This window comes from Alteromonas genovensis (assembly GCF_010500895.1).
Taxonomy (GTDB): Bacteria; Pseudomonadota; Gammaproteobacteria; order Enterobacterales; family Alteromonadaceae; genus Alteromonas; species Alteromonas genovensis.
This window is the reverse complement of sequence record NZ_JAAAWO010000015.1, coordinates 57,672-105,067: the sequence shown is the minus strand read 5'-3', so window position 1 is coordinate 105,067 and position 47,396 is coordinate 57,672. Positions and strand designations below refer to the sequence as shown.

At 45.1% G+C, this 47,396-nt stretch carries 39 protein-coding genes (1 of these 39 only partly in view); 21 read left to right on the top strand and 18 right to left on the bottom strand.

Features of this window, described 5'->3' with window-relative positions:
• Positions 1-623: 623 nt before the first annotated feature.
• Positions 624-2,915 carry a sensor domain-containing diguanylate cyclase gene (locus GTQ48_RS16460; RefSeq protein ID WP_239060164.1) on the bottom strand — a complete coding sequence of 764 codons (2,292 nt, stop codon included), beginning with the start codon at positions 2,913-2,915 and terminating at the stop codon, positions 624-626.
• A 251-nt stretch (positions 2,916-3,166) separates the two neighbouring features.
• Here GTQ48_RS16460 and GTQ48_RS16455 point away from each other — a divergent pair, with 251 nt between their 5' ends.
• Both GTQ48_RS16455 and plsB read left to right on the top strand, forming a co-directional pair.
• Positions 3,167-3,658, top strand: coding sequence for a GNAT family N-acetyltransferase (locus GTQ48_RS16455; RefSeq protein WP_239060163.1), 492 nt, complete (start codon positions 3,167-3,169; stop codon positions 3,656-3,658).
• A 253-nt stretch (positions 3,659-3,911) separates the two neighbouring features.
• On the top strand, positions 3,912-6,368 hold the full coding sequence (plsB, locus tag GTQ48_RS16450) for a glycerol-3-phosphate 1-O-acyltransferase PlsB (RefSeq protein ID WP_163107636.1): 2,457 nt from the start codon (positions 3,912-3,914) through the stop codon (positions 6,366-6,368).
• A gap of 154 nt (positions 6,369-6,522) precedes the next feature.
• Here plsB and ilvA read toward each other — a convergent pair whose 3' ends face one another.
• Both ilvA and ilvD read right to left on the bottom strand, forming a co-directional pair.
• Positions 6,523-8,064, bottom strand: a complete 1,542-nt coding sequence (ilvA, locus tag GTQ48_RS16445; RefSeq protein ID WP_163107635.1) for a threonine ammonia-lyase, biosynthetic — start codon at positions 8,062-8,064, stop codon at positions 6,523-6,525.
• Positions 8,061-9,911, bottom strand: coding sequence for a dihydroxy-acid dehydratase (ilvD, locus tag GTQ48_RS16440; protein ID WP_032095283.1), 1,851 nt, complete (start codon positions 9,909-9,911; stop codon positions 8,061-8,063). The genes ilvA and ilvD overlap by 4 nt, the downstream gene beginning before the upstream one ends.
• A gap of 614 nt (positions 9,912-10,525) precedes the next feature.
• Here ilvD and GTQ48_RS16435 point away from each other — a divergent pair.
• Positions 10,526-11,143, top strand: coding sequence for a trimeric intracellular cation channel family protein (locus tag GTQ48_RS16435; RefSeq protein WP_163107634.1), 618 nt, complete (start codon positions 10,526-10,528; stop codon positions 11,141-11,143).
• Positions 11,144-11,236: 93 nt separating this feature from the next.
• Positions 11,237-12,751 (top strand): YifB family Mg chelatase-like AAA ATPase, encoded by a 1,515-nt coding sequence (locus GTQ48_RS16430; protein WP_163107633.1) that lies wholly within the window; start codon positions 11,237-11,239, stop codon positions 12,749-12,751.
• A gap of 66 nt (positions 12,752-12,817) precedes the next feature.
• On the opposite strand, the gene ilvY is transcribed toward GTQ48_RS16430, so the two are convergent.
• Entirely contained in the window at positions 12,818-13,684 is an 867-nt protein-coding gene (gene ilvY, locus GTQ48_RS16425) for an HTH-type transcriptional activator IlvY (protein WP_163107632.1), read from the bottom strand.
• A 155-nt stretch (positions 13,685-13,839) separates the two neighbouring features.
• Here ilvY and ilvC point away from each other — a divergent pair, with 155 nt between their 5' ends.
• On the top strand, positions 13,840-15,318 hold the full coding sequence (ilvC, locus tag GTQ48_RS16420) for a ketol-acid reductoisomerase (RefSeq protein WP_163107631.1): 1,479 nt from the start codon (positions 13,840-13,842) through the stop codon (positions 15,316-15,318).
• 80 nt (positions 15,319-15,398) lie between these two features.
• Here ilvC and GTQ48_RS16415 read toward each other — a convergent pair whose 3' ends face one another.
• Positions 15,399-16,646 carry a multidrug effflux MFS transporter gene (locus tag GTQ48_RS16415; RefSeq protein ID WP_163107630.1) on the bottom strand — a complete coding sequence of 416 codons (1,248 nt, stop codon included), beginning with the start codon at positions 16,644-16,646 and terminating at the stop codon, positions 15,399-15,401.
• 181 nt (positions 16,647-16,827) lie between these two features.
• Entirely contained in the window at positions 16,828-18,771 is a 1,944-nt protein-coding gene (locus GTQ48_RS16410; protein ID WP_163107629.1) for an alpha/beta hydrolase family protein, read from the bottom strand.
• Positions 18,772-19,242: 471 nt separating this feature from the next.
• On the opposite strand from GTQ48_RS16410, the gene GTQ48_RS16405 reads away from it, so the two are divergent.
• Both GTQ48_RS16405 and GTQ48_RS16400 read left to right on the top strand, forming a co-directional pair.
• Positions 19,243-21,036 carry an autotransporter assembly complex protein TamA gene (locus tag GTQ48_RS16405; protein ID WP_163107628.1) on the top strand — a complete coding sequence of 598 codons (1,794 nt, stop codon included), beginning with the start codon at positions 19,243-19,245 and terminating at the stop codon, positions 21,034-21,036.
• Positions 21,033-24,872: a translocation/assembly module TamB domain-containing protein gene (locus GTQ48_RS16400; protein ID WP_163107627.1), complete on the top strand. Its 3,840-nt coding sequence runs from the start codon at positions 21,033-21,035 to the stop codon at positions 24,870-24,872. Before GTQ48_RS16405 ends, GTQ48_RS16400 begins: the two co-directional genes overlap by 4 nt.
• 17 nt (positions 24,873-24,889) lie before the next feature.
• Here GTQ48_RS16400 and GTQ48_RS16395 read toward each other — a convergent pair whose 3' ends face one another.
• A complete protein-coding gene (locus tag GTQ48_RS16395; protein ID WP_163107626.1) occupies positions 24,890-25,495 on the bottom strand; it encodes a hypothetical protein in 606 nt (201 codons plus the stop codon).
• Positions 25,488-25,994, bottom strand: a complete 507-nt coding sequence (locus GTQ48_RS16390; protein ID WP_163107625.1) for an RNA polymerase sigma factor — start codon at positions 25,992-25,994, stop codon at positions 25,488-25,490. The genes GTQ48_RS16395 and GTQ48_RS16390 overlap by 8 nt, the downstream gene beginning before the upstream one ends.
• Before the next feature lie 243 nt (positions 25,995-26,237).
• Here GTQ48_RS16390 and GTQ48_RS16385 point away from each other — a divergent pair, with 243 nt between their 5' ends.
• Complete coding sequence (locus tag GTQ48_RS16385; protein ID WP_163107624.1) at positions 26,238-26,510, top strand: hypothetical protein; 273 nt, start codon at positions 26,238-26,240, stop codon at positions 26,508-26,510.
• Between the two features lie 54 nt (positions 26,511-26,564).
• Here the strand turns inward: GTQ48_RS16385 and GTQ48_RS16380 are convergent, their stop codons facing one another.
• Genes GTQ48_RS16380 through proB form a run of 4 tightly spaced genes read right to left on the bottom strand, consistent with a single transcriptional unit; the run spans position 26,565 to position 30,009 of the window.
• Positions 26,565-27,467: a DMT family transporter gene (locus tag GTQ48_RS16380; protein WP_163107623.1), complete on the bottom strand. Its 903-nt coding sequence runs from the start codon at positions 27,465-27,467 to the stop codon at positions 26,565-26,567.
• Between the two features lie 21 nt (positions 27,468-27,488).
• Positions 27,489-28,427 (bottom strand): D-2-hydroxyacid dehydrogenase, encoded by a 939-nt coding sequence (locus GTQ48_RS16375; RefSeq protein WP_163107622.1) that lies wholly within the window; start codon positions 28,425-28,427, stop codon positions 27,489-27,491.
• Positions 28,424-28,861 carry an acyl-CoA thioesterase gene (locus GTQ48_RS16370; protein WP_071981024.1) on the bottom strand — a complete coding sequence of 146 codons (438 nt, stop codon included), beginning with the start codon at positions 28,859-28,861 and terminating at the stop codon, positions 28,424-28,426. The genes GTQ48_RS16375 and GTQ48_RS16370 overlap by 4 nt, the downstream gene beginning before the upstream one ends.
• A gap of 29 nt (positions 28,862-28,890) precedes the next feature.
• Positions 28,891-30,009, bottom strand: a complete 1,119-nt coding sequence (gene proB / locus GTQ48_RS16365) for a glutamate 5-kinase (RefSeq protein ID WP_163107621.1) — start codon at positions 30,007-30,009, stop codon at positions 28,891-28,893.
• 197 nt (positions 30,010-30,206) lie between these two features.
• Between proB and GTQ48_RS16360 the strand changes: the two genes are divergently transcribed.
• The 4 genes from GTQ48_RS16360 to GTQ48_RS16345 all read left to right on the top strand — a co-directional run bounded on the left by GTQ48_RS16360 (position 30,207) and on the right by GTQ48_RS16345 (position 35,311).
• Complete coding sequence (locus GTQ48_RS16360) at positions 30,207-32,690, top strand: M1 family metallopeptidase (RefSeq protein WP_081926609.1); 2,484 nt, start codon at positions 30,207-30,209, stop codon at positions 32,688-32,690.
• Complete coding sequence (locus GTQ48_RS16355) at positions 32,665-33,225, top strand: DUF6702 family protein (protein ID WP_420837615.1); 561 nt, start codon at positions 32,665-32,667, stop codon at positions 33,223-33,225. The genes GTQ48_RS16360 and GTQ48_RS16355 overlap by 26 nt, the downstream gene beginning before the upstream one ends.
• A 175-nt stretch (positions 33,226-33,400) precedes the next feature.
• Positions 33,401-33,817: a hypothetical protein gene (locus GTQ48_RS17760; RefSeq protein ID WP_239060162.1), complete on the top strand. Its 417-nt coding sequence runs from the start codon at positions 33,401-33,403 to the stop codon at positions 33,815-33,817.
• 162 nt (positions 33,818-33,979) lie between these two features.
• Complete coding sequence (locus GTQ48_RS16345; RefSeq protein ID WP_163107620.1) at positions 33,980-35,311, top strand: ABC1 kinase family protein; 1,332 nt, start codon at positions 33,980-33,982, stop codon at positions 35,309-35,311.
• A 41-nt stretch (positions 35,312-35,352) separates the two neighbouring features.
• On the opposite strand, the gene GTQ48_RS16340 is transcribed toward GTQ48_RS16345, so the two are convergent.
• Together GTQ48_RS16340 and GTQ48_RS16335 are read right to left on the bottom strand one after the other, a co-directional pair.
• Positions 35,353-35,661, bottom strand: a complete 309-nt coding sequence (locus tag GTQ48_RS16340; RefSeq protein ID WP_032095366.1) for a DUF6482 family protein — start codon at positions 35,659-35,661, stop codon at positions 35,353-35,355.
• Positions 35,662-35,742: 81 nt separating this feature from the next.
• A complete protein-coding gene (locus tag GTQ48_RS16335; protein ID WP_163107619.1) occupies positions 35,743-36,993 on the bottom strand; it encodes a sterol desaturase family protein in 1,251 nt (416 codons plus the stop codon).
• 466 nt (positions 36,994-37,459) lie between these two features.
• Here GTQ48_RS16335 and GTQ48_RS16330 point away from each other — a divergent pair, with 466 nt between their 5' ends.
• The 6 genes from GTQ48_RS16330 to GTQ48_RS16305 all read left to right on the top strand — a co-directional run bounded on the left by GTQ48_RS16330 (position 37,460) and on the right by GTQ48_RS16305 (position 41,982).
• Entirely contained in the window at positions 37,460-38,320 is an 861-nt protein-coding gene (locus GTQ48_RS16330) for a DUF3014 domain-containing protein (RefSeq protein WP_163107618.1), read from the top strand.
• Positions 38,307-38,912, top strand: a complete 606-nt coding sequence (locus GTQ48_RS16325) for a DUF1285 domain-containing protein (RefSeq protein WP_163107617.1) — start codon at positions 38,307-38,309, stop codon at positions 38,910-38,912. Before GTQ48_RS16330 ends, GTQ48_RS16325 begins: the two co-directional genes overlap by 14 nt.
• A gap of 248 nt (positions 38,913-39,160) precedes the next feature.
• Entirely contained in the window at positions 39,161-40,453 is a 1,293-nt protein-coding gene (locus GTQ48_RS16320) for a metal-dependent hydrolase family protein (RefSeq protein ID WP_163107616.1), read from the top strand.
• 26 nt (positions 40,454-40,479) lie between these two features.
• Positions 40,480-41,079, top strand: a complete 600-nt coding sequence (locus GTQ48_RS16315) for a YqaA family protein (protein ID WP_163107615.1) — start codon at positions 40,480-40,482, stop codon at positions 41,077-41,079.
• Positions 41,080-41,213: 134 nt separating this feature from the next.
• A complete protein-coding gene (locus GTQ48_RS16310; RefSeq protein ID WP_203565277.1) occupies positions 41,214-41,780 on the top strand; it encodes a hypothetical protein in 567 nt (188 codons plus the stop codon).
• A gap of 22 nt (positions 41,781-41,802) precedes the next feature.
• Positions 41,803-41,982: a hypothetical protein gene (locus GTQ48_RS16305; RefSeq protein ID WP_163107614.1), complete on the top strand. Its 180-nt coding sequence runs from the start codon at positions 41,803-41,805 to the stop codon at positions 41,980-41,982.
• 9 nt (positions 41,983-41,991) lie between these two features.
• Here the strand turns inward: GTQ48_RS16305 and tusA are convergent, their stop codons facing one another.
• From tusA to rph, 3 genes are read right to left on the bottom strand one after another with little or no spacing between them, the layout of a single operon-like run.
• Positions 41,992-42,252: a sulfurtransferase TusA gene (tusA, locus tag GTQ48_RS16300; RefSeq protein ID WP_032095263.1), complete on the bottom strand. Its 261-nt coding sequence runs from the start codon at positions 42,250-42,252 to the stop codon at positions 41,992-41,994.
• The gene (gene pyrE, locus GTQ48_RS16295) at positions 42,242-42,883 is read right to left on the bottom strand and encodes an orotate phosphoribosyltransferase (RefSeq protein WP_163107613.1); all 642 of its coding nucleotides are present in this window, start codon (positions 42,881-42,883) and stop codon (positions 42,242-42,244) included. The genes tusA and pyrE overlap by 11 nt, the downstream gene beginning before the upstream one ends.
• A 9-nt stretch (positions 42,884-42,892) precedes the next feature.
• Positions 42,893-43,606 (bottom strand): ribonuclease PH, encoded by a 714-nt coding sequence (gene rph / locus GTQ48_RS16290; RefSeq protein ID WP_032095261.1) that lies wholly within the window; start codon positions 43,604-43,606, stop codon positions 42,893-42,895.
• Positions 43,607-44,153: 547 nt separating this feature from the next.
• On the opposite strand from rph, the gene GTQ48_RS16285 reads away from it, so the two are divergent.
• The 3 genes from GTQ48_RS16285 (at position 44,154) to GTQ48_RS16275 (ending at position 46,787) form a co-directional block, all read left to right on the top strand.
• Complete coding sequence (locus GTQ48_RS16285) at positions 44,154-45,017, top strand: YicC/YloC family endoribonuclease (RefSeq protein WP_032095260.1); 864 nt, start codon at positions 44,154-44,156, stop codon at positions 45,015-45,017.
• A gap of 107 nt (positions 45,018-45,124) precedes the next feature.
• On the top strand, positions 45,125-46,174 hold the full coding sequence (locus GTQ48_RS16280) for a LacI family DNA-binding transcriptional regulator (RefSeq protein ID WP_163107612.1): 1,050 nt from the start codon (positions 45,125-45,127) through the stop codon (positions 46,172-46,174).
• Positions 46,175-46,289: 115 nt separating this feature from the next.
• A complete protein-coding gene (locus GTQ48_RS16275) occupies positions 46,290-46,787 on the top strand; it encodes a nuclear transport factor 2 family protein (RefSeq protein WP_163107611.1) in 498 nt (165 codons plus the stop codon).
• Positions 46,788-46,861: 74 nt separating this feature from the next.
• Here GTQ48_RS16275 and GTQ48_RS16270 read toward each other — a convergent pair whose 3' ends face one another.
• A protein-coding gene (locus GTQ48_RS16270) for a YiaD family glycine zipper/OmpA-like lipoprotein (RefSeq protein WP_163107610.1) crosses the window boundary here: on the bottom strand, positions 46,862-47,396 show its 3' portion. The gene runs 107 nt beyond the window's last position; the window shows 535 of its 642 coding nt (coding positions 108-642); its start codon lies beyond the right edge, outside the window — the gene reads right to left on this strand; the stop codon is at positions 46,862-46,864.

Sequence of the window (47,396 nt, the reverse complement as noted above, 5' to 3'; positions counted from 1 at the left end):
AACGACCTCAAGGTATTCGAGTATGTGATGACCTGCCTTGATGAACTCAGTCGGCCCGACGCCGATATCGAGCAACTACTACCATGGCAATTTGCTAAGCGCTAGGTGAGATTGCCGGACGGATACGGTAGACTTTCGAAGTTCGGCCTTAGACAAGGAACGGACACTCAGGATTGAGCTTAACAAACATTCTTTTTGTGCCACACAAGAAGTGGCATTCCCTTTCAGTTCCTGAAACGCTAAGGATACTCGCAACGTATTGTTGAGGGGGATAAGTATTGCCACTTAAACTCCTTAACGGCACAGAGCAGCCTGGTATCTTGGTCAATTTATCTCTCCAAGAGCGCGAGACTGAACCCTGAATATCTATTGAATCCTGCGTTGATTTTGTATATGTTTGAATTATTGCCCCTATTCGAACTTACCTTCTTACAGGCGGCGGAATACTGTTGTCTGGCGTTCAATTTAATGTCGCGCTGGACTTATTGAGGTCAGTTTAGCTTTAAGCTGGAATTCACCTAAAATCTTTCTGGAATCGTTCTTCAAAGCCCAATAAATTCGTTACTTCTAATTTAGTTTTGAACTGGAACCCACAAAAACGGCTATCGCGGTCATGTAAGCAGTTAAAGTATACCTGGCTGCCAGCAGGTGCGGTTTCTGCCACTTGACTTAGCCTCGTACAGTGCCTGATCGGCCACCGACAAGTATGTACTAAAATCGATATCGAAGCAGTCTGATGTATAGCTAACCCCCGTGCTGATAGTAATATTGATTCGATCGTTTTTGTAAGCAAGTTGCGTAGCGTTTATAGCCTCTCTAAGATTTTCAAAGATGCTATTCACTTCATTAGGGGATTTGTTCACTAACACAATGGCGAATTCTTCACCGCCTAACCTAGCCACAACGCCATGCTCACTGCAAAAAGAGCGAGTGATTGATGCAACCTCCTTTAATGCATAGTCGCCGGCATCGTGCCCGTAGGTGTCGTTGACACTCTTAAAGTAATCTATGTCCATAATGGCTATGGCGACTTGCTGGTGAGTCTGGGAAATCTGATTACATTCGTCTAAGAAAGCTCGCCTATTCAACAAGCCGGTAAGGGAATCGGTCATCGCTAGCATACGCAGCTTTTCTTCTGCTTCTGCCCGTGCGGTTTCTAAATCAACCGCATAGAATAAACCTGCTAACGCATCTAAGAACGGCTGGAAAAACGCTGCATCTGACGCTTTGTAAAATTCAAACTTGTTGGCTAATCCAATCATACCCACAACTTCATCTTTAATCTTAATGGGAAGACCAAGAAAGCGGTTAATGCGAGGGTGACCTTTAGGCGTGCCTCTAGAGGCGGGGTGAGTTTTGGGGGTGTTGCTAATAATTACTTCACCCGTTGTAACGACTTTGCCAAACAAATTATCAAAGTTGGTGAAATACAGGTTTCGTTTTTTATACTCTGCGTATTGAGTAAAGCTAGCACTGTCCCACACAATATCTGAAATGGCATGAATGAAGAGTTTTGGCTCACTGTCTTTATCCTGCATTTGTGCAATAAAAGCAAACTGACTGTCTGATAGCTCAATTAACTCGGGGAGTACGGTTTGACAGGCCCGTGTAAGATCGTTGCTTTCTAAATAAGATGCGCGCGTCTTATTGATAAACTGCAGCAGCTGAGTTTTTTTCCTTTCATGAATTTCGCTCTCCATTCTTCCCGTAATATCACGGTGAATACCGGCTACTCTTAGCGGTTTCCCCATAGCGTCATTTTCAACAATTTTGCCGTAAGACTCCACCCACACCCAGTTACCATTGGCGTGCTTCATTCTAAACGTAGTATTAAATACGCTTGTCTTACCTCGCAAATGTTCATCCAGGTGGTGTTCAAATTGCACGAGATCAGCGGGATGAATAAGCTGCCGGGAATATCGATAGCTTGTATCGTAGTACTCATAATCGATGCCTACAATTTCGCACCATCGCCTGTTTACCTGATTCACATCCGCTTTTAAGTTCCAATCCCATGTTCCAAGCTCTGAAGCCTCCAAGAGCAGGCGCATTCGTTGATTGGTTTCGTTAAGCTTGTCCTCGACGTATTTTTGATCGCTGGTATCAAACAAAAACGCCTGCACCGAAAAAAGGCTTCCATTGTCGTTAAAACTGGCGGTGGAAATCATACTCACCCAAATAGTGCGAGTAGGCACAGACATTTTTAGCCGACAGACATGGGTTTCAACTCCTTCCATGTGTGCTTGCATCGCAAAAGTAAAATCAGCGTCTGACTCATCGCACATCAAATCAGTAAATTCGATCCTGCCTTCTAGTAAATCTGCCGCATCAGCGCCAATTACCGTGTGTGCGTTTTTAGAAATGTACGCTAACTTAAGGGAATTATCGAAATTCCACGTCGCAAGAACAATGGGGGACTTCTCGATTAGGCCGTGCTCACGTTTAAGCATTTCATGCTCTCGTGAGAGGCCAATGTGCTTACTCACTAGCAAGCCAATTCGCTTTAATAATGTGAGGTGTTTTTCGCCAATACTCCTTGGCTGTGAGTCGATGAGGCATACGGCGCCCACCGATTCGCCTTCAATATGAATAGGCGTTCCAGCATAAAATATAACTTCTTTACCGTCGACTACATTTTGCACATTACGGAAACGATCATCTTTCGTCGCATTGGAAATGAGTAAGGGCTCGCCGGACTCCACAACATGACTGCAAAACGCATTCTCACGAGGAATATACTTGATATCAGTACCATGACTCGCCTTTATCACTTCATCTTGCTTACCAACAATACCAATTAACGCAATGGGCACATCATAAGCTTCTGCCAATAATGTCATTAAATCGTCCAAATCAAGCGGAAGCTCGCTATTGAGCATCGTTGCATCGATAGTTGTGGAAAGCTTATTGTCCAAGGTTTTTCGCTCGTAAATAAAATCTAATATAAAAATAGTGAGATATACTTGAAACGCCAACTTAAAAATGATTACAAAACAATTTTTTAGCCAGAATTCTGACTTCTACAAACCCTATCTCTTTGACGGTACTGTAAAGGTCTCAATGCTCCATTAATACAATGCCTAATGATAAAGATACTAACAACGCTATTCATTATGGCGTTTTTTATCTAGCATAGCATTATTTACCATTCAGTTAATTTTCACCTATGGAACAGTCTTTACCGCTGGAGTTTTTACCTTTTAGCGATAATTTATCGCCTTACTTCGACTCGATAAATAGAGAATGGATAGAAACTATGTTTGTTCTTGAACCCGTTGATGAAGATGTTATTTCTCGCCCTAAAGAGTTTATTATTAATAACGGTGGCCACATCTGGTTCGCCAAACACCCAACCCTAGGTGTAATTGGGGCCTGCGCTTTGGCGAAAAAATCGGAAGGCGTTTTTGAGCTTACAAAAATGGGCGTGGCTTCTAATGCACGAGGCCTTAAAGTAGGCGAGCAGCTATTACAATATGTATTAACCTTAGCGCCCTCTATCGCTCACAACACCTTATTTTTACTCACCAATAAGCGCTGCGAGGCGGCCATTCACCTTTATTTAAAAAATGGATTTGAGCACTGCAAAGAAACAATGAACAAGTACGGAAGTGCCTACGAGCGCTGCAATGTGGCCATGCGTTATACAGGTAAAACATAACGCGAGGTTTAGCGTTATTGACTAGAACGTTTTTTCTGCGTGCAGTGTATAGGTTTAATGGTGTGAAATACTTAACACACTGTAAAGGCGGCCTTCCGGTAAGATTGGCTTTTGTGGCTTATAGCGCGAATCAGTCACTTACGTTAATGCTCAGTGTTACGCTGATTCGCTTGCATAAATTCAGCATAAAAGAAGACCTTACCGGTTTTGTGATACACTAATTGCGTTTTTATTTCATAGGATGACAGAATTCATGTCGTGGATGCGAAAAGCCTTTTTATCGGTATTTCATTATCCTGTTAAGTTGCTTGTTAAAGCACACAGTATTCCAGTGAACGTCGACTCTGAGCTTGGAATCGATAAAGAAAAGCCCATTGTCTATTTATTACCCACCAACTCGGTCACCGACCAGTTAGCGCTAAGAATGTCGACACAAGCGTTAGGACTGCCTAGTCCTACCGATACGCTGACTCTTGCGGGCAGAGAATACCCTTCCACCTTATTTTTAAGAAAAACGCAGCCACTTTTTCGCTCAGGTGGTGACAACACCGGCATTGAAGATGTTTTTACCGATTTGTTCCATTTACATCGCGACCACGAAAACCTAGACCTCCAGGTTGTGCCCGTATTCATCACTTGGGGAAGAACACCGGGTAAAGGCAAGCCGGGTTTAGGAGACTTAATTACTTACAAAGCGGCGCCAAGCTGGCTTCGAAAGTTATTTATTGTCTTGTTTTTAGGGCGCGATAACTTTGTCAATTATTCAAAAGCCGTCTCTGCTCGCACAATGGCCAATCAGCACGGCAGTGATCAAAGCATTGCGCAAAAACTTGTGAGAGTAGCGAGTACTCACTTTCACCGCAAACGCCAAAGTATGACTGGCCCCACATTGCTTGAGCGACAAGAGCTCAACAACAGCGTATTGGGCTCTGATGCCGTGCGTCGTGCCATGGCTGAAGAGTCTCGAGCGAAAAAGGTCTCACACGAGAAAGCCAAAGAACGGGCGCAGTCTTACATCACCGAAGTAGCTGCAGATTATCGTGAAGGCTTAATTCGCTTTGGTGACAGAATACTTACCCGAATTTGGAACAAGATTTATAACGGCATCAGCGTGGGTCACGCAGAGCGCATCCGCGAGCTTGCGGCTAATGGACACGAAATTATCTATGTGCCCTGCCATCGAAGCCATATGGACTACCTTTTGCTCACCTATGTTATTTATCACGAAGGCATGGTGACACCGCATATTGCCGCCGGCATTAACTTAAACTTCTGGCCAGTAGGTAAAATATTTCGCCGCTGCGGTGCGTTTTTCTTAAGACGTAGTTTTGCTGGAAATAAACTTTACACTGCCGTATTCAGAGAATACTTAGAGCTGTTGTTTAATAAAGGGTATTCGGTGAAATACTATCCCGAAGGCGGCCGAAGCCGCACGGGAAGGCTTATTCCACCTAAAACGGGCATGCTGGCAATGACCATTCAAGCGATGCTGAAAGGTGTAAATCGCCCGGTTAGCCTTGTACCCGTATACATTGGCTACGAAAACGTGATGGAAGTGAAAAGCTATTTGAATGAGCTGAAAGGCTCTAAAAAGAAAAAGGAATCGAACCTTCAAGTTTTCACCGCCATCAAAAAGCTTAAAAATTATGGCCATGGCTACGTAAACTTTGGCGAGCCAATTCAACTTAATCAGTTTTTAGAGTCTCACGTTCCAAATTGGCGAGAGTGCCGTGACGCCGAGCCGGAGAAAAAGCCAGCATGGTTAACGCCTGCAGTTAACGAACTGGCGAACGATGTGATGACCCGCATTAATAGAGCAGCAGCGCTTAACGGCATGGCGCTTATTTCGCTTTGCCTGTTGTCTTCGAAAACGCAAACCATGAGCGAAGCAGAGCTTAAGCAGGCGATGGGCGACTTTATTGACTTGTTCAAACAGGCCCCGTTTAGTAGTGATGCAACAATTCCCGAGGCGTCTACCGATGAATTGCTGAAAGACACGCTGAAACTTGGCCGATTTGACATACAAGATGACGATTACGGCAGACTAATAAGCCCGCAGCCTAAATCGGCTGTTTACTTAACCTACTACCGCAATAACATTTTGCACTTGTTCGCCATTCCTGGGCTCATAATGGCATCGGTTTTTGCTAAGAAAGGGATTAGTAAGAATAAGGTGTTTGAGCTTATTGCGTCACTTTATCCACTGCTGCAAAAAGAGCTTTTCCTTCACCTTTCTCAAGATGAAGCCCTTGCTCATACCGACGCACTTATCACAACATTGCTTAGCAACGGGCTATTGCGCGAGGTTGATAACGAGTTACTTCCTCCTGACGCACACTGTAAGCAATACCATTCTGCATGGCTGTTAAGCCGGTGTATGCAGGAGACCCTGCAGCGCTACGCTGTTGTACTGACCATATTGGATAAAGAAAAGTCTATCAGCAGAGGCGCACTTGAGAGAGAAAGTAAGAAAGTAGCAGAACGTCTTTCTGTTCTTTATGGGCTAAGCTCGCCAGAGTTTTATGATAAGAATGTATTATCAAGTTTTATCAATGCCTTAAAAGAAAACCACTGGTTAGACTCAGAAAAAGACGGCAGCTTGAAGTACTCCGAAGAATGCGAAGCCCTTCGTGAAGACGTAATGGCGCTCATTTGGCCTGAAATGATGCAACATCTTGAAAATGTTGCACTGAACTCAGACAAAGACTAGGGCGAGTTGATTTTGCTACACATTTTTGCAGCAATCTGTTTTATATAAAACAAAAGAGAGCCCTTATACTGCTCCAAGGTAAGCTCAGGCTTACGTAGAAGCAGTATAAGGAAAAACTGACTGGTATTGCTAATAATTGCTAGCGAGCAAATCGTTAGCGTGCAGGTTGAGACAAGAAGAACCGGTATGCAGGGTTGTCCGAGACCTCTTCAAATTTATAACCAAGCTCTACCACGTGTTGATTAAAGGCTTCACGGCTTTCTGGCAATATATCAAAGCCAACTAACACAAGCCCTTCAGCAGCCCCGTGGTTACGGTAGTGGAACAAGGTGATGTTCCACTGCTCGCCTAGTGTGTTTAAGAAGTTTAACAAGGCACCAGGACGTTCTGGAAATTCAAAACTAAATACCTGTTCGTTAAGTATGCTAGGCGGTCTTCCCCCTACCATATGACGAACATGCAGCTTCGCTAACTCGTTATCCGTCAGGTTAAAGCAGTCGTAACCTTTATCTTCTAAGTCAGACTGAAGCGCAGCAAACTCTTGCTGTCCTCCCTTGAGTTTTACGCCTACAAAAATATGCGCTTCGTTTTCACTGGCATAGCGATAGTTGAATTCGGTTATCGCTTTAGCGCCTACGCACTCACAGAACTGCTTAAATGCGCCTTTGGTCTCTGGAATTTTTACCGCAAACACGGCTTCTTTCTGCTCGCCTAGCTCACAGCGTTCAGACACATAGCGCAAGGTGTGAAAATTGATATTAGCCCCGCACAAAATCCCGCCTAAGGACTTTCCTTGCAGGTTGTGCGCTTTGGCATATTTTCGAATAGCCGCTACCGATAACGCACCAGCTGGCTCAGCGATAACGCGGGTATCATCAAAAATATCTTTAATAGCGCCGCATATTTCGTCGTTCGTCACCGTAATGGTTTCATCGATGAGGCGATTACACAGTCTGAAGGTCTCCTGACCCATTACTTTTACCGCCACACCATCAGCAAAAATGCCCACACTATCCAGTTCGGTTGGCTCACCCGCCGCCTTAGCTTTAATAAAGCAGGCTGACTCTTCTGACTCTACGGCAACAATTTTAATACTGGGTTTAAGCTGCTTAAGATACACAGAAATACCCGCGGCTAATCCGCCGCCGCCAACGGCTACAAATAGAATATCAAGGTTCGGGTTTTGCTCTAGTAACTCGCGGGCTACGGTGCCTTGACCTGCAATTACATCAGGGTCGTCAAAAGGAGGAACAAACGTATAGCCAAACTCTTGGCATAGGGATTTTGCATGACCGCTTGCTTGGTCAAAACTCGTGCCGTGCAGCACAACCTCTACATTCTCACCACCAAAGCGACGCACAGCGTCTATTTTAATGTCAGGCGTGGTTTCAGGCATGACGATAGTGGCCTTAATACCCTTCATTTTGGCGCTATATGCAAGGCCCTGCGCATGATTACCCGCTGATGCACCTATCACGCCCGCCTCAAGCTGCGCTTGAGAAAGGGAGTGAATTCGGTTGTACGCACCGCGAAGCTTGAAGCTTTTTACGGGCTGCTGATCTTCGCGCTTTAAAAAGATGTTGTTGCCCAACTCGGCCGATAGCAAAGACATATAAGACAACTCGCTGGCAACGGCAACATCATACACCGGCGCCAGCAAAATTTTCTTTAGATACTCGTGATCGCTTACACTCATAACCCTTCCAATTTCGTCACGTCTCGAACAGCACCTTTATCTGCGCTTGTAGCAAGGGCTGCAAATGTTTTAAGCGATGTGGACACTTCGCGAACGCGATCTTTTGGACGCCATGGTTTATCGCTTGCTTCCATTTTTGCGCGACGCTCAGCCAAGGCTTCATCGCTTATCTCAATATTGATGGTGCGATTAGGAATATCAATTTTGATTTTGTCCCCATGCTCAACCAAAGCAATACCGCCACCGCTTGCAGCTTCAGGCGAACAGTGACCGATAGACAAGCCGCTAGTACCGCCACTGAATCGACCGTCGGTAACCAGTGCGCACTGCTTGCCAAGCCCTTTAGACTTGAGGTAAGACGTTGGATACAACATTTCTTGCATACCCGGTCCGCCACGAGGGCCCTCATAACGAATGAATACCACATCACCTGCTTTGACTTCATCGCCTAAAATGCCCGCAACCGCGTCATCTTGGCTTTCGTAAATACGTGCAGTGCCGTCAAACGTCAGTATAGATTCATCCACGCCAGCGGTTTTTACAATACAGCCGTTTTCAGCCACATTACCGTAAAGCACCGCAAGGCCGCCCTCTTGGCTAAACGCATTTTCAATTGAACGAATACAGCCATTTTCTCGATCGGCATCAGCTTCATCCCAGCGGCAGCTTTGACTAAATGCTTTAGTGGTACGAATACCTGCTGGGCCGGCACGGAAAAACTCGATGGCTTTTTTATTCTCAGGATTTGTAATATCCCAGTCGCTAATGACATCGGTAAGCGGCTTACCTAGAACGTGGTTAGTATCTTTATTCAGTAAGCCGGCCTTATTCAATTCGTTGAGAATGCCGATAACACCGCCAGCGCGATGTACGTCTTCCATATGGTATTGCGGAGTAGCAGGCGCAACCTTGCATAAATGAGGGACTTTACGAGACAGCCTGTCTATATCATCCATCGTAAATGGCACTTCGCCTTCCATTGCAGCTGCAAGAAGGTGCAATATGGTGTTCGTTGAACCGCCCATGGCGATATCAAGGCTCATCGCATTTTCAAAAGCGCTAAAATTAGCAATATTACGCGGCAATACGCTCTCATCGTTATCGCCATAGTAACGCTTACACAACTCGACTATTTGCTCACCCGCTTTTTTGAATAACCCTTCACGATCAGCATGGGTTGCCAGCATAGAGCCATTACCTGGCAACGACAGTCCTAGCGCTTCTGTTAAGCAGTTCATTGAGTTTGCCGTAAACATACCCGAGCACGAACCGCAGGTAGGACACGCTGAGCGCTCTATTTCATCTGAGTCCGCATCGCTGATTTTGTCGTCAGCGGCGGCCACCATGGCATCGACCAAATCAAGTTTAATAAGTTGATCAGACAGTTTGGTTTTGCCGGCTTCCATAGGCCCGCCCGATACAAACACAACGGGTACATTTAGGCGCATCGACGCCATTAGCATTCCCGGCGTAATTTTGTCGCAATTTGAGATACAAACAATAGCGTCTGCACAGTGTGCGTTAACCATGTACTCCACACCGTCGGCGATAATTTCTCGCGATGGAAGGCTGTAAAGCATACCGCTGTGGCCCATGGCAATGCCGTCATCTACTGCGATGGTATTAAATTCTTTGGCTACACCGCCTGCGGCCTCAACACTGCGAGCAACTAACTGCCCCATATCTTTAAGGTGTACATGCCCTGGAACAAACTGGGTAAATGAGTTGGCGATAGCAACAATAGGCTTTCCAAAGTCAGAATCTTTCATACCTGTGGCACGCCAGAGCGCGCGAGCTCCAGCCATATTTCTGCCTTGCGTGGTGGTTGCAGAACGTAACTTGGGCATAAATCCCTCCCGTTGATATAGTCAAACGAATAAATAATAGTTAGCAGATACCGTTACCTGCTAAACGTGTTTTATTGCTGTTGCTGATCTCGCATCTAGGCTAAGGCACCCATTTTGACGGACACCTAGTCGACCATAGTCAACCCATGCGTAAATACCAGCAACATCAGAAATTAGTTAGCGAAAGAATACAGTGGCGCTAAAACATCATGTGCTGAATCATCATGAATGTAGCGCAATACTCTTCGCCGTTGCGACAGAAAAGGCTGTTCAAAACTTACCATTGTGGCATTGTTTTTAATGGTATAATTGACATGCTGAGTGTCTAGCTGCAGGTGCTCTTTCTAAGTAAATGCGTCTGCATGACACGCGCACAAAATGAAAAGTTGTTCGGTTAGGGTTATGGCGACCCTTGTCCTACACTATAACGTGCTTTATACATACACTCGCAGTGGCCGCTGCAAGTCGAGATTTTGTCTCGCTGAATTTATGTACGTACAGTGTGCGCAAAGAAATATCATAAAACCCAATATTGAATCAAGTATTTTGCGGTTTAAACGGCTTTTAATAGTCATTTTCACAAACAGTAGCTTTCAGATACAGGGCGGGTATAGATGTTTGATTGGTTTCATTGGCTAAACCTTGCTGGTGTAGCGGTATGTGCGATTTCTGGTACCTTAATGGCCTATCAAAAGCGCATGGACGGATTTGGCGTCATCGTGCTGGCTAGCGCAACAGCCATTGGCGGCGGCACACTGCGTGATGTGATGCTAGACGTGCCCGTGTTTTGGATTGCTGATACAGATTACCTATATACCACCCTTGTTGCCGCTTTTATTCCCATTTTGTGGCTGCGCATAAGTCCCCGATTTCCTTTTCACTACCTGTTAATTGCCGATGCCTTCGGTTTGGCACTATTTAACGTAGTGGGGATTGAAAAAGCCTTGGCAAATGATACTGGCATTGCGGTTGCCGTTGCCATGGGAACGATAACCGGTGTTTTTGGTGGCCTACTGCGAGATGTAATCTGCCGAGAAGTACCGCTAGTGTTAAACGGTGAACTGTACGCGATGACATGTATTGCCGGTGGTTTTGCCTATGGCGTTGGTTTGTATTTCGACCTTGCAACACAGTGGTGCGGTATTGCTGCACTGATAACCACAGTGCTATTGCGCTTAGGCAGCTTGCGGTGGCATTGGCAGTTGCCGGTATTTTACAACGAACAGAGTTAGATCAACACGCCCCTTGTACAGTTACGCAAGGCTGCTCCCTCATTTACATTGTTTACCCACCAAGAGGCACCAAGACAGTACTGGGGTAAATATATGAGTATGGCCGTTGTTAAAACCTTCGCAGGACAGGGGCTTTCTGCACCTGAGATCTCCGTTGAAGTTCACTTGGCAAACGGCCTTCCTGCCTTTCAGCTGGTAGGCATGGCAGAAACAAGCGTAAAGGAGGCACGGGAGCGAGTAAGAAGCGCGCTCATTAACAGTGGTTTCGATTTTCCTGCTAAACGGATCACCGTTAATTTAGCCCCCGCCGACATTCCCAAGTTTGGAGGGCGGTTCGACTTGCCCATTGCAATGGGCATATTGGTTGCAGCCGGCTACTTACCTGACACGAGCTTACTTAATATTGCCTTTGTCGGCGAACTTGCGCTTAATGGCGACATTAAGCCTGTTGGCGGCCTGATACCCGTGGTTATAGCCGCCGCAAACGAAGATATACCGCTTATTTACCCCGGCGATAATGATATTGAAGCGGCGCTGGTCTCCCACGCTGCTAGACTGCCGGCTTTTGACTTACTCTCTGTTTTTGAGCACCTAAGTGGCCATAAAAAGCTCTCCTCTGGCCAACCATTCACGCCTACTTCTACGTGTAACAGTGACGTAGGGTGGGACGATATCATTGGGCAAGAACAGGCAAAACGCGCACTGATTATTGCGGCATGTGGCGCACATAACTTATTGATGGTTGGGCCTCCTGGTACAGGAAAAAGTTTGCTGGCCAGCCGCATGCTTGCCCTGTTGCCTCCGCTCACTGAAGAAGAGGCCTTAGAGGTTGCCTCTGTCTATTCGGTAAAAGGCGAAACGCTTAATGCTGAAAAATTTATGCATCGCCATTTGCGCTCTCCCCATCACACAAGCTCTGCCATTGCGCTTACTGGGGGCGGTTCAAACCCGGTACCCGGGGAAATATCCCTAGCCCATAACGGCATATTGTTTTTGGATGAGTTACCTGAATTTGGTAGAAAAGCATTAGACGTATTGCGAGAACCATTAGAAACAGGCGACGTGCATATTTCTAGGGCGTCTGGCAGTGCTACGTACCCAGCAAACTTTCAGCTGATTGCCGCAATGAACCCCAGCCCCACAGGTGATATTGACGACAATCGCCTTTCGCCTCAACAACAGCTTAACTATTTGAATAGGTTGTCTGGCCCATTACTCGATAGAATAGATATTCAAGTTGAAGTTCCCCGGCTTCCCGATTATGACCTACCTATCGCAAAGCCCAGCTCTGACGATTCAATGCACAGGGTTAGACAAGAAGTCGCCGACACCCGCCATATTCAGCTAATGCGGCAGGGAAAGCCAAACGCAGCCTTAAGCGCAGGTGAGCTATCGGCTATATGTAAGGTAAACGAGGGCGATCTCCGCTTTTTAAAGGCGGCAGCAAAACAGCTCAACTTATCGATGCGGGTGTTTCATCGCACGTTAAAAGTAGCGAGAACTATTGCTGATTTGCACCGCGAAGAGGCCGTAAACCGGGTTCATATTAGTGAAGCTTTAGGGTATCGCGCCCTTGATAACTTAATTAAACAGCTAAGTAGCTGTTAAAAGGTTAGAAAGTTAGGTGCTGTTTTTGTCACATCAAAAGGTAGTAAATAGGTACTAACTGAAGCATCAGCTGCGCACATCTAGTTTTAAAAAGGCGTCGACTAAAGGCTCATGCTGCTTATTTTGAAGGCAGCATAATCCAAGGGCGTAAGGCTCTATGTCATCTACCTGAATTTGCGTTACTGCGCTGGCCATACTTGAATGATCTAATACAACTTTAGGCACAAAGCCTACTCCGCATTCCAATGCCACCATACTCACAATGGCTTCATTACCGCCTACATAGGCGTAAACGTTAGGGCGAATGCCATGCTCTGCAAACCAGTGATAAGCGGTTCGTCGGGTAGGCCCGGTTTCGGGCATGATCACCTTATGCTTTGTCCAATCTAACTGGCTCAATTGGGTTAATCTCCATTCACGAGGTGCAATGAGCACAAGGGGAACATCGTCAAGGGCTGAAAAGTGAAGGTCGGTAGGCATGTCAGGCGTATAAATAGCGATAGACAGGTCACACTGCTTGCTTTTTACCTTCTCGATTGCCAATGCAGGGTCGCCCGTAATAAGTCGAATATCAACGCCTGGGTGCTGCTCCCTAAACTGCCGTAACATGCTTGGTAAATGACTTTGACTGGCGGTTACCGAGCAAAAAACACTTATCTCACCCTGCAGTGCGTCGCTGTCTGCCTTTAAATCAATTTTCAGCTGCTGCCACTCTTTTAAGGCTTGTTTTGAAAATGACAGCAACTTGTGACCACTGTGGGTTAAGGCTACTTTTCTGTTATCGCGCTTAAACAAGGTACAGCCTAAGTCGTCTTCCAGCCTTTGAATAACACGACTTAGCGTAGACGGAGAGACATACATGGCCTCGGCTGTATCACCAAAATGTAAGCTGGTGGCCAAGTGATTGAAGAGTTGTAAGCTGCGAAAATCCATAATGTTTCACTATTTGCAATATTATCTTGCAAATATATCATTTTCCAAAACAAAAGAAATCTTTTAGTCTTCACAGCAAGTCGTCATAGACGAGGTCTGTCAGCACCAAGGTGGTGTTTGATATTGACAAAAATGAATGTTGTTCGGAAATTTTTATGGCTAATTATTTCAATACCCTATCACTTCGCCAGCAGTTAGATCAGCTTGGCCGCTGTCGCTTCATGGCACGCGATGAATTCGCTGACGGTTGTCAGTTCCTTAAAGGCAAGAAAATTGTGATCGTGGGTTGCGGTGCGCAAGGTCTTAACCAAGGCTTAAACATGCGTGATTCAGGCTTAGACGTGTCTTATGCACTGCGTCAAGCAGCCATCGATGAGCAGCGTGACTCTTACAAACGCGCATCGGGTAACGATTTTACCGTTGGTACTTACCAAGACTTAATTCCCGATGCCGACTTAGTCTACAACCTAACACCTGACAAGCAGCACGCTAGCGTTGTAGAAGCGGTCATGCCGTTAATGAAAGAAGGTGCGACGCTAAGCTATTCTCACGGTTTTAATATCGTTGAAGAAGGCCAGCAAATTCGTGACGATATTACTGTCGTCATGTGCGCTCCGAAAAGCCCGGGTTCTGAGGTACGAGAAGAATATAAGCGTGGCTTTGGTGTTCCAACACTTATTGCGGTTCACCCTGAAAACGATCCGCAAGGTAAAGGTTGGGATACTGCAAAGGCACTGGCTAGTGCCACCGGCGGTGACAGAGCAGGTGTATTAGAGTCATCGTTTGTTGCTGAAGTTAAGTCTGACCTGATGGGTGAGCAAACGATTTTGTGCGGTATGCAGCAAGTTGCAGCAGTACTCGCTTTTGAAAAAATGGTTGATGACGGTATTGATGCCGGCTACGCCGGAGCACTTATTCAGTATGGCCTAGAAGCCATTACTGAAGCACTGAAGATTGGCGGCGTTACTAACATGATGGATCGTCTGTCGAACCCAGCGAAGTTGAAAGCCGCAGAGCTTTCAGACCAGCTAACCGAATTACTGCGTCCTTTGTTTGAAAAACACCAAGACGACATCATTAGCGGCGAATTCTCTCGCACAATGATGGAAGATTGGGCAAACGGTGATGCAAACCTACTTAAGTGGCGCGAAGAAACCGGTGAAACGGCTTTTGAGAACGCGCCAGCTTACGAAGGTAAAATTAGTGAACAAGAGTTTTTCGACCACGGCATTCTACTTGTTGCCATGATTAAATGCGGTGTTGAAGTTGCCTTCGACGTTATGGTTGAAGCAGGCATTTTACCTGAGTCGGCTTATTACGAATCACTGCATGAAACCCCACTTATTTCAAATACTATCGCACGTAAGCGTTTGTATGAAATGAACGTGGTTATCTCAGATACTGCAGAATATGGAAACTACTTGTTTGCGAACGCAGCCATTCCAATTTTGCGTGAAAGCTTTATGCCTACTATCGATACTTCAGTGATAGGTAAAGGTTTGCCTGCTACTTCTAATCAAGTAGAGAACAAACGCCTTGTTGAAGTTAACGATGCCATCCGCTCACACGGTGTGGAATCAGTAGGAACAACCCTGCGTGGCTACATGACTGATATGAAGGCCATTGTAGTGTAACAGTGGTTAGGACAGTTTCTGTCGTTAGGTGCTTTTAATAAGCCCTTTTGCCCGACCATTTTGGTCGGGCTTTTTTATGCCTACGCACCGCACTCTCTAACACGTTCAGCAAACCGCACTGCCACATAAGACAACGCAAAAAACACGACAAAACCGATGCCAATTGGCATAAGGGTACCGTCTAAAAAGCTGTCAACAAACAGGGCGACTGGTACCGAGAAAAGGCTGGAAAACGAGCCAATAATAGCTGCTCCTAACCCTGCCACATCGCCTAATGGCTGCATGGCCATGGCATTTAGATTGCCAAACAAAATACCCACAAAGAAAAAGCCAATAAACATAATCGATACAGTGAGTGCTAAGGGTGGCAGGCCATCGTAGGCTATCAACAAAGCTAGATACACGATAGCAAAACCATTCGCACCTTTTAGCGCAAATCGACACAGCTTCCTCATGCCAAACCGCATCACCATTTTGCCGTTAAAATAGCTTGCTAAACCAATAGAAAAAGCAAGGATAGCGAAGATATAGGGGAACATGTCACCCACGTTGTAATACACCTGAAAAATAGTTTGCGAAGCACTTAAATAGGCGAGAAATGAGCCAAAGATGCAGCCCATCGCAAAGGTGTATCCCATAACCGATGGATTAGTAAGAATTAATTTTGAAGATACAAAGAGCTGCTTCCAAGAAAACGCTTTCCGGCGATGTCTGGGCAAGGTTTCCCCTTGTCGGGAAAAAAACCAAATACCGGCCATCGTAGCGACAACAAGAAATAGCGTAAAAATATGGAACCAAGAAAATAGATCCATCACTGTTTGGCCAATAATAGGCGCTAGCATGGGCACAAGAATAAACACCATCATGATGAAAGACATCACCCGCGCCATCGCGTCTCCAACGTATAGGTCGCGGATAATTGCCATTGAAGCAATACGTGGCCCTGAGACTCCGAACGCTTGAATGACTCTTCCCACCAGCATAGTTTCAAGTGAGGTGGCCGACATACACACAAACGTACCGAGCGCGAATATACAAAGGCCCACAAGAATAGTCAGTCTACGTCCTCGGCTATCCGAAAAAGGGCCGAAAAACATCTGCCCAAAAGCCATGCCTACAAAGAAAACCGTAACAATCAAGTGAGTATGATGGGCCTGCTCTACATTCAACGACTCCCCAATTTGCAATAAGGCGGGCAGCATTGCGTCGATACTAAGGGCAACTAAGGACGTCATTGTGGCCATCAATGCGACAAACTCAACAATGCCTAGAACAGGCTTTCGAACAACGGCGGCATCGTGAGATGCGCCATGAGCATTTTGGGGCATAATTTCTCTTATATGAAAGTAGTGGGGAGTGAAAAAAGCGCACCGATGCGCGCTTGGGGAAATTATATCGTAAAGCTGATTAAAAAGCCGCCAGCATTGATAGCACCTATCGCAATTACTGGCGGCTTAGTCGGTTAATGAAGTAAATAGTGAGAGCTGCTTAGTGACTCTTTACCCTCTCTTACTTTGTGAGATACCTATCTAAAAAGGTATCCATTTCTTGAAAAAAACGATGTCGATTACGTTGTATCGATAAATAATGGTCACCGTTTTCTAGCTCAACAAAGTTGTAGGTCTTGTCTAAGTCGTCTAACTCGTCTGCCATATATCGACTTTGTCTCACTCGCACTACGCGGTCTTCTTCACCGTGAACAAGCAAAATTGGCGTTTTTATATTCTCTGCATTGTAATAAGGGGAACGGGCTTCTAAATCATCAAAGTCGTCACCTATCTGATTTTTCACAAATTCATTATTCAGAAATCTGCGCGCGCTTAGCACCATGTGCTTTAAAGAACTCACCCCAGCAAAACTCACCGCACATTTGAACAAGTTAGGTGTTTTCACCGTTGCCATTAAAGCTGCATAGCCACCGTAACTGGCGCCGACTATGCACATATTGTCCTTTTCAGCATGACCTTGCTCCACCATCCAATGCGCTGCGTCAGTAATGTCGTCTTGCATGGCTAAGCCCCACCCCTTCATTTGGCTTTGAGCAAAACTGAAGCCATACCCTTGTGAGCCTCTAAAGTTAGGTCTTAGCACTGCATAGCCCTTACTTGTGAAATACGCAGTCCAATAATCAAATCCACTAAAGTCGCGTGCTCCAGGCCCGCCGTGCGGGTGGATAATGGTTGGAAACGGCCCTTCACCCTCAGGCAAAGTAAGATAGGCTTCTACTGACACACCGTCTCGCGCCTCATAAGAAATGAGGCTGTGTTTTGATAACGTTGTGGTATCTATTTGCGGATACTGGTGGAAAAGAGCATCTAACCGACCTGCCTTTCTATCACCCAATAGAAATACGCCTGGCAACGTATCCGACTCAGAGTAAACAAGATACGTTTGCTCGTCATCGCTAAAGCTCACAAGCGTATTATTATAGTCTGGCAGGCTCTGATCTAAGCCATTTTGCAGAGCAACATAACGCGTATCCCAATAAAACCGGCCGTCGTGTCGAACACCAATGGCATCATTGGTGAGAGGAGAATAAATTAAACTTCCGTTAACGTCATAACCGTCATCTGAATACACCTCTGTGCGTTCTTTTGTTTTTAGATTCAGCTTATAAACCGCTTTGAAGTCACCTTTATAGCCTCGGTAATACAGAATATTGGGATCGAGTGCAAACCCCATAGGGTACTCACCCTTGTCGGTCATTGCGTTATACGCAAACAGTGTTTCCCAACTATCTCCTTTTTTAAGTAACACTTCGCGCTCACCGGTATCATAGTCCAATGAAATACCGATACGCACGTTGTGCTGTCTGTCAGTTACCCAGTCTCTTATGCCTTTTTTACCACGTATTACACGACTTAAGCTTCCTGTATTTACGTTGACCTTATACACGGACGGTAAACCCAGTACTTCTGCATCTATCGATACAAGAATATGCTCTGGATCGTCAGGCATCCAGTCAATGACTTCATCTTGAAATTGCGGCGTGTGAGTAGGGTTTCCCGCTCTGCTTTTTAACCGCTGCCAATGAATAAGGTTGAATGTGCCCTTGCCACCACCGTCAAAGCGGACGCTTAGCAGGCGAGTATCTTTGACCTTAGTTTTGCCCCGCCGAGACTGATACAACGCACTGACAATCAAACGCTCGTTGTTCACCCATTTGTACCAATTTACGTGTACTTCTTCGTTGTCTGTTTGTAAGAGGTAATATTTCTTTCCCTTTTTGAAGTCGTAGGTAGCCAACATGGTGAGTTCATTAGGGCTTGTCACGTTTTGCACAAACGCTACTTTGGTGCCGTCAGGCGCTAAGGCAGGCGTTCCATAGGCAGGTAGTGCGCTAAAATCGAGATAGCTAGAGGGCTCTTCTTGTTGAGCGGTAACACTAAATGAAATTACTGCTGCACAAAGTAGAAGTAGCTGAATAAGCAAGTTGGATGGGCTGTGGTGCATAACATTCCTTTGTTTTTATTCTTTTTATGTTTGTAGCAATTATTTATTACACATCAGGTTAATAACTGTAATCGTTCTATTTGCGCTGTTTGTACGTAATAAATAAGCTATAAGATGCCACGAAATAAGAAGGAAATAAATGCACAGCGCACTGCTTCAGTGTAGTCAACGCAGAATTCTTCTCTCTCATCGCGCTTTTCAGTGTGAAAGTGTGGATGTGGTATGCTGGTGACTTCCTTCGGTGCAGCAATATATTCCGATGCAGCAACAGAAACACAAGGAAATCACAAGCGCCAAACGTTATAATATTACGACCAGTGTTCGTGACTCGTTTCAGCCGTAAATACACTGTAGCGAGTGAACCCGTACACCGAATCAATGCTTAAAGGATCCTGCATTTACATGCCCTCAATACCCGTAGAAAATAAACTTCTACTGCTTCTTACACACACCTGTACAACGTGGTGCCGCATGAAATCACGCCGCAGCCAAGCTTTGGTACGTGGATTTTTTGTGGCTGTCCCATTATTAGCTCTGATTTTGGTTATCGCACCTTTTTCAGTGAACGCTGAAAGCGACATATCCTATTCAATATCTGGAGTCGAAAACAGTAAGCTAAAAGAAAATATTCGCATTCACCTGAACAATTTAGATGTTGAAAAGTCTTTACTGAGCGACCCTTATTGGCAAGATGAAGTGTCTGAAACGGTAGCTACAGCCGTTCAACCTTTTGGTTATTACAACAGCGAAACGTCTATAACGGTTAATGGTGAGAGTGCAGTTAAGGTGTCGGTATCACTGAACGCACCATTAACTGTAAATAAGGTGACTCGTGAAATTATTGGAGCAGGTCGAATTGACGAAGAGTTTCGCAAGCGCTTTAACGCCTTCAAGTTAAAGCAGGGCGACGTGTTAAACCAACCGGTTTACGAAAGCTTTAAATCTTCAATGTTCAATTATGCGCTCTCTCATGGATATTTTGATTTTTATTGGCAGGCAACCCGCTTAGACTTGGTAAGAGAAGAGAAGCAGGCCAACATACTATTGATAGCGCAAAGCGGCCCTCAGTATCATTTTGGCGAACTAAAAATTGTTGGTGACGACAAGGCAAAAGCGATTATTTCCCGCCTTAGACCGTTTAAGCCAGGCGATCCTTACTCTTCTTCTGTACTAAACGATTTTAATCGCAGTTTAAATCAGGCTGGCTATTTTAGCCGCGTTATCGCTCGCCCGGTAGTGAGCGATGCCGAAGGACTGCAAGTTCCCATTGAAGTATCGCTGCTGCATCGCCCCTCAGACTCATTCAATGTAGCGCTTGGAGCCGCGACCGATACTGGCCCTCGTATAAGCCTGGGCTGGGAACGACCTTGGGTGAATAGTCGTGGTCATTCAATAAACGCGGATATTTTTGTGTCCCAACCAGAACAATCTGTTTCTGCTGATTACCGCATTCCCATGAAAAACATTACTCGCGACTACATTAGTTTTGAAACGGGTTATCAATTTATTGAATACAGCAATACTTCCTTTGAAAGTGAAACGCTATCGGTGTCTGCACATCGTTATTGGCAAGAAGACAATTCTCCTTGGCAACAAGACGGCTCTATTACCTACTTGCGTGAAACCTTCGACCAAGGAGCATTGGATACCAATACCACCTCGCTAGTTCTGCCAGGGTACTCCATTACCTATCGCAACAAAGATGGAGAGTTAGACTTTAACAACGGATTGTATTTTCAAGTTCTTGGTCAAGTAGGCCGAGAAGATGCGGGGTCAGATATCGACTTTGCCAAAGCGGTTGTTGAGGGAATGTTTATTACCACTTTTAACGATGTACACCGATTAACCATTCGCGGTGAGTTAGGCGCCATAAAGGCAAGTAGTTTTTCCGACGTTCCTACCTCGCTGCGATTTTATGCCGGCGGCGATCAAAGTGTTAGAGGTTTTGACTTTAGAGATATTTCACCAAAGGCTGAACTCTTTAATCCTGGTACAGGCGACTTTGACATAGAGTCCATTGGTGGTAAGTACCTACTAACAGGCAGCGTGGAATATGCCTATCGTTTTGCCGATAATTGGCGGGTGGCAGCTTTCGTTGATGCAGGAACCGCGTCAAATACCACCGATGCCGAGCTAACCTACAGTGTAGGTCCAGGGCTACATTGGCTATCTCCTATAGGTCCTGTGAGAATTTATATTGCGCGAGGTTTTGCTCCAGACGAAGCCAAATGGAATTTTCACTTGTTAATAGGGCCTGAAATATGAAAAAGCGTACAATTTCCGCTCTATTGCTATCACCGGTATTTTTTGTTGTTGCAGTATATGCTTTGCTTATTAGCCCTCTTGGCGGACCTACGGTAAAGATACTGGCCAATACCTTTGTTGATAAACTAGAGATTGAGGATATTGAAGGTGGATTTGCTGGCCCCCTAACAATACATAAATTGACATACAACAATCCACAGTGGCGGGTTGACGTAGGTCGAGTATATGCAGATATAACCTGGCGCTGCGTCTTTGAGCCTCGCGTTTGTGTAAACAACCTTGAGGTGGAAAACGCCACGGTTGAACAAGTATCCGCTGCGGCAGAAAACGATACAGCGAGTGAACAGAGCGACACCTTTGCCCTGCCTCTTCCAGTTGATGTGGCGCAGCTTACGTTGAAGAATGTGACGGTGGCCTTACTCAATGCAAATATCGCAATTGACTCTTTACTCCTAGAGGATTTCTCTGGTTCCAATCGTATTGAATTTGAAAATTTAGAGGCAAGCGGCTTAGCTGTTGCTCTTAATAGTAATAGCACAGCCCCAAATAGCAGTAACAGTACAAACAGCGCAGCTACACCGCCAAGCAATCCATCAGGCCAAGGTTCAGGCTCTGGCCCGGGCTCAGATACAAATTCCGGTTCATCGCTACCCACTTCATACTCGCTTAATTACGACGTGCCGTCACTGCCGGCGATAGTCACTCCCATTCCCATTAAATTTAGCGCGCTCAATATAGAAGATATTAGCTTCACTCAAGGTAAAGGCTCTTCTCAAGACATAAGCACCCAGCGATTGGCTCTGCTATCAGTAACCGATATGTCATTTCAACGCTCAGCAATTCGCATAGAGAAGGTGAATATTAAGCATGAGCAAGGTCAGGTAGAAGGCTTTATAGAAGCTAACCTTAAAGATAATTACCCCCTTGATATTGAGTTAGATGGCTTTGCAAAAATAGATGGACAGCAACAAAATATTACTTTGAATGCATCAGGAGCCCTTGATGATATCGATGTGGCGGTTGCAGCTACTGGATTGGTGACTGCTAACACTTCCTTGTCTGCAAACTTTCTATCCGAGTCGCTGCCAATAAGTTTCGACGCTAGTTGGCAGGCTCAGCCTATTCCTATGGTACCAAACGCAAGCTTAGATGCGGGCCAGCTAACCATTAGCGGTACAATGGGCGACTACAAACTTAAAGGCAATGGCTCGGCGAATGTACCTGATATGGGTGACATTCCAGTTGCGCTAGATGTAGTACTTAAAAAGAACAATATTTACGTGAATGAGGCTGATATATCGGCCTTAGAAGGCAGTATTAAGAATACGGGTACTTTATACCTTAATGACACCATTGCATGGCAAGGCAAAACAACGCTGACGAATGTGTCGGCTCAGCAGTTTAGTGAATTTGCCCCAGCGAAGCTGCAAGGAAATATCGACAGCATATTGCAATACTCCGAGGCGGGAGGTTTGCATGTGAGTTTACGTGATATGGATATTACGGGCGTTCTCCGAAGCTCACCTATACGAGTAGTAGGTGAAGCTGTATACGCCGGCCCTAGCGATTTATTAGTGGCAAACCTCAACGTTGAGCAAAACGAAAACCGCATAAAAGCGGTGGCTCAAGTGCTTAATAAGCGCTACATAAACGCCGATATTGATGTGGATATCGCAGAGATTAGCATGCTGTACAGCGATGTGTCGGGCTCAGTAAAAGGTGCGATTAAAGCGAATGGCCCTTGGCAGAACCCATCAACAACCAGCAAAATTAACCTATCTAATATTAACGTTTCGCCAAGTTTGAACGCTCAGGCTGCGCAGCAAGGAGCGTTGAATGGTGACGTGTCTGTCTCCGGCACCTATGAAAATCACAATGCCGAAATAGCATTAAGCCTGCCTAACAATGCCGTTGATCTTGTTATGTCTGGCTCGTGGAAAGCGCAGCACTGGAAGGGCACCATATCTAACTCTAAGCTAGAAATTGCTAATATGCGTTGGCTATTATCATCCCCGTTTAACCTCGATATTGGCATGCCCACTCAAACTTCACCCATCACTGCAAAGATAAGTAGCCACTGTTGGTCTTCAAGAGGTGAAGGAGAACTGTGCATTGAAAATGTTAACTATCTGGAAAACAAGGCCAGTTGGGATGTAACAGCCTCATCGTTGCCTGTTGGCTTATGGGCTCACGAGCTCGCACCACTCACTGTTTCAAAGGCGTCTGACGCAGCACTAACAGTGAAATCACAGGGCAGTTACTCTGCGGCAGACCCCATTGACGCAACCTTTACAGCCTCGTTAAGTCCTGCCAAATGGCAGCTAGGCGAATCTAGGCCCATTGAGCTGACCATAAACTCAATGGAGACCTCAGGTAAAATTAAGCAAGGAAAATTAACGTCTACCTCGTTAATTTCAAGTGAAGATATTGGTAATGCAACACTTACCCTTAATACTCGCCCCTTAGATGACAAAAAGCCTCTTGAAGGCACCCTTTTGATGCAGGGGCTAGATGTGTCGCCACTTAAACCCTTGTCTCCGGCAATTCGCACGCTGACAGGTTTACTGAACGGCAAAGTCAATTTAGGCGGCTATATTGACGACCCCGCTTTAAACGGCGAACTCACCATTGAAAATGGTGCAATTGATATACAAGACACCCCGGTATCATTGTCTGATTGGAATCAGTCAATTGTGCTTGATGGTCAACAGGCTAATCTTGACGGCTCGTTTATATTGGGCGGTGGCAAAGGCTCGCTAAAAGGCGATATAAACTGGTCGTCTACCCCCAGTGCTAACCTTACGCTGCAGGGAGATTCTTTTGAAATTAGACAACCCAATACGCGGCTTAAGGTATCACCAAACATCGATATTACTGCTACAAAAGAAAAGATTGACGTCACTGGTGATGTGAATATCCCTTGGGCCAGAATCGAAATTGCATCGTTACCTGACAACGCTGTATCACCGTCAAAAGATGTACATTTGCGCGGAGAGCCTCGCAGTGAAGACCCGCTGGATATTGTGCATGCTAGCGTGATGGTGAATATCGACCAGGCCAAAAAAGAAGAAGTGAAAATTGAAGCTTTTGGTCTAACGGCAAGTCTTTATGGTGGAATACGCATAAATACTCAGCCAGCCCTCGTGGGATACGGAGACCTGCAGATTTTAAATGGTCGATATAACGCCTACGGACAAAACCTGATAATAAAGACTGGCGAAATACAATTTAATGGCCCAATAAGCCAGCCTTCATTGTTAGTGGAGGCAATTCGAAACCCAGCTAAAACCGATGACGATGTGATAGCTGGCATTAGAATAGATGGGTCTGCAGACTCGCCAAGTATTAATCTATTTTCACAGCCGGCAATGGATCAGCAGGGCGTTTTATCCTATTTACTGACCGGTTCTGGGCCCAATTCAGGTTCATCTGACCCTAACTATGCGGCGCTATTGCTCGGCTTCGGACTATCTAATACAGAAACGCTGACCGGGCAGGTGGGAAGTGCCCTTGGCATAGATGACTTTAGCTTGAGCACCAATGAGGACAAGCTTTCCCTCACAGGGCAGATAAACGATAGGCTATCGGTTGAGTATAATGTCGATGTTGGTCTTGGAAATAACGATGTAAACAGTACGCTTCGACGCAGACAGCTTCCCCCAGATCTTGCGTTAAAATACCAGCTTCTACCCAATCTCTATTTAGAAGCTATTCAAACCACGTTAGAGGATCAGTCTGAATTTGCTCTCGACCTCTACTATGAGTTTTTCTTAGGTGAAAATCGCAGGCGTTCTGAGAGCGATGACGAACAAAGCGATAAAGAAAATAACGACTAAAGAAACAAGAGTGCGCCCTAAACTGTGCGCTGCTCTGCCATCTCTTCTAGCGCTTTGAGTTGTTTTTCAAAGCGCTGTTGACGCTTGTGTGCCCAAATACCCCATACAACAAGAATGAGTGTTGCGATGGGAAAACTGAAAGCGATTTTTTCCCATTTTTCGGGGCTTAATTCTCCAAAAAAGTATCGCTCTAATGCAAACGCAGGCAGCACAAAAAGCGCGGGCCATGCAGAGTGCTTGGTGATGAACGCAATGCGTATATTATTTTTTATCTGGCGCGTGTATTGATGTAAATGATCAAGAGTTTGTGAGTCTTTGGCAAAAGCCGCCACTCGTCGCAGCCACAATTGATAAATTAAAAACGGAATGGCCGTTGCCACCATAAAAATACATAACCCTTTTGCGGTAAAAGATAGCTCTCCCCAGTAAATAGATAAAAAATAGAGAGAAGGCAGAAGCGCTAAAGAATCTATAACCATATAAATACGCTGTTTTATTCGCTCGCTGTTAAAGCTTTTTTTTACTTCAGATAGGTCGATATCGTTAACTGGCTGATTCTGCCATAGCAAAGTCAAATCAGTGTCACTTCCTTTTACTCGATCTTTATTATCATCGTTATGCATTGGGTTCCTCCTGCAGCACTTTTTGCTTTGCCCGTTTCAAAATAACACCCACATAATTTTTTGATATACCGCATACCTCGGCAATTTCGTCATAGCTTAATCCTTCTAACGACAGGGTAAGCACTTGTCTTGGCTGCAGGGGAAGTGCACGAACGGCTTGCAGCAAACGTACTAGCGATTGCTGCTGGCTAGAAACGACTTCTGGAGAATACTGTGGACTTTGGTAACCATCAGAGCCCAACGTATCACTTTCATATCGGTGAGTATCAACACGTTTTACTTGGCTTGCTACGTGGGTTACCGCGCGATTATGGGCAATTTTCAGAATATAGGTTTTTACACTACTATCGCCCTTGAACCGCGACAGCCCCTGCCACACAGCAATAGCAATCTCTTGCAAAAGCTCTTGCTGCATAGCCTCGTTAGCTTCGTAGCTATTTGCAACGCGGCTTAACAATGCTCCGTATTGTGTAAAAACGTCTTCAAATCCTTGGCCCAAGCGGGTTGCCCTTTCTAAAAGTTTTTATGTTTAGCAGGTACGTAAGTACCCTAATCATTACTGTAGCGAGTTGACCACTACAAAAATGCAGCAAAAAGCTCAACACACCCAGTTACAGTCTGCACCCATTTATTTTTATTACACGTTTTTAAATCTTTTTTGTAATTTATTCTGAAAAGCCGTGACTAGTAACAACGAATGCCTTGAACCAACACATAAATTACCCTATTGAAGGAGAGTTCTATGTCTACATTAAGCCTTGTATTGTTACTTGGAAGTATCACCTCTATTGCGCTATTAGCGAGTTATTTAGACGCGAAATTTCAGTGGTGCTTGAACGACTGGATGAACGGAAAGTGCAGTAACCCGTTTATAGCAAGCAAAGCAGCGCTACAGCAGCAGCGAATACAAGAAAAAGACGCTCAAATAGAAGCGCTTATGGCGCGCATAGAAACACTAGAAGCTATAGTGACTGAGCCAGCTTATGAACTAAACAAAAAAATAAATGCGCTTTAAGCCGTTTACTTAGTTAGGCCTTATTTTAATAGGCTTTAGTTTGTTAAATTTGGTTTAGTGAGATAAAAAAGGGCGACGCATAAAGCGCGGTATTTTGCCCATGGCAATTGCGTTGCCCATTAGTACTACAGCAACACCGATGAAAGAGAGCGCTGTCCACTGATAGCCCTCAAAGAAGGTTGAAATTACCAGCGCAACCATGGGATATACCAATACCACGTAAGCCGCTTTATCTGCCCCCATTTGTTGAAGTAATTTCATATAAGCACCAAAGGCAAAAACAGAGCCAAACAAAGCTAGATAAAGCAGCGATAAATAAAACTCTGTACTGGTGGGAATAATGAGCTTACCCGGCAACAATAACGACGTTATAAATAGCAAAATCATGGCGTAAGACATGGCATAAAAGTTCATCTGAATCACCGGAGTGCCAGAAGTTAAAATCCGCTCAGAAATAACGTTGCCCACTGAAGCACAAAAAAAGCTGACAAAGGCAATGCTTAATCCTAAAGCCAGCGCTGCGTCCATGGAAACTTTCGAGAACTCGGGTACGAACAAACACACAATACCGCTTAGTCCAAACGTCGCCCCAATCACTACCTCTTTGCGAATAGGCTCTTTTAACCACCAGCGACGTAGCACCACGTTAATATAAATAATACAGGAGCTCATCAACGCTAAAAGCGCACTGATAATATGCGCCTGTGCCATGTAAAGCAGAGTGTAATTTAAGCTATAGAGAAATAAGCCCACCGCAGCCATCTTCACGTGTATGTGCAAGGGAAGGGCAAACGGCAGCCTTTTTACTAAACAATAAATTCCCAAGCATACGGCGGCGAGTAAGTAGCGCAGCGCTATAGCAAATGTCTCAGATGTATGGCCAATTTGATAGGTAATCGCAATCCAAGTTGAGCCCCAAATTAGACAGCACAATGAGAATAAGGTTGGGTTGTTCATTCGCCCATTAATCCTCAGTTATCATTGCGCTAAAAATTGCGTTAAGTGGTTAACCGCTGAATCGAGCAAGGTTTGTCGCGCGCATTTCCCCACCCATGCATTGTGTGGTGTTATTAACAAGTTGGGTAAATTGGCCTGCATTAAAATATGATCAGAGGGTGGAGGTTCAACAGACAATACATCGAGCCCAGCCCCACCAATTTTTTTACTTTTAAGTGCTCCAAGCAAGGCGGGTTCATCAACCAGTCCACCTCGCGCGGTATTGATTAAAAAACAATTTGGCTTCATTAACGATAGGGTTTCTGCGTTTATCAACTTGTCTGTCTCTTGCGTCAACGGACAATGAAGGCTCACCACATCAGCACTAGGTAATAGCGATGAAAGCGACGGGCGCGGATCGTCGGCTCTTCCTGGGCGCCCAGCGATAGTCACCTGCATGCCCATAGCTTTAAATAAACCTTCTACCCGCTTGCCAAGCTCGCCATGACCTACAATGACAGCGTGCATTCTCTCTAATTCAACAACAGGGTGAGACAGTAAACAAAAATGGGAAGATTCAGACCAAGCCCCCGCTTTTACATCATGCTGATAGTGCACAAACTGGGTGGCCAAATTAAGCAGTAGCGTTAACGCATGCTGCGCCACACTGCTGGTCCCGTATGCCTGAACATTTTGCACTTTAATATCATTTGTTTTGCAATACTCTAGGTCGATATTATTCATGCCGGTAGCTGTAACACCAATGTATTTTAACTTGGGCGCTTGGCGCAGCGCTTCTGCGCTTAGTACAACTTTGTTCACCAATACAGCAGTGGCGCTTTCAATTCGCGTAACAACATCGTTTGGAAGGGTATTTTGATGCAACGTAAGGCATGCATCTACATCACTGAGTTGTTGAGTATCCAGCGACTCTAAATCTAATGTCTCTGCATCAAGAAACACCACATTAGGTAAACTCATACGGCATCGCTTATCGACTCAAGGGCCGCTTTTATCTTTACAGGAATAGGAATAGATTTATCTGAAGCCCTATCGACAAACACATGCACAAACTGCCCATGAGCAACTCTTCGCTGGCTTTCTCCGGCGTAAACCGACAGTCCATAAGTGACTGAGCTCCTCCCTACCTTTTTTACACTCATACCAACATAGATATTTTCAGGGTAGGCTGCCGGGGCAACGTACTGACATTGACTACTAACCACGTACGCCACGGTCTTACCGTTGTGAATATCTAACCCACCCTGCTCAATTAAAAAGCGATTTACCGCCGTATCGAAAAAGCTGTAATACATCACATTATTGATGTGACCGTAGGCATCATTGTCCTGCCAGCGAGTAGCAATAGTAATTGAAAACGGATAGTCGGCGAGTGTTGGCGTTATTTCTGTCATGGGCATCCTGTATAAAAGGGCTTTCTCTGCTACAAAAGCACCATATCGTCTCTGTGCACAGCTACATTTGTCGTTTCATAACCTAGCACACTGGCAATATCTTTCGACTTTTTCCCTTTTATAAGTATTAAGTCTTTTGCGTTATATAAGCTTAATCCCTTTGCCACTGCTTGGTTTTCACACACTATTTCAACTGCTTCGCCTTGCGCAAAGTTTCCTTCTATTCCCGCAATACCCGAGGGGAGTAGCGAGGCTCCCTGCTCAATCAAAGCAACTTTGGCGCCTTTGTCGATAATAATACGACCAGCAGTTTTTAATGTGTGCGTTAACCATAAGCGCCTGGCATTAGAAGGGGTTCGCATAGCTTTAAAAAGCGTACCGGGCACCTTGCCAGCAAGCAGGGCGTCAAAAGTTTCACCGTGTCGACCATTGACGATAAGCGTTTGAATGCCGCTGTTTATGCATTTATCTGCTGCCTCTATCTTTGTGCGCATACCGCCAGTTCCAATAGACGTTCCGGCCCCTCCGGCTAACCCATAAATGGTGCTATCAATGCTTTCAACCACAGGAATTAACGTAGCATCTTTGTTTTTACGAGGATCGCTTGTGTAGAGCCCGTCAATATCTGAGCAAATAATCAAGGTGTCGGCTTGTGCGACTAATGCAGTGTAAGCACCAAGGTTGTCATTGTCGCCCACTTTAAGTTCATTCACTGCTACCGTGTCATTTTCATTCACGATAGGAAGTGCATGGTGATTGATAATCTCTCGAAGTGTATTTTTTATATTCACGTAACGCGTACGGTCACGAAGATCGTCGGCAGTAAGCAGTACTTGCGCGCAGGGAAAATCAAAAAATCGCTGCCAGTTGGCCATCATGATGTTTTGGCCGATTGCGGCCATAGCCTGCTTTTCAGCAATGGATGGTGTGTTGCGTAATACAACACCATTAGCACCAGAAGATACCTTATTACGACCAGCAGCAACACTGCCTGAAGACACTAAAATGATTTCTTTACCCTGTTCACGGCTAGCGGTAATAAATCGAGCCAATGCTAATAAGTAGCGGCCACTGCATTCTCTGCCATCAGGTGCAATTAAGGCACTACCCACTTTAACGACAGCTCGCTGCCAAGAAAAACTATTCATAGAGGAAGGAAATGAAAAAAGAACAAGATAACAAGAATACGACAGTTAAAGTCGTATCACAAAACGTTCTGTTACATAAACTTTGCGTTAAACCGAGGGTAGTTTACGGTCGGGAACTAGGATTCGCAGAGCCAGACTTATATACTAAAGGCGATAACATATAATAATTCCAACTTAACACGTTGCAAGGAAACACCATGAGCACCGCAAAACGACATTTTTTCTGGCTGGCGCCAGTATTGTCTATGCTGATTTCTCTTCCCAGTGCACACGCCTCAATAAAGCAAACTAAGGGCGACTTTGAAGATAAATTCCGTCAGCTAGACGAAGTTTTACCTACTCCAAATGTATATCGAAATGCTGCTGGCGAACCAGGCCATCAGTATTGGCAGCAACAAGTTGACTACGATATCGACGTGAAATTGCTTGAAGGCGAGCGTCGTATTGAAGCAAAAGAAACCATTACTTATCACAACAATTCACCAGATACACTGAAGTATCTATGGATTCAATTAGACCAAAACAAATTCCGCGATGACTCTATGTCAGCGCTTACTACCACATTTGGTGGTATTGGAAACCGTGGTCCGGCTACAGAAGCAGCCAGTGGTAGTAAACCTGCAAAACTGAGCATGGGCGCGCTTCGTCGCCAGCAGTTTGTTGAAGACAATGAGCTAGGCTATACCATCTCTCGCGTTGAAGATAAATCAGGTAATGACCTTCGCCATACTACGGTTGGTACATTAATGCGAGTAGACTTGGCAACGCCATTGAAGCCGGGTAAGAAAGTCACTTTCGACATCGATTTTGCATTTAACATTGTAGAAGAAGATGCGGTATCTGCTCGCGCAGGTTACGAGCACTTCCCTGATGATGAACGTGAAGGCGGCAATGACATCTTCTTGCTAGCCCAGTGGTTTCCTCGTTTGGCCGCGTACACAGATTACGAAGCGTGGACAAACAAAGAGTTCATCGGCCGCGGCGAATTCACACTAGAGTTTGGTAACTACGAAGTAGACATTACCGTACCAGCGGATCACATTGTGTCATCGACAGGTGAGCTTCAAAACCCAAAAGACGTGCTGACCAAAACTCAGCGCGATCGTCTGAAGAAGGCAGAGAAAGCAGATCGCATTGTTTTTGTTGTAACGCCTGAAGAAGCTATTGAGAATGAAAAAGAGGGTACATCAAAGCTAAAAACGTGGACGTTTAAAGCAGAGAATGTACGTGACTTTGCATGGGCTTCATCACGTAAGTTTGCCTGGGATGCACGCGGTTACCAACAAGGCGGCGACACACAGCCTCTTGTAATGGCTATGTCGTTTTATCCTAAAGAAGGCGGTGAACTATGGCAGAAGTATTCAACTGAATCCATCATCCATACTATGGACGTGTACAGCCGCTTTAGTTTCGACTATCCATACCCAGTAGCCCAGTCGGTTAACGGCCCTGTGGGTGGCATGGAATACCCAATGATTACGTTTAACGGCCCGCGTACCGAGTTACAAGACGACGGCTCTCGCACGTATTCACTCGCTGAAAAACGCTTTCTTATCGGCGTTGTTATTCACGAAGTGGGGCACATTTATTTCCCGATGACGGTAAACTCTGACGAGCGCCAGTGGACGTGGATGGATGAAGGGTTAAACAGCTTTCTTGATGGTGTAGCAGGCCGTGAATGGGATCCAACGATTCCATGGGGTGTTGAGCCACGTGATATTACAGGCTACATGAAGTCTCAAACTCAGGTGCCAATTATGACTCAGTCAGACTCGGTACTTCGTTTAGGTCCTAATGCGTATACGAAGCCTGCAGCAGCACTTAACATTTTACGTGAAACCATTCTTGGTCGCGAGCTTTTCGATTTTGCATTTAAAGAATATGCACAACGTTGGATGTTTAAACGCCCAACGCCGTCTGATTTTTTCCGCACAATGGAAGAAGCATCAGGTGTTGACTTAGATTGGTTCTGGCGTGGCTGGTTCTACTCAACCGATCACGTAGACATTAGCTTAGACAGCGTTTATAAGCTTCGTTTGAACACCGAAGATCCAGATATCGATTTTGGCCGCGAACGCCAGACAGAAATGGAAAAACCACAGTCGCTTACCGTTATTCGCAACAAAGAAGAAGGTAAAGAGTTGTGGGTTGATCGCTTCGATGACATCAGCGATTTTTATGACGAAAACGATCGCTATACCGTGACCAACAAAGAGCGTAATAGCTATCAAAAATTCTTGAAAGGTTTAGAGCCGTGGGAACGTACTGCATTCGAACGTGCAGTAAGAGAAGATAAAAACTATTACGTACTTAACTTTAGTAACCATGGTGGCTTGGTTATGCCTATCATTCTAGAACTTGCTTATGAAGATGGTTCGACAGAAGAGATGCGTATACCTGCCGAAATTTGGCGCAGAACGCCAAAAGCGGTTAGCAAGCTTATCGTAACGGAAAAAGACAAAGAGTTAGTGAGTGTTACCGTTGACCCACATTGGGAAACAGCCGATGTGAATGTTGAAAATAACCACTATCCACGTCGTATCATTCCGTCGCGTATCGAAGCGTATAAAGGTAAGTCTCGCAACTCCTACGAGTACCGCGACCTTATGCAAGACTCAAAAACTGAGTTAAAGACAGATGACGAAGACGATGAGAATGATGAAGGCAACGATGACGAGTAAGTTGTCTTCTATCAGGCAGGGCACGGTTGCCCTGCTTGCACTGTTATTAGTAACAGGTAGCTTTGCATACAGCACAGCGGTGAAGGCCCATCAAATTAAAGCGGCTATTACGACGGTATTGTTCAATCCAAGAACCGAAAATATCGAAGTGATGCATCGTTTTAATTTGCATGATGCTGAGCATGCGGTAAAAGTTCTGTTTGATAAGAACGCTGATATTATGGATGACGAAAAGACGCAGCAAGCCTTTGCTGATTACGTTGGTCACCACTTTGCGCTGTTAAACAGTGAAGATACTTCGTTAGCGCTTGAGCAAGTAGGTTTCGAAGTGGATGGTAAGCACTTTTGGGTTTACCAAGAAACGGCTCAACCACCGGCTCTAGAGGGCTTAAAAATACGTCACGATGCACTTCGAGATTTATGGCCTAGCCAAGTAAACACCATTAACGTTGAAGGTAACGGACCACTAAAAACCCTTACTTTCACCGACAATGTAACGCTGCTTGAGGTGGGCTTTAACAGCGACCATCACTAAACCCAGTGTTCGCAATACCAAGCCTGCAGATGCTTCATTTGGCATTAAATCTGCGGGCTTTTTTATGTCTTTTTAAAAGTTTTTCCTGTGTGCATCTACCACCGAAGTCTTATAGCGTTTCTTTTAACAATACATTAACGTTTGCGTGAGAACGTCATTCTATAAAGGTTTTATCATGAGTAACAGCGCTTCTAGTGCATTTGCGCACAACGCTCGAAAAGACAGAAAGAAAAAAGAGGTAGCCGTCACCAGCAACCTCGAAGATCGCGCGTCGCTGGGGCACTCTGAAGACTCTTCTGGCACAAAAGGCTCGACTGCCTCAAAAGGCTCGAACGCAAGCAATGCCTTCGCTGATAAAAAGAACATCATGTGGGTGCTTTTAAGTGGTGGAATGGCGATGACGTTTATCATCATGCTGTTTTTGCCCAATACCGGTATGGGTGATGGAATGATTGCCACCTATTCCTCCATGTTGTGGTGTGGTTTCTTTGGTGCGGCCCTTTGGCGTTATCGCGGCGCAAACGGCTGGACAGGTTTTGCCTTTGGCAGTGTAGTTGGCTTTGTCTTGCAGGTGGTGTCGCAAATTATTTAATACCAGTTGGCATAGGCGAACGAGCTGCTTTTAAATAGGTGGCTTTTAAACGTATTCGCTAATCAAAACCGTCTTCTATCTCGTACATACCTATATCATTCAATAGCCTCTTTTTGAGGCGTCCCCGCTACGTTTTTAACGTAGCGAAATAGAGTAGGTGACATGTCCGAAGACTCCCCTAAAAGAAAGTCAAAAGCTATTCCCTCTTCTCGATTATCCCGGGTCAGTCGCCTAGGCGCACTGGCGGGTAAAATTGCCGGAAATGTCGTTACTCAGGGCGCAGGACAGCTGTTGAAGGGCGAGAGACCTGCCCTTGCCTCATTACTATTAACACCAAAGAATATGACGAATGTGGCCAATCAGCTAGCTAGCATGCGTGGCGCGGCCATGAAACTCGGTCAGCTTATCTCTATGGATGCAGGAGACTTTTTACCCCCTGAGCTTGCTACTATCTTGTCTCGTTTAAGAGAAGACGCAGATCCAATGCCTAAAGCGCAGCTTATCGAAACCTTGAATAAGGCGTGGGGCGAGAAGTGGCAGGACAGCCTACTGTATTTTTCTTTTGCGCCAGTGGCAGCGGCATCTATTGGTCAGGTGCATAAGGCCATCACCATGGATGGAAAAATGCTCGCAATAAAGGTGCAGTACCCTGGGGTGAGAAAAAGTATCGATAGCGATGTGGACAATGTCGCGACCTTGATAAAGCTCACGGGTCTTATACCGAAATCTTTAGATATTAACCCTCTTCTTAGTGAGGCAAAAACACAGCTTCATCAAGAGGCTGACTACAACCGCGAAGCGGCTATGCTAACGCGTTATGGCCAGCAGCTTACAGAGATAGAACGCTTTATCATTCCTCAAACTTACGAGCCCCTTACCAGTGAAACGGTACTCGCGATGGACTTTATTGAGGCTTCGAACCTAGATACGCTGCTTGATGAATCACAGGAAGTACGCAATGCTGTTATGACTGACTTGATGGGGCTATTTTTCAATGAGGTATTTAACTTTAAGCTGCTTCAAAGCGACCCGAACCTTGCCAATTACAAGTTTAATACAGAGACAAAGCAGATAGTACTTCTTGATTTTGGCGCGACCCGTGAGATCCCAGAAAGTATTTCAATAGGCTACAAAGCACTGCTTAATAGTGCCGCTTTGCAAGATAAGCAGTTAATGGCAGAGGCAGCCCTTGATATCGGACTAATAGATAAATCTCACACTCCCGAACAGGTTGATGCAGTCATTGGTATTGGCATGGAAGCGTGCGAGTCGCTTATACATAACGAGCCCTATGATTTTGGCACTAGCGACCTTATTCAGCGTCTACACGATAAGGGCATGACGCTCACGACGGAACATGACTTCTGGCATACACCACCGGCTGATGCGCTATTTATTCACAGAAAGCTAGGGGGATTGTTTTTATTGGCTAGGCGATTAGGTGCGCAAGTGAATATGCGGGCGTTGGCCGCTCCTTGGCTAGAAACCACCTAGCTTGCGTGCACCGAACACACAACTATTAAGCTGAAATGTGTTTAGTAAGGCAAATCCATACTGAAGGGCAGCGCCATTTGCTCTGCACTTTTAGGTGGGTTACCTATCATTTCGTCATAGGGCGTGTCGTGCTTCATCACCGACTTTTCGACGCTGCAGTGGGCAAATGATTCGCGAATATGACCCGTGCTAAAAAATCGCATTGGCTTACCTTTTTTGTCGTAAACCATCCCGCTTTTGTCACCAACCATTAAATAAACCAGATACACATTCATCTCATATGACTGCACTTCTAAGTAGTCTATTACTGTGGGTGTATCTTCTAAATCGCTAAAAAGAAACTTATGCATATCTACCTCAAAAAACGCCCTAATACAGGTAGCAGCTGACGCTATACACAACGCCGGCGCTAACAAAACGTTTTTATTACGTTACGCTAAGTTTTCAGGTTCAGTTGATAGCCTGACTTCTTCGATAGGGCGGCGATAATTACTGTAGCGCACTGCAAATAACAGCATAACGAGGCCAACGACAGAAGACAGTGCGAAACACCACGCCGCAAAGCCAATGCCCGAAGCAATCCACAGTAGTGGAAACATGAGTAACCGCGGCCCCTCTAACGCAAGCGCCAATTTAGATTGAGACAGAATAAAGCCATTTTGAATACTCATAACCACAACGGTGAGGACAATAGCCATTTGCTGCATACCTGAGAGCGTGTCTAAATTGAGCAAAAAATAAAGCGCAGCGCCAAGCATAATTACGTGCTGTAAAAGACTATAGCGCGTCACTGACTTATGGATGTGTGGGTGATATTTTCTAAAATTACTCAACGGTAGTTTTTCCTTAGGAAAGCGCTCTGATACGTCGGCTGGTCGCCAACCCGTGCGACCAAACCAGACGCGAAATTTGTCAGTCCATGAACGGGTATAATAGCTATCCTTAGCCAGTTGACTGTAAATTTGTAAGTTAGCCCAAAGTGGATTAAAGCTTTTTAGCGCACCGCGAATACCGAAAACGACTGGCTCTTCTTCTTTCTCTGGCATGTAGGTTGAAAACAACCGATCCCAGAGAATAAATACGCCTCCGTAATTTTTATCGATATAAATTCGATTTTGGGCATGGTGAACCCGGTGGTTTGAAGGAGTGACAAACACCTTTTCCATCCACCCCAACGTGGTGATGTGTTGAGTGTGAACCCAAAACTGATACACCAAATTGAGTGCTCCCACCGTTATTATCATCTCTGGCGTAAAGCCAACTAACGCCAGCGGCAGATAAAAAATCCAGCTAAACACAGCACCACTTGTTTGCCTCAATGCCGTAGTCAGATTGTAATCTTCACTTGAATGATGCACTACATGGGCGGCCCAGAGTATGCTCATTTCATGTCCAAGCCTATGATTCCAGTAATAAAAGAAGTCATAGGCTACAAATGCAATAACCCACACCCACCACGCTTGCGGTAGCTCAAACATAGCGACCGCATCAAAGAAAAGCACATAGATAGTAAAGGGGATAAGTTGATGACCAATTGCCACAATGCGAGAAAGCACGCCCGCACTTAAGCTTGTGATAGCGTCATTAGTTCGATAGTACCCCGTTTTCCTTTTGCGATCGGCATAAAGCTCAATACCAATAAGTAGGAAAAACAAAGGAATAGCAAATAATATAACGGTCATAGTGAGCAACCAAGATAACAGTTTCTACATGTTAAACAAATGTTTAAAATAACCCAAGTTATTTACAATGATTGAGGCAAATAATGACATATGTATGTGTAGCGACGTGTGTTTGTAACAATGTGTACTTGTAATAATGGGTATTTGTAGCGGTGTATACTTCTAGCAAAGCGTGGTTTTACTCACTGTTATAACCTATTCGTTACCTGCACGCGCTATCTTTGTAATCAAAGCGCGGTGTTGACACTTATTTATAACGACACAGACTGGTTAACCCATGCACCATTGAAAGAGAGCATTTATTTTGTTGTGGGTAAGACCAATCGAAATCGGTGTTTTCAACGTTAAAAGGCTATCACGATTGAAAATTTAAGCAGAAAAGAAACATTTCTCTTGTTTGATTTTCTAACATTGAGTGTTATGTCTGGTAGTATTACCTAAAGGAAATCTCAGCAGCGGAGTCATTATGAGTGAAACAACAGAGAAACAGTCGTTAGGCCCACACTTTCTGATAGCGGGAATAATCCTTGTCGTCATCCTCGCGATAGTTTTTTGGCCAAGCGATGAAACGCCTGAGCCCGCAGAGGCACCTAAACCCGAAATTAATGAACCCGTACTTACCGAGTCTGATGAACCGGAAGTATTTGAAACAAAACCTGCACCACCACCTGTTGAACTTGAAGAGAAAGACGAAGTGGAACCACTCCCTGAAGTTGAGGAAAGTGAGCCCGAACCACTTGATGTAAGCGATCCAGCAGTGAAAGAAGCGCTAGTAGATAGCGCAGCTGCCGATGAAAACACGGTGAATAGACTACTGGTTAACGAAGGCTTACTTCAACGCTTTGTGGTTTCTGTGACAAATTTGGCGGGCAACAAAATGGCGCCCAATCATCAACTGCTTACTCCACCAGAACAGAACTTCAGAGTGTATTCTCAAGCTGATAAGCAGTGGATTGATGCAGCTAGCTATAAGCGCTACACGCCATATGTGAATGTTTTAGAGTCATTTGATAATGAGGCGCTATTAACGGTTTATCAGTCTTATAAAGACGATATTCAAGCTAAATACGCTGAAATTGGTGATCCTGACAAAGATTTTAATAGTGTGTTGCTCAGCGCAATAGACGAATTGCTCGATACGCCAGAGGTACCGGTTCCGGTAGAAGTCTATTCAGATTCTGTGATGTACAAATACACAGACGAACGCTTAGAAAACCTTGATGGCCCGCAAAAGCAACTGTTAAGAACGGGGCCTGACAACATGCGCCGTATTAAAGCGAAGCTTCGCGAAATCAAAGCGTTGATTGAGCAAAATGGACTTAACTAAGTTTCAAAAGCAAATAGAGGGCTCGTCTGATAAGACGCGCCCTCTTCCGCCTGTAGAAAAATGGAACCCCGATTTTTGCGGCGATATTAATATGACAGTGACGCTAGACGGTCGCTGGTTCTATGAAGGCACCCCAGTAGGTCGCGCTAGCTTGGTAAAATTGTTCTCTTCGGTACTTAAACGAGAAGACGATAAGTACTTTCTTGTTACGCCGGTAGAAAAAGTGGGGATTACCGTTGAAGACACGCCTTTTTTAATCACTCAATGGAAAGAGGTTGAAGCAGACGCTAACGGCGGTAGTAGCACTAACGGCGACAAGAACACTGCGCTTGTGCTGATTACACAAACTGGCGATGAAGTTGTTTTAGATAGCGTTGATCAAATGGAACTACGCGTTCCACCAAAAGCAATTCGAGATAAAGAGGCTACCGCAATTCCCTATGTATGTGTTCGCAGAAACCTGTGGGCTCGCCTACATCAAAATGTGTATTACCAGCTACTTGAAAAATCGAAAGAAATAAAAGGCGGTGATGAAACTCACTTCGTTGTTCACTCAGCTAACATCGACTTTATTATTGGAAAGGTAGGTTAATCCTCGCTTACCTTTTAATCATCCGCTGTCCCCAATCCTCGTCCGTTTCCTATTTTTCTACTCTTTCACCTTCTTTCAATACATCCCGTTTAATTAGCCCAAAATTCGTACACCATAAAATAACGCTTCCTAAATATCTCATAAAACTCAGTAAAACCCGCCACTAATAGCGTAATACTTTGCGTTACTTTAATGAGTGCTTTACATTAAATTACTGTGTAATTATCCATCAAAAGAAGAACTATATTATGAAAAAAACACTGACCGCATTAGCTGTATCTTGCACGCTTTTACCGCTTACGTTTAGCGCCCAAGCAGCCACGCTCATCCATGCTGGCAAAGCCTTTACCGGAACCTCTAACGAATTACGTAACAAGGTAACCATCGTTATTGAAGATAACAAAATTGAAAGTGTGAAATCAGGATTTGTAAGCGCTGAGAAGGGCGATACAGTTATTGATTTAAAAGATAGCACGGTAATGCCTGGATTGATGGATATGCATGTACACTTGTCGTCTCAACAAGGCGGGCCGAAGAGCTACTTAGAGCGATTCACGCTTAATGAAGCAGACTATGCATTGCGTGCAGCAAATTACGCTAAGATCACCCTAGACGCAGGCTTTACAACAGTAAGAAACCTCGGTGACTCGCACAATGAAACCATTGCCCTTAGAACCGCTATCGATAAGGGCTATGCTGTTGGGCCGCGCATTTACACCGTAGGAAAATCTATTGCCACCACAGGCGGCCATGCCGACCCATCTAATGGTATGTCTCATTTACTTCGCCCAGACGTAGGTCCTGAGCAAGGCGTAGTCAATGGAGAAGCGCAAGCCCGAGAAGCAGTAAGAACGCGCTACCAAGACGGCGCTAACCTGATAAAGATTACCGCCACCGGCGGTGTACTAAGTGTGGCTAAAAGCGGTCAGAACCCACAGTTTATGACCGATGAACTAGAGGCAATTGTTGATACGGCAAAAGATTACGAAATGACCGTAGCTGTTCATGCACACGGAAAAGAAGGCATGAAGCGAGCCATTACAGCAGGTGTAGACTCAATAGAACACGGCACCTACATGGATGACGAGATTCACGAGTTGATGAAAGCAAACGGCACGTATTATGTGCCCACCATTCTTGCCGGCAAGTTTGTTGCAGAAAAAGCAAAAATCGATGGCTTCTTTCCAGAATTAGTTCGCCCAAAAGCGGCGGCAATTGGCCCCCTAATTCAGCAGACATTTGCTACCGCTCATAAAGCGGGCGTGAAAATTGCTTTTGGAACTGACAGTGGCGTATCAGCCCATGGTGATAATGCACAAGAGTTTGCCCTAATGGTTGAAGCGGGAATGACGCCTGCAGACGCTTTAACAAGCGCCACGGTGAATGCCGCAGATTTACTCGGTGTAAGCGACATACTAGGTACGTTAGAGCCGAGTAAATTAGCAGATATTGTTGCGGTAAAAGGTAATCCGTTTGACGATATAACCATAATGGAAAATGTGTCGTTTGTAATGAAAGACGGCGTTGTTTACAAACAGTAAAAAATAGCACTTTAAGAAAAGATTTCATGGCACCTGGTAAAAAGCTCAGTAAAAAGATGGCGCAAAAGACCAAGCAATTGGTCGATTCGAAACATATGTTGAAAGGTATTACACTCTCTTCGTTTTTAGAGTCGACCATAGTGCCTATTCCATTGGAAGCCGTGATGTTGCCATTAATGCAGGCAAGAAGAGAATCGCTATGGCACATCGCTGCAATGGCAACCCTTGGCTGTGTGATAGGGGCTATTTTCGGCTATGCCTTGGGGTATTATCTTTTTGATTTGATTGGAGAGTGGGTGATTTCCACTTTCTTCAGTCAGGACCAATTTGAAAATGTAAAAGACCAAATGCAGCAGCAGGGATTTTGGTTTGTTATGACCTTGGGCATTGCCCCCATTCCTTTTCAGGTAGCTATGCTTGCAGCAGGTGCCACAAAATATTCGCTCCCCTTGTTTTTACTGGCCACAATTATAGCGCGCTCACTTCGCTATTTCGGCCTTGCGGCAGCCGTGTATTATGCTGGCGACAAGGCAGAGCAAATGATTAGGCGCTACAAAATGAAGGCGATTATTGGAGCAACACTTATTGTGCTTCTACTTTGGTGGGGCGCTAACACATTCTTATAAAGAGGCTTTTTGGTATTTTACCGCTGCGCAAAAAATATTTATAAAACCTTTTGCAGTTCTTGTTGAACTTCTTTATTGATAATGATTCCTATTTACATTAATGTAATAACGAGTCCTATCTAGGAGGTGCAACAGTGAATACACAACATTTATGCCCCGTTTATACAAAGTGGCTTCAATTAAATCCAATTGACGCGCGCAAGCATCGGCATTTCTTGCAAGATAGCATGCAAAAAGCCCGCCTTCAGGGGCAACTTGATAAAGCGTGCACGCTGGCATATCAGACGTTAGAAGCCGCAAAGCTTGTTCTCACGGCATTACAAAATGTGTCTAATCAAAACGTTTTAAATCACAAGGATAATAGCGTGAGAGAGGATATAATTTCCTATTCGGCCGCAGGCATGTATCTGTCTTCTCTTTTGCACTGTAGCGACAATTCGCAAGAAGCTCATAATGTATTACAGCAGTGCCAGCAGCAGCTAATTGCTGTTCTGCCTCTTCATGCTACCAACCATACTATCTTAGCGTTAATCAAAACTGCGATGCATGCTTTCGAACAAAGCAGTCTGCTTTTAGTTAACAACAAGTTAGCTAACAACGGTGCAGTCAATGGCAATTCCGATAGCGGCCATTCAGTTGGCAGCTCTTCCGCTAGCAAACGTATCCACCGCGCCAATAACCGCCTTTCTCTCGTCCACTGATTTATTTAATGAGGAAAACACGATGAGCGCCAAACAGCGTACAGCCAATGAGGGCTATATCTCGTTAAGTGTCAGAGCGTCTGTACTGAAAAGAATGTTGAGCGGAGAAAACCTGCATTTGAGCGATATTCATTGCTCAAACAAAAAAAGCAAATTGGCTGTTCAAAAGCTACTTTTGCAAGCGCTTAGCGAAGGTGAATAAAAAGGGCACTTACAAGCACCCTTTCTGTATGACAAATTGATATGGCATTGTATCAGTTTGAGACGCTACGAGCGTATGACCCATAAACCGACAAAAGCTTGGGATATCCCTCGCTGTTGACGGGTCGTCTGCCGACACTGACAAGGTTTCCCCATCCGCTAATTTTCGAATGTTTAAACGCACCATCATAACCGGCTCAGGGCAGCGAAGCCCCAACGCGTCTAAATGTGTGTTTGCCTCATTAAAAGCAGTATCAAAATCAGATGCCATAATTCTCACGGTAGGTGTTTATGGCATCAATATCGGCGTTATGACCGCCTTTTTCTTGCAAATAGGCAACTACATCAGCAAGGGCAACGATGGAAATCACTGTGGTATTAAAATCGCGCTCAACTTCCTGAATCGCTGACAATTCACCTTTGCCTCGCTCTTGTCTGTCTAGGGCAATGAGAACACCTGACAAACTAGCCTGCTGTTGCTCAATGAGCGCCATAGACTCACGAATAGCCGTTCCAGCGGTGATCACATCGTCCACCAGCATCACCCGTCCTTCTAGAGGACTCCCTACCAAGTTTCCACCTTCACCGTGAGTTTTAGCCTCCTTGCGATTAAAGCAGTAAGGCACGTCACGTTGATGGCTATCGGCTAACGCTACCGCCGTGGTGGTAGCAATAGGAATACCTTTATAAGCAGGCCCGAATAATACGTCAAACTCTACGCCTGCATCGACTAATGCATCAGCATAAAAGCGACCTAGTTTTGCAAGGTCACCGCCGCTATTAAACAAACCCGCATTAAAAAAGTAAGGACTTATGCGGCCCGACTTTAACGTAAATTCACCAAACTTTAGTACGCCGCGCGCAATGGCGAACTCAATAAAATCACGCTGAAACGCTTTCATGTAGACCTCTTACGCTAGTGCCGCTTTTTGGATATCAAACAATTCGCGAAGACCGTGTTTCGCTATCTTCAGCATTTCTTCTAACTCTTCAAACGAGAAAGGTTCGCCTTCTGCCGTGCCCTGTACTTCAATTAGCTTACCGGTTTCTGTCATAACAACGTTCATATCAGTTTCAGCTTCTGAATCTTCTGTGTACTCAAGGTCGGCAATCGGAGTGCCTTCAAAAATACCAACCGACAGCGCAGCAATCATGTGCTTGAGCGGGTTTGCCTTTAAAATACCTTTGGCACGCATATAGGTTAATGCGTCTACAAGTGCTACACAGGCGCCAGTTATCGATGCTGTGCGCGTTCCGCCATCCGCTTGAATAACATCACAATCTAGCGTGATAGTGTTTTCACCAAGTAGTTTTAAGTCTACTGCGGCGCGAAGCGAGCGAGCAATTAAGCGTTGAATTTCTAGCGTGCGGCCACCTTGCTTTCCGCGAGCCGCTTCTCGGCCACTTCGGGTATGCGTTGCGCGCGGTAACATGCTGTATTCAGCAGTTATCCATCCTTTTCCTTGCCCTTTCATAAAGCGAGGCACGCCTTCCTCTACCGTTGCGTTACACAGCACCTTTGTATTGCCGAACTCAACTAATACCGAGCCCTCAGCATGGCAGGTGTATTGACGAGTAATAGTAACTGGACGAATTTGACTGGCGGTTCTGCCGCTTGGACGCATAGAGTTCTCCACAACGTAAGTGCTTAAATGTCATTTCCAGCTTATGTTTTTAAGGCCAAACGTGGTTGAACGCTAAAACCACATTCACCGGAAATATGAGTGAGCCTAAGTATAGCGCAATGGGCCCATCCTATGAAAACGAACTTTGCTAGTATTCCTTATAGAAATGGTTAAATGTGCGCTAATACCAGTTCGCATAGATAATTACCCTCTCAGCGAGACTTAAAATGTTTGTAATCGCGGCGTGTTAACGCAGATGCAGTGGTCCTACATCAAGGTGACATAACAAAGAGCGCGGACATTTTAAACTCGCCCTTCGGGAAGGTCTGGCAAGTTTCCTAGCTTCATTCTGGGAATTTGAAAGGGAGCAGCCATTCCTGCATTCCCACGCTTTGCTAGGGAACTTGTCAGCGCCTTCTGAGTGGGCAATTATCTATGCGGACTGGTATAATACATAGCTAACGAGAAAGACTGCCCGTTCATTTATCGATACAACACGTTGGTCGCGTTGTTTTTGCAGGCTTTCAGTCAAACTCCAAGGAAAATTATGATTTATAGCATGACAGCATTCGCCCGCGTAGAGACGAAAAAAGAGTGGGGCTCTGCAGTATGGGAAATACGCTCTGTTAATCAGCGTTTTTTAGAGACCTACTTTCGCTTGCCGGAACAATTTCGCTCACTTGAGCCCATGCTGCGCGAACGTTTTCGTAAAAAGCTGGCTCGAGGCAAAGTAGAATGCGCCTTGCGCTTTACTGCAAACGATGCGGCTACAACAACGTTAAGCTTAAACGAAGACTTAGCGAAACAGGTTATGCAAGCCGCTGATTGGGTGCAGTCTCACGGACAGTCATCAGGTGTAAACCCCTTAGACGTATTGCGCTGGCCTGGAGTGATTGCGGCAGAAGAAGCCGATATGGACAGCATTCACGCAGACGTTATGGCCGCTTTCGATCAAGGCCTAAAAGATTTTATTGATGCACGTGCCTCAGAGGGCGATGCACTTAAAGCCATGATAGCGCAGCGCTTAGACGCTATTGAGGCCGAAGTAGAAAAAGTAGCCGCTCGCATGCCTGAAATTATGGTGTGGCAACGAGAAAAAGTGCAGGCACGCTTTGAAGAAGCAAAAGTAGAGCTAGACGCCGGACGCTTCGAACAAGAAATGATCATGCTGGCCCAAAAAGTAGATGTAGCTGAAGAGCTTGACCGTTTAAATACGCATGTAAACGAAACGCGAAATATTATGAAAAAAGGCGGTGCTATAGGTCGCCGTTTGGATTTTATGATGCAAGAGTTTAATCGCGAATCAAACACCTTAGGCTCGAAATCAATAAGCACCGACATTACGCAGTCGGCCGTAGAGCTAAAAGTGCTGATTGAACAAATGCGCGAGCAAATTCAAAACATCGAATAATGGTTATCTCAAGCAATGAAAGCCCAGCACTGCATATCTGCGCTGGGCTTTAGTGAGCGCTTACTGACAGTAAAACGACCGGTATCCTAGTGAAAAGAAAGAGCTAAATGACAACCATCTATGAGGTAGCAGCGCGGGCTGGAGTATCCTTATCAACGGTATCTCGCGTATTAAATGGGAAGGCGTCGGTGAATGCCGCGATGGCTGATAAGGTAAAACAGGCGGCAAGCGAATTACACTATACACCGAGTCAGAAAGCCCGTTCACTGGCATCTAAACATAGCCATGCGGTAGGTGTTGTATTGCCAAACAAGCATATGTTGTTTTCTTCCCACTTACTTTTTTCTTTTGAACATATTTTGCGACAATACCAAAAGCATTGTGTGGTCGCGTTCTCCCACGATACCCTTGAATCGGAAAATGAGGCCATTGAGTTTTTGTTATCCCAAGGGTGCGATGGGGTATTTGTTAATACCATTGCCTCGCCTTCCATTGCGTCTACTACAAAACACCTGCAGGATAAAAAACACAGTGTTGTCACTCTGAGTCAGAGCGAACTCAAAGGTGGTGTGACAGGGTTTTCCACGTCTATTTTTGAGGTGGCAGCATACGCGTTCAAACAACTCAGAGACTTGGGTCATAACGATATTGCGCTAATTAGCGATAATTCTGAATTAGTGAGTCATACTAATGAAATATCGGTAGCACTTAAAAGCGCTCTTTCTCGCCTATCTGTATCCGGCTCCACATCGTTTCGGCCCGAGCTTTCCATTTATGTGGGCAGTGAAGGTACAGACGATCCTTTGCTAGAACTACTTGCTAAAGAAACCGCTTTTTCAGCAGTTATTTGTACTAGCGACGCGCTGGTAAAGCTCATTGTAACCAGTGCAAAAGAGCTAGGTATGGAATTGCCAAATGATTTGTCAATTATTGCAGCGCAGGCACCAGATTCGCCTTTGAAACCCGCAGAAAGCCCATTGTCATACCGTGTATCAACAGTGGCTTATTCAACACTAGATATCGCTAAGGTTGCTGCAAGCTACTGCTTATCAAGCTTTTACGAACAAGCCACAGATGAGAGCACATCACACTCAGCGCTACCTACTTCCACAGCCCCTATCTTTCTTGACTATGGAAGCACGGCTTCTTTCACCTAAAGCATGCTCAAAGGGCTTTTTGAATGTCCCTGTATCGTTTCGCAACAAAGCGATAAAGATTTACGCAAAGTAACGCGTTATGCTGTGTATAACACTTTCGTACAAGGGCATTAATATGAATAGAGTTTTAGCTGTACTTCTTTTATTAGTAAGCACTGCGGTATTTGGCGCACAATGGTTTGAAAATGATAGAAGTAGTAAATCTGATGAAACCGAGGTTTCACGGGTACTTAATGCCCTGCATAAAAAAGCATCTGTGGCTGATTATGAAGGTTACTTTGCGTTATATACTACCAATGCTGTATTTATTGGTACCGATGCCCATGAGGTGTGGAGTATTGATGATTTTAAAGCCTACGCAAAACCCCATTTTGATAAGGGAACAGGCTGGACGTATCTGCCTCGCGATAGGCATATTTACTTTTCGCCTGATGCTCAGGTAGCGTGGTTTGATGAATTACTGGATAACAAAAAATTAGGCGAAACACGAGGCACTGGCGTGTTGATAAAGACCAACGGTACCTGGAAGGTAAGCCAATATCACCTCGCTATACCAATCCCCAATAGCCTGGCTTCTTCTGTTGCACTACAGATTAAAAAGCAGAAAAATTAACCCGCTGGATAAAACAGCAGACAAAAAAATAGAGTCATCTATATGACTCTATTTTCACCAAATATCCCCTGTAATTAGGTATTTGATTGTGTCAGTGGTTGAATTTCCATTTCAACACGACGGTTCATCGAACGGTTGGCCGCACTGTTGTTTGGCACTTTCGGTGAATACTCACCCATACCGACTGTCGTGATACGCGTTGAATTCACTGAAAAGTTGATAAGCTGATTTTTCACCGCACCGGCTCTTCGTTCAGATAAAGACTGATTGTATTGTTCAGCACCAACGTCGTCTGTATGGCCTTTAATCATTAACACGGTTTTCTCGTAGTTGTTCACTACCTTTGCGACGTCTTGTAAAACCGGATTAAAGCTTGTACTAATACTTGAGCTGTCAGTCGCGAAGGTAATGTCGCCAGGCAGTATAAGGCGAAGATTGTCACCTTCTCGGACAACTTGAACACCTGTATCAGATAGCTCGCTACGCAGCTCTTCTTCCTGCTTGTCCATGTAGTTACCAATTGCACCACCAGCAATGGCGCCTACCGCGGCGCCCCATGCATATCGACTTTTGTCGTTATCGCCCGTTGCCTTTCCTAGCACAGCGCCT

Excerpts from the sequence above, each read along its gene's own strand:
- GTQ48_RS16455 (WP_239060163.1), top strand. The coding sequence starts at position 3,167 with ATGGAACAGTCTTTACCGCTGGAGTTTTTACCTTTTAGCGATAATTTA.
- plsB (WP_163107636.1), top strand. The coding sequence starts at position 3,912 with ATGTCGTGGATGCGAAAAGCCTTTTTATCGGTATTTCATTATCCTGTT.
- ilvA (WP_163107635.1), bottom strand. The coding sequence starts at position 8,064 with ATGAGTGTAAGCGATCACGAGTATCTAAAGAAAATTTTGCTGGCGCCG.
- ilvD (WP_032095283.1), bottom strand. The coding sequence starts at position 9,911 with ATGCCCAAGTTACGTTCTGCAACCACCACGCAAGGCAGAAATATGGCT.
- GTQ48_RS16435 (WP_163107634.1), top strand. The coding sequence starts at position 10,526 with ATGTTTGATTGGTTTCATTGGCTAAACCTTGCTGGTGTAGCGGTATGT.
- GTQ48_RS16430 (WP_163107633.1), top strand. The coding sequence starts at position 11,237 with ATGAGTATGGCCGTTGTTAAAACCTTCGCAGGACAGGGGCTTTCTGCA.
- ilvY (WP_163107632.1), bottom strand. The coding sequence starts at position 13,684 with ATGGATTTTCGCAGCTTACAACTCTTCAATCACTTGGCCACCAGCTTA.
- ilvC (WP_163107631.1), top strand. The coding sequence starts at position 13,840 with ATGGCTAATTATTTCAATACCCTATCACTTCGCCAGCAGTTAGATCAG.
- GTQ48_RS16415 (WP_163107630.1), bottom strand. The coding sequence starts at position 16,646 with ATGCCCCAAAATGCTCATGGCGCATCTCACGATGCCGCCGTTGTTCGA.
- GTQ48_RS16410 (WP_163107629.1), bottom strand. The coding sequence starts at position 18,771 with ATGCACCACAGCCCATCCAACTTGCTTATTCAGCTACTTCTACTTTGT.
- GTQ48_RS16405 (WP_163107628.1), top strand. The coding sequence starts at position 19,243 with ATGAAATCACGCCGCAGCCAAGCTTTGGTACGTGGATTTTTTGTGGCT.
- GTQ48_RS16400 (WP_163107627.1), top strand. The coding sequence starts at position 21,033 with ATGAAAAAGCGTACAATTTCCGCTCTATTGCTATCACCGGTATTTTTT.
- GTQ48_RS16395 (WP_163107626.1), bottom strand. The coding sequence starts at position 25,495 with ATGCATAACGATGATAATAAAGATCGAGTAAAAGGAAGTGACACTGAT.
- GTQ48_RS16385 (WP_163107624.1), top strand. The coding sequence starts at position 26,238 with ATGTCTACATTAAGCCTTGTATTGTTACTTGGAAGTATCACCTCTATT.
- GTQ48_RS16380 (WP_163107623.1), bottom strand. The coding sequence starts at position 27,467 with ATGAACAACCCAACCTTATTCTCATTGTGCTGTCTAATTTGGGGCTCA.
- GTQ48_RS16375 (WP_163107622.1), bottom strand. The coding sequence starts at position 28,427 with ATGAGTTTACCTAATGTGGTGTTTCTTGATGCAGAGACATTAGATTTA.
- GTQ48_RS16370 (WP_071981024.1), bottom strand. The coding sequence starts at position 28,861 with ATGACAGAAATAACGCCAACACTCGCCGACTATCCGTTTTCAATTACT.
- proB (WP_163107621.1), bottom strand. The coding sequence starts at position 30,009 with ATGAATAGTTTTTCTTGGCAGCGAGCTGTCGTTAAAGTGGGTAGTGCC.
- GTQ48_RS16360 (WP_081926609.1), top strand. The coding sequence starts at position 30,207 with ATGAGCACCGCAAAACGACATTTTTTCTGGCTGGCGCCAGTATTGTCT.
- GTQ48_RS16355 (WP_420837615.1), top strand. The coding sequence starts at position 32,665 with ATGATGAAGGCAACGATGACGAGTAAGTTGTCTTCTATCAGGCAGGGC.
- GTQ48_RS17760 (WP_239060162.1), top strand. The coding sequence starts at position 33,401 with ATGAGTAACAGCGCTTCTAGTGCATTTGCGCACAACGCTCGAAAAGAC.
- GTQ48_RS16345 (WP_163107620.1), top strand. The coding sequence starts at position 33,980 with ATGTCCGAAGACTCCCCTAAAAGAAAGTCAAAAGCTATTCCCTCTTCT.
- GTQ48_RS16340 (WP_032095366.1), bottom strand. The coding sequence starts at position 35,661 with ATGCATAAGTTTCTTTTTAGCGATTTAGAAGATACACCCACAGTAATA.
- GTQ48_RS16335 (WP_163107619.1), bottom strand. The coding sequence starts at position 36,993 with ATGACCGTTATATTATTTGCTATTCCTTTGTTTTTCCTACTTATTGGT.
- GTQ48_RS16330 (WP_163107618.1), top strand. The coding sequence starts at position 37,460 with ATGAGTGAAACAACAGAGAAACAGTCGTTAGGCCCACACTTTCTGATA.
- GTQ48_RS16325 (WP_163107617.1), top strand. The coding sequence starts at position 38,307 with ATGGACTTAACTAAGTTTCAAAAGCAAATAGAGGGCTCGTCTGATAAG.
- GTQ48_RS16320 (WP_163107616.1), top strand. The coding sequence starts at position 39,161 with ATGAAAAAAACACTGACCGCATTAGCTGTATCTTGCACGCTTTTACCG.
- GTQ48_RS16315 (WP_163107615.1), top strand. The coding sequence starts at position 40,480 with ATGGCACCTGGTAAAAAGCTCAGTAAAAAGATGGCGCAAAAGACCAAG.
- GTQ48_RS16305 (WP_163107614.1), top strand. The coding sequence starts at position 41,803 with ATGAGCGCCAAACAGCGTACAGCCAATGAGGGCTATATCTCGTTAAGT.
- tusA (WP_032095263.1), bottom strand. The coding sequence starts at position 42,252 with ATGGCATCTGATTTTGATACTGCTTTTAATGAGGCAAACACACATTTA.
- pyrE (WP_163107613.1), bottom strand. The coding sequence starts at position 42,883 with ATGAAAGCGTTTCAGCGTGATTTTATTGAGTTCGCCATTGCGCGCGGC.
- rph (WP_032095261.1), bottom strand. The coding sequence starts at position 43,606 with ATGCGTCCAAGCGGCAGAACCGCCAGTCAAATTCGTCCAGTTACTATT.
- GTQ48_RS16285 (WP_032095260.1), top strand. The coding sequence starts at position 44,154 with ATGATTTATAGCATGACAGCATTCGCCCGCGTAGAGACGAAAAAAGAG.
- GTQ48_RS16280 (WP_163107612.1), top strand. The coding sequence starts at position 45,125 with ATGACAACCATCTATGAGGTAGCAGCGCGGGCTGGAGTATCCTTATCA.
- GTQ48_RS16275 (WP_163107611.1), top strand. The coding sequence starts at position 46,290 with ATGAATAGAGTTTTAGCTGTACTTCTTTTATTAGTAAGCACTGCGGTA.